Source organism: Streptomyces sp. NPDC107559 (assembly GCF_055657365.1).
Map to the genome: position 1 here is coordinate 113,143 of NZ_JBVKBD010000008.1, position 57,671 is coordinate 170,813.

The window sequence follows — 57,671 nt, forward strand, 5'->3', positions numbered from 1 at the left end:
AGACGAAGTGCAGCCCCACGACGAACCAGATGTTACGCCGCCACAGGAAGGAGGCTCCGAGCATGGCGCCCGCCTCCACGGCGATGGCCAGTGCGCTCCAGGCGGAGGCTCCCGGGGCGCTCAGGTGGGCGACGCCGAAGAACAGCCCGGTGATGACGACGGCGGCCCGGCTGCCCCACATCTGTTCCAGAGCCTGCAGGGCGAAGCCGCGGAACATCAGTTCCTCGGTGACCGCGGCGCCGAGCTGCGCCACGACCGCGGACCCCACCACCGACAGGAAGCCGTTGTTCGCCCAGGAGAACGAGTAGCCCCCGAACGCGCTGATCAGGAGCGTGGAGACGAGGATGAAGCCCAGGCCGATCGCACCGCCGAGCAGCGCCTGGCGGCCGGCTCCCCGCCGGGCGATCTCCGGCGTGGGGCGGCGTGCGACGTAGCGCATGACCGCCCAGTACACGGCCACCGCGGCGGCCGCGCCCAGTACCGGCACCGGACCGGGGCCCGTCGCGGTCAGGCCCGAGACCAGGCCGACGCCGACCATGCCCGTCAGCATCCAGCCGAGCGGAGAGCGGACGACCCGTTCGATACGGCCGCCTCGGCCTCCGCGGCCGCCCTTGCCCTGGCCGGGACCTGTGTCGTGCTGTGTGCCGGCAGTCGTGTCCATGGTGGCCTCCCCTGTGGTGGTGGTCGCACCGGTGGCGACCTGAGGACCACGCTAGGAATTCGCGGAGGTCCGCGAGTCACCCGCGCATGGACAACTCCGGTAGCTCTCACGGGGGATGCGCCGCTCCCGCCGGTCCGTTCAGCTCTCGGCTGCAAGTCCGCAAGTCCGCTACTTCGCTCCGGCGAAGCGGCGGCTCTCCTGCCTTTCACGGAGTCCAGTGCCCCGGGGCGCAGCGCGGCAGGCCCGCTGCTCCCTGGACGCCGGGCGCCGTGCAGCAGTCAGGGGCCGGAGCGTGTTCCGGTCAGTCGGTCAGTCGGTCTGTCGGCCCGTCAGACGGCGGACCATGACTCGCTCGAAGCTCGCCGCACGTGCCGACGTCTCGCCGCGGGGGCGGCGTTCCTGTCGTCGCTGCGATCGCCGCAGGTGGAGCTGCGTTCCGGCTGCGGCGTATCAGAGGTGACGATCAAGCTCTCTTCCCCTATGCTGCGGCTTGCACATACGGGGGGCGGCTGGCCGTGAGGACACTGGCACCGTGACATGTGCGCATCAGTCACGTCATCTCAACTTGTGCTTCAGCATGCCGCCAGGCGTCCGCGCCTGTGCATGACTGCTGCCAGAAGTTGCCCGCAAGGGGTTCGGATCGGCGCGTCCCCCCCCGGTCCCACGGTCATCGGAAGGCAGAGAAAGTCATGGCAGAACGGCAGTACCTCGGTCAGGGCACCAACACGTCCTGGGAGAAGTTCTGGTACGTCCTGGGTTGCATCTACTTCGGTGCCGCCTACTTCCAGAAGGTCCCGGTGAAGAAGGCGCTGAGCGAGTACGGGCTGGTCGAGATGACCGGGGCCGAGAAGTTCTGGTACGTCGTGCAGTGCATATTCTTCGGCGCCGGCTACTTCGCGAAGGTCACCATCAAGCGAGCGCTGTCCGAGGTGCGGAACGCCGGCGGAATCCCCACCGTCTGACACCGCCCGGACGAACATGTGCCCGTGGGCCCGGACCGCGAGAAGCGGACCGGGCCCACGGGCCGTCTCCCGTGACGTGTATGTCGCCAACGTCGCGGCGGACGCACCTCCGGCACGTCGCCGCCACCCCGTTCGTCGTGCACGGGCGAGGACATAGCGTTCCCAGTCGGGCAGCCCCGCCCCACGGAACTCGCTGAGAGTGAGACAGCGAGGTCGACCTCGGCGCTGCGGTGACCCGCGAACCGAGTCACGTCGGTTCCGGCGCCGTCAGCGAGGACCACGTACAGGTCGTGGTCGGAGTGCGGGGTGATCATGCCGTCGTGGGCCCGGGAGCCCTTGAGGACGAGACCGACGACGGCTGAGTCGGCGGCAGCGAGCTCGACGAACGCGTCGTAGTTGAGGGCCTGTTGAGCAGTCATGGTGCGGATCTCCATTGAGGTGGTGACGGGTGTGCCTGCCGGGGCGACCCCGTTACGAGGCGCCCTGCACCCTCCGCGGCTGCACACGGCCGCCGCCCGGGAGATCGACGCACGTCCGGACTCTGTCGCCCAGCCGGGCCATGGGCCGGGTTCTCACCCGCATCGGGCACGAAGGCCGCCGGACAGGGCACTTGGGCCGCCTCCCCAGGCCGACTTGCCGGCCCGGCCTTCTCCTCGATGCGAGAGGTCTGGTGGCGAACCGGACTTGGGCGGCTGATGCAGACAACTAAGTCAAGCCTTACTTTCCTGGAAATTGATCTGCATAGTGGAGGGCCGGGTCGAGAGGAGCACGGTTTTGCCGCAGTTCAATCAGGGTGCCGTGGGACAGGTCGAGGTGGAGCAGATCCACGTGTCCGCGATGTACGGGCTGCTCGACGAACGGGTGGCGGATGTCCGGGCCCAGCTGGACGACGTACTGAAGTCGTCGGCCGACAGCGCGGGAGAGGTGTACGCGCGTGATGTGGCCGCACAGCGTCTGGCGCAGCAGGTGCGCCGGCTCACGGGGGCGGAGGAGGGACTGGTCTTCGGCCGGATCGACGGCGCGGACGGCACGGTCCTGCACATCGGACGGCTCGGTCTGCACCTGGACGACCGGGACCTGCCGCTGCTCCTCGACTGGCGGGCGGAAGCGGCACGGCCCTTCTATGCGGCGACGGCCGTCCACCCGATGGGGCTGCGGCGACGTCGCCACCTGCGGGTGGAGGAGCGGGCCGTGTGCGCGGTCAGCGACGAGCTGCTGGACGGATCCGTGCCCGCGGCCGGCGACATCGTCGGCGACGGTCCCTTGACGGAGGCGCTGGAGGCGCGGCGTACGGGGCGGATGCGGGCGGCGGTGGCGACGCTGCAGGCGGAGCAGGACGAGATCGTCCGTTCCCCGCATCGGGGAGTGACGGTGGTGCAGGGCGGCCCGGGCACGGGCAAGACGGTGGTCGCGCTGCACCGGGCGGCGTACGTGCTGTATGCCTTCCCGCGCGCCGCCGAGCGCGGTGTCCTGGTGCTCGGGCCGAACGCGCGGTTCCTCGACTATGTCTCGCGCGTGCTTCCCTCGCTCGGCGAGAACGACGTGTCCCTGGCGACGTGCGGGGAGCTGGCCGAGGTGGTGACCGCCGCTGTCGAGCCGTCCGATGTCGCACGGCTCAAGGGCAGTTCCGCCATGGCCGAGGCGTTGGAGGGCCTGGTGCGTTCCCGGCAGGCGCCTGGGGATGCCCGGTTCGCGGTACGCGTGGGGCAGGAGTGGGTCTCTCTGACGAGCGCGGAGGTCGCGGTGGCCCGAGAGTCCGCGGTGGCGAGCGCCCTGGCGCACAACCGGGCGCGTCAGGTGTTCAAGGAGCACCTGATCGGCATGGTCACGAGCACCCTGGAGCGTGGCACCGCCGAGGCACTCGCGCACATCGACGCAGAGATCGCCGGCAGCACCGGCCTCGACCTCGATGCCGCGGCCGCGGCCGATCTGCGGGCGCTCGGCTTCGACGGTGCGGCAGCCGCCGATCCGGCCGAGATGTTCGATGCGCAGGCTCTGCGCGTGAACCTCATGGACGACGCCCACGCCGAGCGTGCGGTGGAGCTCCTCTGGCCACGGCTGATGCCCGAGACGGTCGTAACGGCCCTGCTGGGGGACGCCTGCACCCTGGCCACGCATCTGCCGTCACTCACCGATGACGAACGCGGCCGGCTGCTGCGCTCTGCCGGTACACCGTGGACCGACGCCGATGTGGCGCTGCTGGACGAGGCGGCAAGCCTGGTGGACGGGCCGCCGGAGCGAACGTTCGGGCACGTCGTCGTCGACGAGGCACAGGAGCTGACCGCCATGCAGTGGCGGATGGTGCTGCGTCGGTGCCCGGCCAGGTCGATGACGCTGGTGGGCGACTTCGCCCAGGCGGGTCCCGCGACGGCGGCGAGCGACTGGTCCCAGGCACTGGGCCCGCATCTCGGCACCCGGTTCACCCTGCACACCCTGACCGTCAGCTACCGCACCACCCAGGAGATCCTGGCCACCACCCGCGACCTGCTCGCGCGGATCGCCCCTGGCCAGACGCCGAGCCGCTCCATCCGCCACGGCGAGCCTCCCCGCCGTCTCACCGCGCGTCCGCACACACTCGCCGCCACCGTGGCAAGTGAGCTCCAGGCCCAGGCCGCAGCGCATCCGGGCGACCTGCTTGCCGTGATCTGCGCGGATGCCCGGCTCGATGACATGGCGTCGACCGACATCACACGATGGGCGCGACTCGTGCCCGCATCCGAGGCCCGCGGCCTGGAGTTCGACGGGTGCGTCGTCGTCGGCCCACAGGAGATCACCGAGGCTCGGCCCAGTGGCGAACGCGACCTGTATGTCGCTCTCACCCGTGCCACCAAGAGGCTGTGCCTGATCACCTTCCATTCCGCGTGACCACGGGTCTCCACGAACTCAAGTGCTGATAGTTTCGCGGCCGTGATCGTGTATCCGCTGTGGCATGTCGGCCACCAGAACGAAGCCGGCGACGACGGCTCGACCGTGCACGTCGATGAGAGCGGCGTGTTCTGCGACGAGTCGGACGGCGACGACGTAAAGCTGCTCGGTATCTACTCGACCCTTGAACGGGTGGAAGAACGCGTGCGTCAGGCTCGACTGCTGCCGGGCTTTCGTGATGAACCGGAGTGCTTCTACTACGACCCCTACGAGCTCGATGAGGACGAGTGGACCGAGGGCTTCGTCCGAGTTCCACCGGGCGAGTAGGCCCGTGGGCGGAATCCTGGTGGGATGCCGTTTGGTTGGCCACATGGGCCCCAGGGCTTCGGCCGGCCGCGGCGACCCGGACTGCAAGCGGCTTCAGCGCCGGACGACATGCGGCTTCAGTTCGTGAACAGCTCGGGGTTCTTGCGGACGAAATCGGCCACTCCTGCGGCGGGCCGCCCGGTCACCTCTGCCATGCCGTCCGCCTGGCGGTCGTAGCGGCCGGCCGCGTGCAGGCGAGCCATGGTGGAGATGTGCTGGAAGACATGGTCCGGCAGTCCCAGCGCCCCGAGATCGTCGTCGAGCCATTCCTGCAACGGGACGTCGGTGTAGCCGACCGTGCGGTGCAAAGCATCGGAGATCTCCGCGGCAAGAGCGGCGACGTCCTGTGATCGGGGACCGGTCAGCTCATAGATCCGGCCGATGTGCCGGGCCGGATCGGCCAGAATCTCCTCGACGACCGCGGCAACGTCACCGGCCGCGATCGGGGAGGTTTTCGCCTCGCCGAAGGGCCACCGGATGGCACCGTCCTTGGCGATCGAGGAAAACACGGTCCGGAAGAGTGGGTTCTCCATGAAGACGGTGGGCCTGACCTCGACCACGGGCAGGCCTGACCAGTCGAGAACCTGCTCGACCAGCCACTGCTGACGATGCTGATGCGACTCGGAGCCGCCGGTGGCGTCCATCTCGGAGATGGTCAGCTGCGACATGTTCACGAACGCCTCCAGTTCTCCGTAGGCGCGTGCGACCGTCGCTGTGGTCACGGCGGCCAGCAGATACTGTGCCGAGACGCCCATGCCGAAATACATTCGCCCGCAGCCGTCGAGGGCGTCGGCGACATCACGGGCCTGCGTCAGATCTCCGACCACGACCTCGGCGCCCGTCGCGCGCAGCGCCTGGGCACGGTCGTCGTCCCGGTGCACCAGAGCACGGACCTGGAGTCCCCGGCGCCGAAGGCCCTGGACCACGGTCCTGCCGACGGCCCCGACGCTGCCCGCGGCACCGGTCACGAGTATGGGCCGCACGCTTGTCTCCGGGCTGTCGTCCATGAGGGCAGCCTGCGGCCCGCGCCACCGGGGCGCAACCGCGGGTCCAGTCCCCTGACCAGGCCAGGGAACGCTGCTCCGGTGATGTCCCCTCCCCGCGCGGCCGCCGTCGCTCCGGTCCCTCCGCCGCCCGGCCCCGCTCGCCGCGCCGGTTCGTGACCGCCGTCCTACGCTCGGGGCATGCAACGCCGCCGCCCGATGCACATGTCTGCCGAGGCCCAGGACGCTCTGCGCACCGCGCTGGAGGAACTCCGCGCGGAGCTGAAGGTCCCCCTGAGCTTCCCCAAGCGCGTACTCAAAGCGGCCGACAAGGCCGCGGGTGAGGCGCGCTTGCCCGACAAGGACGCCACCCACCTGCCGTTCTTCACGATCGATCCGCCGACCTCGAAGGACCTCGACCAGGCCATGCACCTGGAACGGCGGCCCGGTGGCGGCTACCGCGTGTACTACGCCATCGCGGACGTGGCGACCTTCGTCAGGGCGGGCAGCCCTGTGGACATCGAGGCGCACGACAGGATCGAAACGCTGTACTTCCCCGACCTCAAGGTGCCCCTGCACCCGCCCGTCCTCTCCGAGGGCGCGGCCAGCCTGCTGCCGAACAAGGACCGCCCCGCCCTGTTGTGGCAGCACGACCTCGACGCCCACGGCAATCTGACCGACTCGTCCGTGAGCCGGGCCGTGATCCGAAGTCGGGCCCAGCTCGACTACGCCGGCGCCCAGCAGGCCATCGAGAACGGCACGGCGGAGGAGTCCCTCGCCCTGCTGCGCGAGATCGGCGAGCTGCGGGAGGCCGTCGAAATCGCGCGCGGCGGCATCTCGGTGAATCTGCCGGACCAGGAGGTCACCCTCGAGGACGGATCGTTCCGGCTGCGCTACGTGGCGACGCTGCCGGTCGAGGGCTGGAACGAGCAGATCTCCCTCATGACCGGGATGTCCGCGGCCCAGATCATGCTCGACACGGGTACCGGCATCCTGCGGACCCAGAAGGAGCAGGCCGATCAGAACGTGAACAGGCGCCTGCACGACATCGCGAAGGCCCTGGGCATCGTCTGGCGGCCCGGCATCTCGTACGCCACGCTGGTCCGCAAGCTCGATCCCCGGAACCAGCAGCACATGGCCTTCCTCACCGAGGCCACGAGCACGATGCTCAAGGCGGAGTACACCGTCTTCCGCGACAACCAGAAGCCGGCGTACACGATGCACGCAGCGATCGCGGCCCCGTACGCCCATTGCACCGCTCCGCTGCGGCGCCTGGTCGACCGGTACACCGGTGAGCTGTGCGTGATGGCGTGCGCGGACAAGGCCCCGCCGAACTGGGTGCTCGACGCCCTGTCCTGCATCCCGTGCGACACGGCACGGGGGAAGGGCGGCCTGGCGGACCGGCAGACCGTGGACCTGGCCGAGGCCGCGGTGCTCAAGGACCGCGTGGGCGAGGTGTTCGACGCCGCGGTCATCGACACCGACGCGGAGCGGGGCAGGCCGCGCGAGGGCAAAGTGTTCCTGGCCGACCCCGCCGTACTGGCCAAGGTCGTCTCGACCAACGGCCTGGATCTCCAGCTCGGATCCAGCATCAGGGCCAGGCTCAAGCAGGCGGACCCCGCCGCGGACGAGGACAAGGTCCTCTTCACCGTTCCCTAAGGGGTGTTGCGCAGGCTGAGTGCGGGCAGGTCAGAGCCAGTGGCGGGCGCTTGTGCTCATGGCGTGAGGGCAAGATTGTGCATGTGGGCGACGGCCTGGACCGCGTGGTGCAGACCGTCGCTCCGCCGGCGGCAGTCGCGCAGGATCTTGTAGTTCTTCATCCGGCCGATGACATGTTCCCCCCGGGCACGCACCCTGCGGTGCTCGGCGTTGTCGTCCTCCTCGGCCTGCAACAGGGCCCGTCCCGGGCGTTTGCGGTGCGGTACCGCCATCCCGCAGTTGAGATAGGCGCCGTCGCCCAGCACGGTCACACCCTCGCAGCGCCGGCTCAGCCCGGACGCCCGGCAGGCATGGGCGTCCGCGGTGGTGCCCGGCACCGGTCGTGCAGCAGCGATCAGCAGCCGGGTGTCGGCGTCCAAGATGACCTGCACATTCGCCGAGAACCGGTAGTTGCGGCTGGAGGCCGCCACGCTTTGGTCCCGCAGCGGGACCAGCGTGCCGTCCACGATCCACAACCGGTCTGCGGCCTTCGCCGGGCGGTCAGTTCACCCTCGCTGACTCCGACCATTCCAACCGCACTGCAAATAGTGCGATCACGCATGGATACAGGTGCTTTGCGACTGGCAAGTCCCTGCCATGGCGAGGACTTGTCGTCGTCCCGGCTTCACGGCGTCGGCAAGTGGCCGATAGACCCGGGGCATGTTTCCTCCCTCCCAGTCTTCCGCCTTCCCGCGCAGACGCTGGCAGTTGGTCTCGGCTGCCACCGTGGTGCCGCTGCTGGTGTCGGGGCTTGCGGTGCTGCAAGAGCCCGCGCAAGCCGCTCCGGGCAAGCCCGCCCGTACCGCCGCACCCGCGGCGACCCACAAGGTCACCCTGGTCACCGGCGACGTCGTCACGGTCACCACGATGGCCGACGGCAAGCAGACCGCTGATGTCGACCGGCCGGACAGCGCCGTCGGCGGCGTGAAAGTGCAGACGGCCAACGGTCACCTGTTCGTCATCCCGGACGAGACGGTGCCCCTGTTGGGAACGGGCAAGCTGGACCGGCGCCTGTTCGACGTCACCGCCCTGATCGAGATGGGGTACGACGACGCGAAGACGTCCACGGTGCCGCTCATCGCGACCTACGGCACGTCCACGTCCCGCAGCGCCGCCGAGCCGACGGCCCCACCCGGAAGCAAGGTGACCTGCGAGCTCAAGAGCATTCGCGGCGCCGTGCTCAGCGCCCGGAAGCGGCAGGCCCGCACCTTCTGGAACACCATCGCCCCGCACAACAGCAAGGTGATGGGTGCGGGTGTGGCGAAGCTGTGGCTCGACGGCCGCGTCAAGGTCAACCTGAAGGAGAGCGTGCCGCTGATCGGCGCGCCCGAGGCCTGGGCCGCCGGCTACACCGGCAAGGGCGTCAAGGTCGCGGTCCTCGACACCGGCATCGACGTCAACCACCCCGACTTCGCCGGACTGATCGACGGCACGGCCAGCTTCGTACCAGGCGAAGCCATCACCGACCTCAACGGTCATGGCACTCATGTGGCCAGCACCATCGTCGGCTCCGGCGCCGCCTCAGGCGGCGACTACAAGGGCGTCGCCCCAGGAGCGGACCTGTACGTCGGCAAGGTGCTCGGCGGCGCGGAGGGCTACGGCCAGGACTCCTGGGTCATGGCCGGCATGCAGTGGGCCGCCGAGTCCGGCGCGGATGTCGTCAACATGAGCCTCGGCGACTCCTACCCCAGCGACGGCAGCGATCCGATGTCGCAGGCGGTCGACGCGCTGTCGGCGAAGTACGGCACGCTGTTCGTCATCGCCGCCGGCAACGCGGGCCCGGAGAGCATCTCCGCCCCGGGCGCGGCCGCCTCGGCGCTGACCGTGGCCGCGACGGACAAGCAGGACCAGCTCGCGTCGTTCTCCAGCACCGGTCCGCTGGTCTCCTCCGGTGCGTTGAAGCCGGACATCGCCGCGCCCGGCGTGGACATCACCGCGGCTCGCTCGCAGGAGATGACGGACGGTGGCGAGGGCCTGTACCGCACGCTCAGCGGTACCTCCATGGCCACTCCGCACGTGGTCGGCGCGGCGGCGATCCTGGCTCAGCGGCACCCGGACTGGACCGGCGCGCAGCTCAAGGAACACCTGATGAGCACGGCGAAGGGCCTGGACGAGGGGTATTCACCGTACGAAGTCGGCACCGGGCGCGTAGACGTGGCCGCCGCGGTACGCACCACGGTCCGCGGTACCGGATCGCTGTTCTTCGGGAACCACACCTGGCCGCACGAGTCGAGCGACACGGCCGTCACGAAGGACCTGACCTTCACCAACACCGGAAACTCCGACGTCACGCTGAACCTCGAACTGACCGGCGCGGACGGCCCGTTCACCCTGGGCGCGACCACGGTGAACGTTCCGGCGGGCGGCACCGCCGCCGTCCCGGTGACCGGTGACCCGCAATCCGCCTCGGCGGGCCGGCACGTCGGCTACGTCATAGCGACCGACGCGGCCAGTGGGAAGCCGGTGACCCGCACGTCCGTGGCGCTGCTGAAGGAGGAGGAGCGCTACGACCTGAACATCAAGCTGGTCGGCCGGGACGGCAAGCCCGCCTCCGGCTGGGTCGGCATCAACCTGGCCGGCGACGTCTTCCCGTGGTCGGTCTACGTCGACGGCAGGACGACCATGCGCATGGCACCAGGGCTGTACACCGTCGCGGGGTACCTCGACGTGGCCGGTGAGAAGGCGGACCGTTCGGGTCTGGCCGTGCTGGTGGACCCGGAGACGGTGCTCCAGGACGGTCCCGCGGATGTGGTGCTGGATGCGAGCAAGGCTCGTCTGCTGGACACCCGGGCGCCGCAGCGCACCGAGGACCGCCAGCGCAAGGTCGACTTCAACGTCCACTACCAGGGCCAGGACCCGTACACGGACTACCGCAGCGCGTACGTGCTGCCGCTGACGTACGACGACGTCTACGTCGCGCCGACGGAGCCGATGAAGCACGGCGAGTTCGTGCTGACCACCCGCTGGCGCAAGGGCGAGCCAGCACTGGCGCTGAGCGCGTTGGGCGATCGCCTCGTCTTCGACGCGCTGGTGCAGGCCGGCAGCACAGTGGGTACCGCCACCGACAGCCGGGACGTGGTCTACGCGGCCAACGGCGCGCCGGCCGCGTACGAGAAGGTCAAGGCCAAGGGCAAGGTCGTCGTCGTCGAGCGCAGTGACGAGGTCTCGCCGCAGGAGCGCGCCGAGGCCGCGGTCGCCGCCGGGGCGAAGGCGCTGATCGTGGTCAACGACGATGCCGGCGCCCTCATGGAGTACGTGGGCGAGTCGGCCATCCCCGTCGCCTCCGTGCACCGCGACGCCGGCAAGACCCTCATCGCGATGGCCAAGTCCGGCAGATCGAGACTGACGGTGAAGCAGACCCGGTACACGCCGTTCGTCTACGACCTGACCCGCGACTACCCCGGTCGGGTACCGGACCGGGCCCTGGTCTACAAGCCGGCCAAGGGCGATCTGGCCCGGATCGACGCCCGCTACTACTCGGCCACGGGCGGCACGTCTGCGGAGGGCTACCGCTCCGACTTCACCCTGAGTCCGTCGTTCAACCTTCCCGAGAGCGAGTGGCATCCGGGCACCCGCACCGAGTGGGTGACTCCGGGGCAGGTCTGGAGAGAGTTCCACACACAGGGCGTCGACGGGACCCTGCCCTGGTCGATGGTGTCGGACGACAACACGTACGCCAAGGGCAGCACCACGCGTCTGGACTGGTTCGCTCCGGTGACCCGGCCCGGTCAGAGCGAAGCCTTCGGTGTGTACAACTCCCGTTGGCAGAACTACATGACGTGGAACGTCCAGCCATGGGCCTCCGCCAGCGACACCATGCGGCTGGGCGGCTATCTGCCGTGGGGAGAGACGCCGACCCGCCTCCAGGTCTTTCAGGGCGCCACACGGATCTACGACAACCCCAACAGCGGAGACATGCAGTGGAAGGAGGTACCGGCGGGCAAGCTGCCCTACCGCGCCGTCCTCGACGCGGAGCGGCCCGGCGACGTCTTCCGGCTGTCGACCCGCACCCACACGGAGTGGACGTTCACGTCCGACACCGTCGACTCGGACTCCTTCGAACGGTTCTCGGTACTGAACCTGGACTTCAAGCTGGAGACGGACCTGCACGGTGACATCAGAGCCGGCTCGGCTCAGGAGCTGGCTCTCAAACCGGTGTCGCTGGACGGCGGCACCGTGCCCGGGAAGGTCACCACGGTGAAGCTCGATGTCTCGTACGACGACGGTGCCACCTGGCAGAAGGTGACCCTGGCCAAGGGCGCAGGCGGCTACTGGACGGGATCGTTCAGGACGGCCGGGAAGCCCGGCGGCTTCCTCTCGGTGCGCGCGAGCGCCGGGACGAGCAGCGGTTTCGGTGTCAGGAACGAGATCGTCCGGGCGTACGGCCTGCGATGAACCGCACTGCCTCGCCCCGGGGAGGCGACTCCCCGGGGCTCCACCCGTCACACCGGCTCCCACCAGGGACTACTCAAGGTCCGCTGCCCTGGCGGATACTTTCCCCGCTGCGACAAGCGGAGGAGAGTCGGTCGCCGATGCTGGAAGCACTGGGTCTCGAACCCGATGACGAGCGCGTCTACCGGGCACTCCTCGGACGGCCGGACTCCACCGCGACGCTGCTGTCGGACCTCCTCGCCCTGGAACAGGCCGACGCCGAAAGGTTTTTGTCCCGTCTGGTCGCATGGGGACTGGTCATCAGATCGTCGAGCGATCGGTTCACCGCCGCGCCGCCCGCCATGGCGCTCGGCGCCCTCATCAGCCAGCGCCGGGACGGGCTGCGCGCGGCCGAATACGCCCTGGTGGCCTTGGCGGAGGAGCACCGGGCGGCCACGACCGCCGGCAGCATCGTCGATCTGATCGAGGTCGTCACCGGCGTCGACGCCATCCGCCATCGTTACCTCCAGGTGCAGCATGCGGCCCGCACGCAGATCCGCGCCTTCATCACCGCGCCCTTCGTCGCGCTGCCGCCCGAGGAGAACACGGCCGAACCCATGGCCCTCGGTCGCGGCGTTCACTTCCGGGCAGTGCTGGACCGAGCCGTGCTGGCGGAGCCCGGCATGATCCACGAGGCGATCGATTCCCTGCGCAACGGGGTGCAGTTGCGTGTCGCCGACCAACTGCCCATGAAACTCGTGCTGGCCGACGCCGAACTCGGCCTCGTCCCGCTTGCGGCCACGCCGACCGGAGAACCCGGGGCAGTGCTGCTGCACCGCAGCGGCCTGCTGGACGCGATGGACACACTGTTCGAGACCGTGTGGCGCACCTCCCACCCGCTGGCGCTGTCCGCCGACGAGGAATCCGAACCTACCGTCGAACTGGAGACGGAAGGACCGACAGCCCTCGACCGGAAGATCCTCGCGCTGTTGCTGGCCGGCGTGACCGACCCGACAGCCGCGACACAGCTGGGCCTGTCACCGCGCACGCTCCACCGGCGCCTGCGCCGTCTCATGGACCTGGCCGGAGTCCGCACCCGGATGCAACTCGGTGGCCACGCCGTCCGGCACGGCTGGGCGGAGCCACCGATGCCGAGGCGGACGTGACGGCCTTGTTGCGGCGCCGGGGGCTCCTCTCACGACCGGACCGGGCATCAGATCGTCGACCATCCGGCCTGCGGCCCCGTGATCGGCAAAGCCTCCTGTCGTGTGAGCGCACCACGCGTCCGTCGAGGATGGCCGAGTCCCACGAGATGCAGCAGGAGTCTGCGCCGACACCGGGTCCAGCGGAGCGGCGATGGTGGTGACCGGCAGGTCCGGGCCGGCGCCGGAAACCGCTTGATGACGGCATGCGGACGAGTGCTAGCCTCGCCTGCATGCCTGAACTGATCGCACCCACGAAGCGGTTGCAATCCTCATGGCTCGCGGTCCGGGACGAGTGGTCTCCGGGCGCCCACCAGGATGGCTCGGGCCTGCGTCTCGCGCCGGATGCCGACCTCGTCGATCCCGAGGTCTTCTCGGAGTGGACCGCATGTCTGCGACGACAGTCGGACCGGGCTGTCGCCGTGGGAGAAGGGCGCGTCCATGCCACGCATTGGTGGATCGTCGAGGGCGACAGCTATCTGGGCGCGATCGATCTGCGGCACTATCTGAACGCCGTTCTGCTCGACATCGGCGGGCACATCGGCTACAGCGTGCGCCCCTCCTTCCGAAGGCGCGGCCTGGCCACCTGGGCTCTCGGGGCCGTACTGCCCGAGGCGCGCGCACTTGGCCTGGACCGAGTCCTTGTCACCTGCGACGACGCCAACACCGCGTCCGCACGCAGCATCGAACGCAACGGTGGTGTCCTGGAAGACCTTCGCACCACAGAGGCGGGCGTCAAGCGCCGCTATTGGATCAGCCTGTAGACAGCGGTACGGGCGACTGCGCCGGATACAGCCACTCGTGGACGGCAGCGCTACCAGGACTCATGCGCAGTGCTCCGGCCTTAAGGCCGGGGGTGAAACGAATCTTGTGGTGGCGACGCGCAGAGGGCGTGCTGGGCGCGTCGACCGGTCCCTTTGCGCTCCGAGGCGCTGACCACGCCGTCTCGGCCGCCGAGCGCCCGTGATCGTCGCACATGCCGGAATGCGTCTCCCCGCCGATACCGATACCGATACCGATATTGATACCGATACCGATACCGATACCGATACCGATACGGCCGGACGGGACGACGCGGTGGCTCCTTCCGCGTTCATGGGCGCTGCACGGAGCCCTGCTCATCGGGACGGTTGACGGCCGGATTCCGGCGTGCTCGGTCCGGCGGTGAGGGCGGTGCGCTCCGGAGAATGAGATGTGTGCAAGAAATCGACTAACACTTGCAGGATCTCTACTGACTGTTGGAAATATGCGCTCAAGGTCTTGTCCGCCGTCCCACCGCGTCCTAATGTCCCGGAACGCGGCGGCACGGCCTGTTCCTGCGTGCCGCCGCGCACCGAGTTGCCCTCGGTGTCCTCCGCTCCCAGAGAAACGAGACCCCGATGGCGCGATACACCCTGCACGCGGCTGCGGAGCCAGCTCGGGGCAGTGCGCGAAGACCGGCCCGGACGGTCGTGGCGGTGACCGCGGCGGCCGCCGGACTCGTGCTCGGCCTCGGCGTTTCGGCCCCGGCGGCCTCGGGGTACGGCGGCCGCGAGGGCGCCCCGGCGGTGACCCGGGCCGGGCTCGATCCCGCCCTCGTCGCGGGGCGCGGCGCCCGGGTGGATTTCGTGGAACAGGAGGCGGAGAGCGCGGCGACGAACGGCACCGTCATCGGCCCCGACCGCTCCGCCTACACGCTGCCCTCGGAGGCGTCCGGCCGCGCGGCGGTGCGGCTGAGTCCGGGCCAGTACGTCGAGTTCACCCTGCCGCACGCGGCCAACGCTCTCACCGTGCGTTACAGCATTCCCGACGCCCCACGGGGCGGCGGCATCACCGCACCCCTCGATGTCTCCGTGGGCGGCGGGCGACGCACCACGATGACCCTCACCTCGCAGTACTCCTGGCTGTACAACCAGTACCCGTTCAGCAACGACCCTCAGGGCGACCTGCTGCACCCCGACTGGTGGATCACCGAGTGCGGCTGCGTTCCCGCCGCCACCACCCCGGCGCCCGCCGTCGACAAGCCGTTCCGGCCGAGCCACTTCTACGACGAGCAGAGACTGCTGCTCGGCAAGCGGTACGCGGCGGGCGAGACGGTCCGTCTCACCGCGCCCAAGGGCAGCACCGCGGCCTGGACCGTGATCGACCTGCTCGACACGCAACTCGTCGGCGCGCCGCACGTCGAGAAGCATGCCGCGAACGTCCTTGCGTTCGGGGCCGATCCCACCGGCCGGCGTGACGCGGGCGATGCCTTCGACCGGGCCATCGCCTACGCCGAGAAGCGGCACCTCAAGGTGTATCTGCCGCCGGGCACGTACCAGGTGAACCGTCACATCGCCGTGGACGACGTCACGATCGTCGGGGCGGGGAGCTGGTACACGATCGTCAAGGGCCACCAGGTCACCCTCGGCACCCCCGCCCCGGACGGCTCGGTCCACATGGGCGTGGGCTTCTACGGCAAGGAGGCGGCGGAGGGGGGCAGCCACGACGTCCACCTGTCGGGCTTCGCCGTCGAGGGCGACGTACGCGAACGCATCGACACCGACCAGGTGAACGCCATCGGCGGGGCGCTCAGCGACTCGACGATCGACGGCCTCTACCTCCACCACACCAAGGTCGGCATGTGGTTCGACGGCCCGATGACCGGCCTGCGTGTCACCCGCACGGTCGTCGCCGACCAGATCGCCGACGGCCTCAACTTCCACACAGGCGTCACCGATTCGAGCGTCACGGACAGCTTCGTCCGCAACACCGGCGACGACGGTCTGGCCATGTGGTCGGAGAACACGGCCGACGCGCGCAACGTCTTCGCCCACAACACCGTGCAGAGCCCGGTCCTCGCCAACGGCATCGCCCTGTACGGCGGTGCCGACAACACGGTCACCGGCAACCTCATCGCCGACCCCGTCAGAGAGGGCAGCGCCATCCAGGTCGGCTCCCGGTTCGGCGCGCAGCCGTTCACCGGACACCTGCGGATCACGGACAACACCACAGTCCGTTCGGGGCCGTTCGAGCTCAACTGGAAGATCGGCCTCGGAGCCATCTGGTTCTACGCCCTGGAGCGGGACATCGACGCCGACATCGAGGTCACCGGCGACCACTTCCTCGACAACACCTACAACGCGATCATGCTTGTCTCCGACTTCCCGGTGAAGGACAAGTACGCGATCCGGGGCGTCCGTTTCAAGGACATCCGGGTGGACGGCACCGGCACTTCCGTGCTCAGCGCCCGGTCCGCCGGATTGGCGTCCTTCGAGAACGTGGACGCCCGTAACGTCGGCGCGGTCGGCATCAACAACTGCGGATCCTTCAACTTCCCCGCCTCCGGCTCCGAGTTCACGGTGAACGACCTCGGAGGCAACGACGGCAGCGGCACGACCGGACCCTGGCTGGCGTCCTGGGAACTGCCGAACACCATCACCTGCGACGACCGGCCCCCGGTGGTCGCACCACCGGCGCCGGCACCTTGGCCGGGCGTCTTCCGCTGACCGACATGTGTTGCCGCGACGGTGGCCGATCCCCATCGGCCACCGCCGCGCGTACGGTCGTACGAGGAGGGAGGCCGACGTCGGGGAAGTGCCATTGACATCGGTCGGTCAGCCCCGGCCGCCGTGCCATCGGACCGCGACGGCCCCGGCGAAATCGCCGGCGTGGGCGAAACCTCCGAGCACCACCAGGGCGCCGTCCTCCACCTGCCCTGAGCGGACGGCGCGGTCCAGTGTGACCGGGATCGCCGCGCCGAACAGATTCCCGCACTCCTCGAAGGTGTTGAGGTGCCGTTCGGCGGGGAGCTGCAGTGCCTCTCTCCAGTTGCGCAGGAAGGTGCGGTTGGGCTGATTGGTGATGAGGGTGTCGATGTCGGTCGTCGCGATGCCCAGGCGTCGGCAAAGATCCGTGATCACCTCGGGGACCAGGCGGTTTCCCCGGGCCAGGACCTTGGCCAGACTGGCCTCGGTGAAGCCGATCCGCAGCTGGGATCCGCCCGGTTCCCAGTACTTGCGCCCGTCGTCGAGCGCCACCGTCATGTCCCCGGCGTACTCACCGACGTGCCGCGTCTCCACGTCGAGGACCGGGCTGTCGGCCGACGTCGTCAGGTACCCCACGCCGCAGCCGTCGCCCGGGACGGCGGCCTGGGCGAGTCTGCGCACCTCGGACTGGGTGAAGCACTGGCCCGCCGCGCTCTGCGCGTTGCAGATGAGTGCGGTCCTCGCGTCGGTCGTGGAGAGGATCTGCCGGGCCAGCTTCATCATGTACACGAAGGACGCACAGCCCGCGTTGGCAACGTCGACGAGCCACTCCGGGTTCAGCCCCAGTCGGCGTGCCACTTCGGTACCGGCGCCCACGAACGGCAGATCCGGCAGCTGGCTGTGGACCAACAGCACGTCGACGCCCCGGATCTCGCTGCGGCCGTGCCGCTCGATGAGGGGCTGCACAGCGCGCTCGACCATGTCCGCGTTGGTCTCGTCCGGGGCCACGTGGTGCCGTGCCGGCGGCACCTTGAACATGGGGTGGCCGCGGAGTTTGTCCTCGGCTCCGGGGTAGTCGGTGTAGAACGTGGCGGGGACCGGTGCGCCGGGCAGGTAGCTCGCGACGTCGGTGAGGCTGACGGTGGTCACGCGGTCACCGTCCTCGCCGGTGCCGTGCTGATCGGCAGGCCGTTGCGGTGGCGGTGTTCCAGGATCGCCTTGAGGTTGTTCATCTCCACCGTGTGTCCCGCGTAGAAGAGGTCCCAGAAGTCGCCCACCCACGCCCTGTCCGGGCGCGGAGCCTTGTCGGGGTGGGGGTTGTCGTCGTAGTAGGGGTGTCGGCAGTTGGTCCAGGTGATCACCGACCCAGCCTCGCCGAGCACCAGCGGGGCGGGCACCACACGCATGAGGTAGATCATCCACAGTGTGTCGCCCTGGTCCCACGCGCAGTGGTAGTCCACCGTCAGGGCCTCTGCGTTGGCTACGACCTTGCAGTAGATCTCCGTGTCGTCCTCGAGCCGGTCATGGCCCACCCAGAGCCCGGGTGTGCCCGATGGGGTGAAGTCCCGCAGGCTGCACGTCCATTCCTCCAGGTGGTGCCCCTGGCTCAGATAGGCGTAGGCCTGCTCCGGAGGGCAGTCGACGTGGGCGTGGATCGTGCAGTACTGCCCGTAGACCTGATGGTGCGGGTAGACGGAGTGGGTGAGTTCCATGCAGTGCGCGACGAGTTCCTCCTTGCCGGGGTTCTCGATGCGCATCAGACCGGGGATGTCAGCCAATGCGGACGATGCCTTGCTCATGGGGACTCTCCTTGCTCTCGGTTTCCGGCCTGTCGGCGGCGTCGCCGGTGCGGGGCGCTGCGGCGGCTTCGGCGAAGGACCGGAAGGAACGGAACGGGGGGATTTCGCGGGGGTCGCACTCCAGCGCGACGAACGTGGGCCCCGCGCCCTCGTTGCCTTCCAGGAGCGCCTTGTGCAGCTGCGCCGCGTCAGCGGCATGGGAGACCGTCAGGGACGGGAAGGCAGCCGCCATCGCGGCGGCGATGTCGGTGCGGCCGAACAGGTCGTCGCCGCGGATTCCGCCCTGGAGGAATTGCTCGCGCAGCGCGCACATCGCGTGTGCGTTGTTGTTGAAGATCACGAAGGTCACGGGTGCGGCATGCTCCACGGCGGTGTGCACCTCCATCCCGTGCATGAAGAACGCTCCGTCGCCGGCGAGTACGTAGGTACGGCGTCCGGTGGCGAGCGCGGCACCGATGCCGGCGCCGAAGGTGTAGCCCATGCCGCCCATGCCGAGCGCCACCACGAAACGGCCGTGGCGCGGCGCGGGCAGGTGATGGATCGCGCCGGCTCCCGCGTTGCCGGCGTCCACGAAGACGTGTGCGTCCTGGGGGAGTGCCGCTGCCACCGCGGCCAGCGCCTGGGGGTAGGGAACGGTTCCCGCCGTGTTCCGGGGCGCGAGGTCCGGCGCGAGGGCGGGGAGGGGACCGGCGTGCCGGGGGCAGGACCGGGAGAGTGGCGGAAGCCGGCCGGCCACCGTGCGCAGCACCTCCCGCAGATCTCCGGCCAGCGCGGTGCACTCGACGAACGCCGGCTCGGGCCCCAGGCATACGACTTCGGTGTCCGCCAGGGCCTGTTCGAGGCCGTCACGCGTCACCAGAGGCAACCGGGTACCGGCCAGCACGCACACGTCGGCCCGTCGCAGGCAGTCCTCGACGTTGGAGTGACCCATCACCCCCGCCACGCCGGCGAACCGCGGATCACGGTTGTCGAAGACGTCCTTCGCGTCGGGGGTGACCGCCACCCATGCCCCCAGGCGCCGGGCCAGTTCGGCCAGTTCTGCACGCGCGTCGTCGGCGGCGACGCCCTCACCGGCGATGACGAGGACGCGGCCGGCCCCTCGAAGGGTCTGCGTCACGGAGGTCAGGGCCGCAGGGTCCAGCCGGGCGACCGACGCCGCCGGCGCCGGAGCCGCGCCCCCTGCCGGTGCCGGCCTGCGGCCGGGTATCGCGAGCTGCGTCTGCTGGACGTCCTTGGGGAGCAGCAGCACCGCCGGTCCGCGCGGATGGGTCCGGGCCGCGGTCAGGGCCCGACCCAGCAACTCGGGCAGCGCGTCGGCGTCCTCGACCCGGGCGCAGAACCGGGAGACCGGCCCGAAGACGTCCCGGGCGTCGAAGGAGCCCCCTTTGCCACTGGAGTCCTGGAACGCCCCCAGGCCCTCCTGCCCGGTCGGCGGCTGTCCCACCAGCGCCAGCACGGGTACCCGGGAGGCATGGGCCTCGGCCAGGCCCGGCAGGAGGTTCATCGCGCCACCGCCAGAGGTGGCGGCGACCACGCCCAGGCGCCTGGTGGTGCGGGCGTATCCGTCGGCCATGGTGACGGCGGCGAACTCGTGCTTGGCGACGACGGCGCGGACGGCACCGCCGCGGTGCACGGCGTCGTACAGGTCCTCGATGTTCGCGCCGCCGACGCCGAACACATGGGTGACGCCCGACCGGGCGAGTTCCCCGGCCAGGTAGTCGACCAGGCGTGTCGCCTCTGCCTCAGGTGGGCGTGAGGTCGTGGTCGTCATGCGGGGCTCCTGTCCGTCTCGTGGTGCCGGTCGGCGGGGCCGGACGGTGACATGAGCTGAAAGCGCTGCCGGTACTGCCTGGGAGTGAGTCCCAGCGCTCGTCCGAAGGAGCGGAAGAACGTCTCGGGGGCCGCGAATCCGCAGCGCCGCGCTATCTGGGCGATCGCCAGATCGGTGGTCTCCAGCAGCTCGCGGGCGCGGGCGATGCGCTTTCGCTCGACGTACTGCCCCGGGGTCGCGCCCACCTCGCGCCGGAAGACCCGGGAGAAGTTGCGCGGGCTCATGTTGGCCCGCAGGGCGATCTCGGCCACGGGAAGCCGGTGGTCCAGGTTGTGCATGATCCACTCCTGGGCGGCGCGGATCGGCGGATGGTCGGCCAGTTGCGCGTCGAGGACGGCGCTGACCTGCGGCTGTCCTCCGTGCCGCCGGAGGGGCAGCACCAGGAACCGTGCCACCTCCAGCGCGAGCGGGGCTCCGTGGTCGGCCTCCACCAGAGCAAGCGCCATGTCGATCCCGGTCGACACGCCTGCGGAGGTCACGAAGGGGCCGTCCCAGACGAAGATCGGCTCCGCGTCCACCGTCACTTCCGGATAGCGGCCGGCCATCGCCTCGGTGTAGGCCCAGTGGGTGGTGGCGTGTCTGCCGTCGAGGAGGCCGGCCTCGGCCAGCAGAAAGGATCCACCGCATACGGAGGCGACTCGACGGGAGCGCGTCGCCGCCCGGCGGATCCAGGAGACCAGCGCCCGGTCCCGCAAGGCGCTGTGGAGACCCCAACCGCCGGGCACGAGGAGCGTGTCGATCGGTCCCTCGGCCGCCGCCAGCGGCGAGGCCTCCACGATCACCCCCGAACTTGTGCGCACCCGCGGCCCGTCGGCGGAGACGAGGTCGAGCAGATAGGGCCTTCCCGGCGAGCCGAGGAGCCGGTTGGCGGTTTCGAACACTTCCATCGGTCCGGTGATGTCCAGGGCCAGTGCGCCTGTGTACAGCACCACAACAACACGTCGCTCTGACACGATCACACCCTGTATCGGGCGAGGCACTGGCTGCAATGCCGGTTTATTGACGTATCCGGCCAACGCTCGGTCGGTGATCACCCGAAAAGGGAACCTGACCAGGCAGTTCCGGAGCCGCCCGGAATGGGGGCGGGTGAGGCGGCTCACAGGGCGTTGGCTTGAACGGTGTCACCCCCCGCCTCAAAACGAGTCGTTCCCGGGCTGGACGACGGCCTTCCTCGGCCCCGCCGGCCGCCACGCCGTCACGCTCGACCTCGAAGGGCCGTTGGCCGAGGTGTCCTGGAGTGAACAGCGTCTCGGCCGGATCGCCCGAGCCTCACCCGATGGCACATTAGATCTTGCGTGCAACATTTTCATTGTTGCAATGTTCTGTCTAGTTCTTGCGTGACGTTGTCGATGACATTACGGTCCCCCTCGCGTCATCAGCACCCCCCTGCCTTCCGCCTGCCTCCCGTCTCCCCGTGCATCACGCCCCTCCCTCGCCGGCGGTACCAGCAGGGCATTTCCGGCATGTCCTGATGAAAGGAGTGGTAAGTGCTCCATTCCATCCGAGAACTGAGGCGAGCCCTCGTCTGGGCGGTGAGCACCGCGATGGTGGCCGCCGTCGGCATCGTCGCTCTGGCCGTCCAACCCGCCTGGGCGGCGGCCGCCGCCACCGGCGGCAGCGGCGCGAACCTGCCGTACGTCGAGGTCCAGGCGGAGAACTCCGCCACCAACGGCACCACCATCGGCCCGAGTTACACCCAGGGCCAGCTCGCCGACGAGGCGTCGTACCGAAAGGCGACGACCCTCCAGGGCACCGGCCAGTACGTCACGTTCACCACGCCGGTGGCGACCAACTCGATCAACTTCAGGTACAGCATCCCCGACGCCTCGGGCGGTTCGGTCTACACCGCTGCGCTGTCGCTGTACATCAACGGCGTCAAGCAGCCCGACTTCACCCTGACCAACGCCTACAGCTGGTACTACGGCAGCTACCCGTTCACCAACACGCCGGGCACCAACCCGCACCACTTCTACGACGAGGCGCACCGCCTGTTCTCCACCACCTATCCGGCGGGCACGACCTTCAAGCTGCAGGTCGACTCCGGCGACACGGCGTCCTCGTACACGATCGACTTCGCCGACTTCGAGCAGGTCGGCGCCGCCCTGACCGCGCCCTCCGGTTCGGTGTCGGTGACCAGCAAGGGCGCCGACTCGACCGGCGCGGCCGACGCGACCGGCGCGTTCAACGCCGCGATCAGCGCGGCAGGCCCCGGCGGCACCGTGTGGATCCCGCCGGGCACCTACAACATCCCCGGCCACATCAGCGTCAACAACGTCACGATCGCCGGCGCCGGCATGTGGTACTCGACCGTCACCGGCACGGCGCCCGGCTTCTACGGCAACTCCGCGCCCTCGGCCAGCACCGGCGTGCACCTGCAGAACTTCGCGATCTTCGGCAATGTGCAGGAGCGCAACGACAGCGCCCAGGTCAACGGCATCGGCGGCGCGATGAGTAACTCGACCGTCGCCAACCTGTGGATCGACCACATGAAGGTCGGCGCCTGGATGGACGGGCCGATGGACGCCCTGACGTTCAGCGGCATGCGCATCCGTGACGTCACGGCGGACGGCATCAACTTCCACGGAGCGGTCACCAACTCGAAGGTCACCAACAGCGACATCCGCAACACCGGCGACGACGGCATCGCCACCTGGGCGGACTCCGGCATCGGCGCCGACGCCAACGACACCATCTCCAACAACACCGTGTCCCTGCAGATCCTCGCCAACGGCATTGCGATCTACGGCGGCCACGACAACACCGTCAGCGGCAACCGCGTGGTCGACTCCGGCATCAGCCAGGGCGGCGGCATCCACGTGGGGCAGCGGTTCTCCTCGACGCCCGTCGGCACCACCACGATCTCCGACAACACCATGGTCCGCGACGGCAGTCTCGACCCCAACTGGCAGTTCGGCGTGGGCGCGCTGTGGTTCGACGGCAGCCAGGGCGCGATCACCGGCCCGATCAACGTGACCAACGCGCTGATCCAGCAGAGCCCGTACGAGGCGATCCAGTGGGTCGAGGGCACCATCAGCGGGGTCAACCTCAACAACGTGACCATCGTCGGCACCGGAACCTTCGCCCTCCAGGAACAGACCGGCGGCGCGGCCAAGTTCACCAACGTCACGGCCACCGGCGTCGGTTACTCCTCCCCGGTCTACAGTTGTTCGGCCGGCAGTTTCACGGTGACCGACGGCGGCGGCAACTCCGGCATCGGCGGCACGCCGTACTGCGGAGGGTGGCCTGCCCCGGTCTACCCGCCCTACCCGTCCGAAGGCGTCACGGCGACCCCCGGCGCGCTCAACTTCGGTTCGCTACCCACCGGTTCGACCAGCGCCGCGCAGGCCGTGACGGTCTCCAACCCGACCAACGCCGCCGCGTCCGTCTCGTCGATCTCCACCAGCGGCGACTACTCCCAGACCAACACCTGCGGCTCGTCGATCGCGGCGAACGGCTCGTGCACCGTCAGCGTGAAGTTCGCGCCGACGGCGACCGGCAGCCGCAGTGGCACACTGACCGTCGACGCGGGCGGGGTCACCGACACCGTCACGCTCTCCGGCACCGGCACCGCGCCGGGCCCGGTGCTGAACACCGACCCGGGGAGCCTGTCCTTCGCCGCCACGGTGGTCGGCTCCTCGGCCGACACGCAGACCGTGAAGGTGACCAACTCGGGCACCACCTCGGCGACCGTATCGGGCGTCACGGCCACCGGTGACTTCAGCCAGACCAGCACCTGCTCCACCCTCGCGGTCGGCGCGTCCTGCACGGTGACCGTCGGCTTCAAGCCCACCACGGGCGGCTCGCGCACGGGCAACCTCACCATCAACAGCAACGCCAACAACAGCCCGACCGTCGTCGCCCTGACGGGCCGCGGCATCGACAGCACCACGAACATCGCCGCCGGGCGGCCGGCAATGGCGAGTTCGAGCAACAGCCCTTACGTCGCCTCGAACCTCACCGATCCGGACGCCTCGACGTACTGGGAGGGCGCGAACGGTTCGTTCCCGCAGTGGGCGCAGGTCGACCTCGGACAGAACTACAGCGTCGGCAAGGCCGTGCTCAAGCTCCCGCCGGCGACGGCGTGGTCGGCCCGCACCCAGACGCTGTCGGTACAGGGATCCACGGACGGCTCCAGCTTCTCCACGATCAAGGCATCGGCCGGCTACACCTTCGACCCGAACTCCAACAACAACACGGTGACCATCACGTTCAGCGCCGCCACGGCGCGCTACGTGCGGGTGAACATCACCACCAACACGGGCTGGAACGCGGCCCAGTTGTCGGACCTCGAGGTGTTCCCCAGCACCGGCGGCTCCTCGCCGGCGACCCTGTCGGCCAACCCGACGTCGCTGTCGTATCCCACCCAGGCACTCAACACCGCCAGCAGCGCGCGGACGGTCACCGTGACCAACACCGGAACCGCGGCCGCGACCGTCTCCGGCATCACCGTCACGGGCGACTTCTCGCAGACCAACACCTGCGGGACGTCGATCGCGGCAGGAGCTTCCTGCACGGTCGCCGTCACGTTCACGCCCATCGCGTCGGGCACCCGCACCGGCGACCTCAGCATCGCCAGCAACGCGTCGAACGGCACGACCACGGTCGCGCTGACCGGCACCGGAGCCGGGGCGGTGAGCAGGAACCTGGCGGCCGACGCGGCAACCACCGAGTCGAGCCACACCGACGTCTACCCGTCGACCAATGTGACGGACGGCAACCAGGGCACCTACTGGGAGAGCGCCAACAACGCCTTCCCGCAGTGGGTGCAGGCCGACCTCGGGTCCGCGCAGAGCGCGAGCCGCGTCGTCCTCCAGCTCCCCGCGACCTGGGGCGCCCGCAACCAGACGCTGTCCCTGTCGGGCAGCACCGACGGTTCGAGCTTCACCACCGTCAAGTCCTCGGCCACGTACACCTTCGACCCCACCACCAACAACACCGTCACCCTCACGTTCGCCGCGACCACCCAGCGGTACTTCCGGGTGAACGTCACCGCGAACAACGGCTGGCCGGCCGGTCAGATCTCCGAGTTCCAGGTCTGGAACACCTGACCCGCCCCTGTCGGTGCCGCCGGGCGCGCTCGCACCCGGTGGCACCGACCACCGAAGCTCAGGAGGTGGCCCGGTCCTCCCGCACCCGGATCACGATCTTCCCGCGAGGATGTTCCGCGAGCAGGGCCTCGTATGCGGCACGGGTGCCGGACAGCGGTACGACACGGTCGACTACGGGAGAAAGGCGGCCGTTCTCGATCAGCTCGGTGAGGGCTTCCAGACCGGCACGGTCCGGCTCGACGACGAAGAACAGCCCGCGTGCTCCATGAGCCGCGGCGTCATCCGGATTCGGGGGCTGCACGATGCTGACCAGAGTGCCGCCCGGGCGCAGCGTCGCCCACGAGCGGGTCAGGGTGTCGCCGCCGACCGCGTCGAGCACGACGTCGACGTCGCCCACGTGATCCTCGAAACGCTCGTTGTTGTAGTCGACGACCAGGTCCGCGCCGAGCCGGGTGACGAATTCCCGGTCGCGTGCGGAGGCCGTGGCCGTCACGCGCGCGCCGAGCGCCGCGGCGATCTGCACGGCGAAGGAGCCGACGCCTCCGGCCGCGCCGTGGACCAGCACGTGCTGTCCCTTTGCCAGTGACCCGTGTCCGGCGAGCGCCTGCCATGCCGTGAGGCCCGCCAGCGGGACGGCCGCGGCACTGGCGTGGTCCAGCCGGGAGGGTTTGGCGGCCAGGGCGTCCGCGGGGACGGTGACGTACTCGGCGGCCGCTCCGTCACGGGTGAACGGGATGAGCCCGTACACCTCGTCCCCGACGGCGAGGCCGGTCACTCCCGGACCGAGTCCGGCCACGACGCCGCTGACCTCGTGCGAGGGAACGACCGGCGTCCTGTCGCTGCCCGTCCCGTCGAAACTGTCGGTCCATGTGGCGTCCCAGTCGAGCTCGCCGCTGGTGATGGAGACCGCGTGCACAGTCATCAGCACTTCGCCCGCGTCCGGTTCGGGCCGCGGCGCACTCTCGTACACCAGTTGCTCCGGTCCGCCCCTCTTGTGTGCTCGAACAACACGCATGGTGGTCATCGGTCCATCACTCCTTGAGATGACGGCGGTGTTCCGGCCGCCGTTGCCTCGTGTGCGTCCGGACTCCGTGGGCGTGTGGCCTCCACCGAGGATACGGGCGATCAGGGCGGACGGCTTCTGGCAGACGAACCTGGCAGCGCCGGTCACCCACATGGGTGCCGATGAACACGGTGACCCTCCCCACGAGCGTCCCGGCGGAAGCAGACCGCCACGGGCCGGTCCCGGGGGACGTCGGGTTCAGCAGGGACGTCCCGTGATGAGCTCGGCAGCCTTTTCAGCGATCATGATCGTGGGTGCGTTGGTGTTTCCACTGGTGACGGTCGGCATGACGGAGGCGTCGACGACGCGGAGCCGCTCGACTCCGTAGACCTCCAGATCCGGATTGACGACGGCGTCGTGTCCGCTTCCCATGGCACAGGTGCCGACCGGGTGGTACGCCGTGGCACTCCATCTGCGGACGTGCTCTTCGAGAGCCGCGTCGCTCATGCCGTCCAGACGGTCCAGGCCGCCACCGGCCGGCAGGTACGACCGCGCCAGGTATCGGGCGAACGGTGCGCAGCGGGCGATGCCCATGACCGCTCTGAGTCCGGCGACCATGACTGACGTATCCGCGGGCACGTCGAAGTACCGGGGATCGATCAGCGGTGGGGCCTGCGGATCGGGCGAGGCGAGACGGACGGTGCCGCGAGTCCGCGGGTGCAGGGGGACGCAGTTCATCGTGAACACCGGCCGGTCGGGATCTTCCTCACCGCTGAGAACGAGTGCCGTGGCGCCTCCCACCAACTGCACGTCGGGACGGCTTTGGTCGTCTGTGACGTCGAGGAACGCGCCGACCTCGCCGTAGTTGGAGGCGAAGGGCCCGTCGCCGTGGGCGCGCCACCGTTCGAGGTTGTCCGGGGTGAGCAGGTCCCGGACGATGTCGGTGGAGTCCCGGGTCTCCCACACGACGGGAGTCATCAAGTGGTCCTGCAGGTTGCGCCCGACCCCGGGCAGCGGGACTCGGACGTCGATCCCCACGTCGTGCAGCTCGCCGGGATCGCCCATGCCCGAGAGGAGGAGCAGTTGGGGCGAGTTGATGGATCCGCCGCAGAGCAGGACCTCCCTGTCGGCGTGGGCCGTCCGTTCCTGTCCGTCCCGCAGATAGGTGACGCCGGTCGCGCGTGATCCGTCGAGTGTGATCCCTGTCGCCAGGGCGTTGGTGCGTACCGTGAGATTGGGTCGGCCGAGGGCCGGGTGCAGGTAGGCGTCGGCCGTGGACCACCGTCGCCCGTGATGGCAGGTCACCTGGTAGAGGCCGGCACCGGCAGGGGACGCACCCGCGAAGTCGTCGTTGCGGTCAAGTCCCCATGCCACGGCGGCGTCCAGCCAGGATTGTGAGAGTTCGTGGGTGTAGACGCGGTCCTCGACGTGCAGGGGTCCGTGCGAACCGTGGTAGGGCTCGCCGAGCCGGCTGTTCGACTCGGACTTCATGAAATAGGGCAGAACGTCGTCGTAGCCCCAGCCCTTCGCTCCGTGCTCGTCGCGCCAGCTGTCGTAGTCGTGCCGGTTGCCCCGGATGTAGATCATGACGTTGGTGGATGACGAGCCGCCCAGTGTCTTGCCCCGTGGCCAGGAGAAGGTGCGGGCCGGCCGGGGCTGCTCGACCGTCCGGTAGCTCCAGTCGGCAGGTGTTCCGAAGAGCATGCCGAGCGCTGCTGGGACGTGGATCAGTTCGTCGGTGTCGGGGCCGCCCGCTTCGAGGAGCAGCACGCGGACGCGCTCGTCGCGGCTCAGGCGGTCCGCGAGTACGCAACCGGCGCTGCCGGCGCCCACGATGACGTAGTCGAATCCTTCGGTTCCGGTGGAATTCATGGTGACTTCCTGGCCCGGCGGACGGCCGTGGCGTCAAGGGTGGTAGATCGACTGGAACTGCTGGTAGGCATGGAGCCCCTCGGGCCCCAGTTCGCTGCCGAGCCCGCTGGCCTTCCGCCCTCCGTAAGGGGAGGTGAGGTCGGGAAGATAGCCGTTGAGCCCGACGGTGCCGGTACGGATACGGCGGGCCACCTGGGCGCCATGGTCCAGGTCCGTGGTCCAGACGGTGCCGGCGAGGCCGTAGGCCGACTCGTTCGCCAGGCGTACTGCCTCGTCCTCGCCGTCGTAGGGCGTGATCGTGAGGACCGGGCCGAAGATCTCTTCCTGCGCGATGGCCGACGAGTTGTCGACGTCGGCGAACACGGTGGGTTCGACGAACCAGCCTCGGTCGAAGCGGGCCGGCCGGTCTCCTCCGGTGGTGAGCCGAGCCCCTTCGCTGACTCCGGTCTTGATGTACCCCAGGACCCGTTCGCGCTGACGGCGGCTGACGAGGGGGCCGATCTGCGTGGCGGGGTCGAGCGCGTCACCGACGACGGCGTCATGGGCCATCGCGGTGCAGAACTCGACCACTTCCTGATTCCTGCCACGGGGGGCCAGGATCCTGGTACTCGCGTAGCAGGTCTGTCCGTTGTTCAGCAGAGTGGCCATGAAGAACTGCTCCGCGTTCGCGGCGAGGTCGGCGTCGTCGAGCACGACGGCGGCGGACTTGCCTCCCAGCTCCAAGGTCACCGGCCGCAGCAACTCGGCGCATGCAGCGGCCACTTGGCGCCCCGCTGCGGTGGATCCGGTGAACGACACCTTGTCGATGTCGGGATGGGAGACCAGATACGCCCCGGTGTCGCGGTCGCCCGGAACGATGTTGATCACGCCGTCGGGGATGCCCGCTTCCTCGACCGCCTCCGCGAGCAGCACCGAGTCGAGGACCGTCTCGGGAGCCGGCTTGAGGACGAGCGTGCAACCGGCCGCCAGAGCTGGGGCCACCTTGAAGAAGGCGATGGTCTGGGGGAAGTTCCAGGTCATGATGGCGGCTACGACGCCTACGGGTTCCCGGCGGACCAGGGTGGTGCCGCGGGGCAGTCCGGTGCGCAGTTCCTCGGCCGTCGTGCTGTCGGCCAGACCCGCGTAGTAGCGCAGCAGGGCGGACGGCACCACGCCTTCGAAGGACCGGGCGACGGTGATCGGCATGCCGTTCTGCGCGCTGACGGCGGCGGATGTCGCCTCGTTCCTGGCATCGAGCGCATCCGCGAGACGGATCATGGCGGCCGCGCGGCGTTCAGGGCCCCAGGAGGCCCATCCGGTCGGCGCGTCGAAGGCGGCACGAGCGGCTGCGGCCGCCCGGTCGATGTCGTCCCGGGAGCCGTCCGGGACGGCACCGAGATGATCGCCGGTACTCGCGGATACGACGTTGATGACCTGGCCGCCGGACGTGTCCACCCAGCGTCCGCCGATGAACAGATGGTGGGGATCCATGGTGAACTCTCCCCACGGCATGGCCCTGGGGCCACGAACTCCGTGGTGTTCGGTATGTGGATGACCAGCGGGCACGGGGGTGCTCAGCGCGGTACGCAGGCCGCTGCCGGTCATGGCTTTCCTGCGCGGTGGCCCGGCGCGTCGAACCCGCCGATGGGCCCCATCTGCGATGCCCCCTGAGCCTGGTACCGGCCCTGGGGAGCGTTTTCATGATTCACGACTGAATAAAATCGACATTACACCCATCTGGGGTAATCTGCCACCAGATGGGAAAAATACTGGTGCGCATTCCATGCCCGCCGTCGGAGAGGTGGCACCTCATGAGGACATATGGCGGAGCCACGGCGGAAGAGCGCGTTGCGCTGCGCCGTCGGCGTCTCATGGAGAGCGGCCTCGAACTCTTCGCCGGCCGGGGATACGCCCACACCTCCATCCGGGCGGTACTGCGTCACGCCGGGCTGAAGGACAGGTACTTCGCGGAGAGCTTCACGTCCCTCGACGACCTCATGGCAGCGCTCATGCGAGACATCTACGAGGAACAGGTCGCCCGCTGCGCCGACGCGATCGCCACGGACCAGCCGCTGCGCGTCCGGGCCCGGAACGTGATCGACGCCGTCGTCGGGCTCTCTCTGGAGGACCCGAGAAAAGGGCGCGTCAAACTCACGGAATCCCTGGGGGCCGGTCCTCTCACGGCACACGAACGGCGTCTGGGCCTGCGGCGCATGAGCGGTCTCGTGGAGTCCCTCCTGAGGGAAGGCCGTCATGATCCCCGGATCGACCCTGCCACGCTGTCCGTGGCCGTCGTGGGCGCGGTCAGCGAGATGCTGCTGAGCTGGTTCAACGGAGAGCTGGGCGTCTCACGGGAGGAACTGGTGGATCAGGGTCTCCTCCTGTTCGAGGCGATCACCGAGCACGCCTCGGCGACATCACGGGAATGACAGAGCGGCGCCACTGCCAGCAGTTCCCGGAACCGGCCGGAACCATGCCTGCACGAGCGGGGGACCTCGTCAGCGCAGCAGCGATCGAGGCCGTGCGGCCAGGATGGCCTCGGCCTCGTCGGCGATCGTCCGGACCACCTCTGCGGCGGGACGGACGGCATCGACGAAGACCGCCGACTGGCCATAGAGAATCGCGCTCGTGTCAGGGTCGGGCAGACCCTCGAACGGGCTGACGTCCTTCGGCGGCGCGAATTCCTCCTTGCGGTCCCGCAGTGTCGCCTCGCGCTCCGACCACTCGTCGGTGAACCGATTGCGGCGCACCCGTTCACCGATGTTCGCCGGCCACGGCAGCCCCGACACGATGTCGTAGGCCCGCGTCCATACGGTGTCGCCGCCGTCACTCTCGACGATCAGACGCTTGTGGACGTCGTGTACCTCGATCGCTTCGGGCGTGGCGAGAAACGCCGTGCCCAGCCAGGCGCCGTCCGCCCCGGCGGTGAGGGCGGCCGCGAGTGTCCGGCCGTCGCCGATGCCTCCTGCCGCCAGCACCGGGACATCGGGGTAACGCCTCACGATCCCGGCCAGGAACGGCAGCAGACCCATCGTCCCGGTATGGCCACCGGCCTCGGCGCCCTGTGCCACGAGGACGTCGGCACCCGCGGCGACGGCCGCCTGGGCGTCTTCGTAGTTCTGCACCTGGCACATCACCCGGGCTCCGGCGGCCCGGGCGCGGGCAAGCCACGGCTGTGGGTCGGCGAACGACAGCGCGACGACATCTGGTCGTTCTTCCAGAGCGGCCTCGAAATGCGGCTCGGTGAAGGGGAGGAGCGGCGTGATGAAGCCGACCCCGAACGGTCGGTCGGTCGTGGCGCGGACGGTCGCGATCTCCGCTCGGATCCAGTCAGGTCCTTTCCAGGGATGGGTACCCCCGAAGGAGCCGAGCCCGCCGGCCGCGGAGACCGCGGCGGCGAGTGTTCCGCCGCTGTGCAGGGCCATCGGCGCCGCCATCACCGGATAGGTGATACCGAACATTTCGGTAAATCTCGTATGCAACATGCCTAGACGTTAGCGAATGCGGCTGGGGCGCGTTTTGAAAGCCGACTCCGCCGCCGGCCGTTGCGGCACTGGATGTGCCCGGCCACCTGGTGGGGATCGAAGCCACCGCCGTCATCGGCTGAAGACGTCGAGAAGACCGCGGAACGAGTCAGATCCGCCGGTGACCGGCGTCGCCGGCTGCCGGGCCGCCCTCCAGCACCGGGCGCCGGCGCAGCCGTACGGCGTCGAGTATGTGCTCGCCCATGGGATCGGAGTCCAGGTGGGGGTGGGCGTCGATTCGCAGGCGGCGTCCGCCGAGGGAGATCACGTGGTAGGCGAGCACCTGGCCGCCGAAGAGCTTGGCTCCGTGGATCTGCCGTGAGAGCACGAGACGGTCGACGTCGTCCCAGGTCACGACGAGAGGGCGGCCGTAGGAGGTGTACACGAGACCGTTGGCGTACAGGTGCGTGCGGACGAACCCCTTGGGCATTCTCCACAGCATGACCGGAAGCGCGATGATCACCAGGAGAAGCGCCGCGAGCAGGTAGAGCACCAAGGTGGTCACCAGCTTCTCGAGGCCCGGGATGTCGGTCCCGGTCTGGCTCAGGACCCAGTTCACACCCCACAGCGCTCCTACGATCAAAGCGCCGATGGCCGCCATGGCGACCACGATCTCCAGCGGGCTGGTGTTCTTGCGGGTGAAGACGTGATCGCCCAGGGAGCGCTCGGCCGCAAGGCGGGTGACGCGGGCGGACGGGGCATACCCCTTCATCTGTGCGGCATCGGGGAACCGCTTGATGACGGCAACACCCAAGGCCGTGACGGCCAGACCCGCGAGGATGACGGTGGCGGCGGTCAAGGCCGAGGTGTCGCCGAAGATCAGCACTCCCAGGCCGTACAGCATCGTCCCCAGCCCGCCGAACACCAGCAGCAGCATCAGGCAGCCCAGGTTCAACAGAGGCCCCTCGGAGTGCTGTCGAGCGTCGTCCGTCATGGCGTCCCCCCAGGGAAATCGTGGATGTGGATGCCGAATGTAGCCGTTCTCCGGAGTCCGGCCGGGCCTCCGGTGGCGGATGGTGCCAGAAAAACGTTTCTCTCAGACTTGCGGTAATAATTCGATGCCCTATTTCGATGCATTATCGAATTACTGCCGAAATGGGCTCGATGAGTGTCTTTTCTGAGTGTGTCCGGCGTGCTGCGGCAGCGCTCCGAACCGGCCCTGTATCCCTTGAGCGCCACGCCAGGAGACGAAAGGCCGGAGACGATGGTCGAGCGAAGGAAATTCCTCAAGGCCGGTGCCCTGGGAGGCGCGGCCCTGCTTCCCCAGGGCGGCGGTCCGGGAGCGCAGGCATACGCGGCACCGGCCGACCGGGCGGCGTGCCCGAGCGGCCCGGTCCCGCACACCCCTCACCTGGAACGGTATGTCGATCCGCTGCCCATGCCGCCGACGGCGGTCCCGGATCCGTCCGCCTATCCGGGCGCCGACTACTACGAGATCACGATGCGGCAGGGCTCGTGGCAATTCCACCGCGATCTCGCACCGGCCACGGTGTGGGGTTACTGGGCCCACAACCCGCACACCCCCCACAAGCCGACCGGCATGGGCTACCTCGGACCCACCGTCGCCGTCACCACGGACCGCCCGACGGTCGTCAAGTACCGCAACGAACTGCCGACCACCCACCTGTTCCAGACGGTGATCGACGCCATTCGCGGCGGGTGCGACGAACTCACCCCCACCCCGCCACCCCCCTACAAAGCGACCCTGCCCTTCCCCTCGAACGTCAACGTGTGGAACACCGTCCACCAGCACGGCGGCTTCACGGCGCCGCAGTCCGACGGCATGCCCATGCAGTCGTTCAGTTCCGACGGTATCCACGCCGCGGCCTACAGCACCCTGGAACCGGGCCGGGTCAAGCGCAACGAGGCCATCTACGCCTACACCAACCACGACCGTTCGTGCATGCTCTGGTATCACGACCACGGCATGGGGATGACCAGCCTCAACGTCTACGCGGGGCTGGCCGGTCTCTGGCTCGTCCGCGAGCCGGCCGACGACTGGCTCGGGCTGCCGCGGGGCGAGTTCGAGGTCCCGCTCATCCTGCAGGACCGGACCTTCGGCCCGGACGGCTCCCTCAAGTACTCCATGGCCCTGAGGGAGGGCGAGGACACCCCGGTCGTCAACGGGAAGGCATTCCCCTATCTGGACGTCGAACGGCGACGCTACCGGCTGCGCCTTCTCAACGCCTCGAACGAGCGGTTCTGGCGGCTGCGGTTCGAGGCCTGGCCCAGGACCGCGCTGCCGCAGGTCAACCTGCCGTTCTGGCTGATCGGCACCGACAGCGGCTTCCGTGAGCCGCTGCAGATGCTGAACTTCCTGATCTCGCCGGCCGAGCGGTACGACCTAGTCATCGACTTCAGTCAGGTGCCCGTGGGCACGAAGGTCAGGCTGACGAACTATCATGCGCCGGTCCACTACCCCGGCATGCCGGGCGAGGGGCCGGAGATCCGGGAGATCATGGAGTTCCGGGTCACCGGGCAAGCGTCCGGAGGCGGGGACAGGAGCCGGCCGCCCAAGGAACTCAGGCTGCCGAGGGTCGTGCCTGTCAAGCCGAAGCCGCACACCCGTCGCCGGCAATGGGTCGTGTACCAGCACAAGCTCTTCAGGACCATGACGTTCAACGCGGTGCCGTTCGAGGCACCGTCCCAGGACTTCATCAAGGTCGGCGCGAGTGAGATCTGGGAGTACATCAATCCCAACCACGACGCCCACCCGATGCATGTCCACCTCATCAACTTCCAGGTGCTGAACAGGCAGCCGATCGACGCCGCGAGCTACAACGCGGATTATGAGAAATGGATTTCACGGGGCCGTAGACCGAAGGATCTGCCGAAGGTGGAGAACTATTTCACCGGTCCACCGGTTCCGCCCGATCCGGACGAAGCACTGTCCAACAAGGACACGTTCAAATCATATCCGGAGACGGTGACCAGAATCATCATCCCGGAATTCACCCCGCCGAAGGCCACGATCGCGTCGATCCCAGGCAGCGGCACCGAGCTTCCGGCGACGTACATTCACCACTGCCATCTTCTCGAACACGAAGACGACGATCTGATGCGCCCGTGGACGATCGTCGGCCATGGCGACCAGAACGCCGAGCACGGCCAGGGCGACGCTCATGGCCACGGCGGCTCTCACGGCCACTGACGGGACCGCACGAGCCGGAGCCGCCGGGCCGCGCCGCCTGGCGCGGACCGGCCCGGCGTCTCCGGCAGGATCATGGACTCCCGTTCATGGGGCGGCGTGGAATGTCGTGCGTATGTTGCGGCGGAGGGACTCGGCGACCTCCCGGTCGAAGGGCTCGGTGCCCGGGGTGAGCACCGATGCGGCCGCCACGGCCACCCCCAGCGTGCAGGCGGTGACCGGATCGTCCTCGGCACTCAGTCGTGTGGTGAGCGCGGCCACCATGCTGTCTCCGGCTCCGGCGTCGCTGACCAGCTGCCCGGGCGGCGGTGGTGCGCGCAGCTCGGTGTGGCCGTGACGGGTCGAGCACAGCGCACCGAGGTCGTCGATCGTCGTGACGGCGACCTCGACGGCACCCGTGGTGAGCAGGTGCTCGTTGACGGCTCGGGCGTCGTCGAAGCCGGTGACGTCGCGGCCGATGAGGTCGGCGGCCTCGGTCCGGTTGCACCTGAGCAGGTAGACGCCCTCTGCGAGCCCGTGCCGCAGCGCCGGGCCTGATGTGTCCAGCACCAGCCGGGCTCCGGCCGCCCTGACCTGGCGGGCGACGGCTGCGTAGAAGTCGTCCGGCAGGCCGCTGGGCAGGCTGCCGCTGGCCACGACATAGCGGCAGGCGCCGATGGCCTTCCCCAGCACGTCGAGGCAGCGCCGTCCCTCCTGGTCGTCGAGGTGTGGACCGGGCGGGACGATGTGATGGCTGCGGCCCGACTCGGTCTCCAGCAGTACGAGTGCTTCGCGGGTCTCGCCGGCGATCTCGACGGCGATGTGATCGAGACCCTCCTCGTCCAGCAGTCTGCTCAGGCGTCGGCCGACCTCGCGGCCGGCGGTGTGGACGGCGACGGCCCGCCCTCCGAGACGTGTCACGCCACGGGCGACGTTGATGCCTCCGCCTCCGCCGGTCACCGACCTGACCCGAGCGCGGTTCTTGCCGATGTCGGCGAGGTGGCCGACGTCCCAGCACATGTCGACGGCAGGGTTCAACGTCAGAGTGAGCACCGTCCCGGCCGCGGTGGGAGCTGTCCCGGCCGCGGGGGAATCCGGCGCTGGTGCCGTGTTCATCGCGAAGGCGCGGCATCGAAGGCGTCGTCGGTGCCCGTCCACCGGCCGAGCCAGTAGTGGGCAGGCAGGGAGGCCATGGTCTGCTCCCCACGTTCCTGGCCGAGCTGCCGACGAAGCGGGTACCCGGCACCCGAGGATCCTGCGCACGGCCCGTCGAGGTCGGCTCCCGCTCCGCCTGCCACCGGACTGGCGGTGGGGTCTCTCATCGCCGACCCGTACCCAGCCTCGACGCTAACCCGTCCGGCGGCCCGGCGCACCTCCTCGCGTCACCGGAACGGCCCGGACGGCGTCGGCCGGTCCCGGCCGGGCGGGGGCATCGGCAGCCCGTACCGACGATGAGGGCGCAGTCGTACTCGCTGCCGGATGCGGGACGTCGGCGGTCTACGGGCCGAGGTAGACGGTTGACGGGAGCCAGGTCGGGCGGGGCAGGCCGAAGTGTTCCTCCAGCATCAGCTCCGCCTGGGTGAGCGCGCCGTAGACCCAGCCCTGTCCGGTCGACCATGCCGATCCGCACACGTACAGGTTGGCGTCGGGGCGCGGGCGGCGCATGCGCGGCATGATCTCCCAGCTCTTGGCCCCCACCTGCCAGAAGTGATAGGCGGCTCCGTACGGGTCCTGCACCCAGTCCTGGAAGTAGGCAGACGTCGGCTCGGGAATGCGGGCGCGGGGACCGTGCAGCTCGCGCAGTTGGCGCTGTGCCTCCTCGACCAGCGTTCCCGGTGCTGCCGCGTCCATCGGACGTGGTGGCCGGGTCACCGCCACCGGGGCGAGCCGGTTCGGCCGTGGCAGCAGCTCGTTCCAGAACTCCACGTCGCTGAGATCGTTGTACGAGGCCAGCAGCAGGGCGTTGTGGTTGGCCGGGTCGGCGCCGGGCTGTTTCCCCTCGACACCCCAGTAGTAGGTCTGACGCAGCGGCAGGTCCGTCACCGAGCGGCCGGACTTCAGGCCGAGGCTCTCCCACCACGGCCGGTCGTAACCGAGGAAGAGCTTGGAGGCCGGTCTCGGGAGGATGGAGCCCAGGTCGGACAGGAACTGGTCGCCGGCGAAGAGGAAGGTGTCCGGGTCCAGCAGTTCGATCGAGCGCTGGGGCATGGCCAGCACGACGTGGCGTGCCCGGACTTTGAGCGGTCGGCCCCCGGGCCAGACGGCGAGGGTGAGAGCGAGCAGGTCCTCGCCGTGGAGGGAGTCGCGGTCGATCCGTCGTACTTGGTGATGGAGGTGGATTGTCCCGCCCTCCGCCTTGAAGCGCCGGGCCAGTTCCTGGGGCAGGGTCTGGTAGCCGTCGGTCAGGTACCGGTACTGCGGTGGGGGTGAGCCGATGAAGTCCGCGACCGATGCCTCCATGGCCTCGATGCTGTTGACGTTGTCGACGACCGAGCCGTATCCGAAGCCGTCGTGGAGGAACGACCAGCCCTCCTGTCCGACCGCGTCGAGCAGCAGGTTCCAGAATCCGATGTCGTAGAGGTGGCGTCCGTCGGCCTTGGCGGTCGGCTTGATCCTGTCCCACGCCTTGTGGTCCATGGAAGCGGCGCCGGGGACGTAGCGCTTGATGACGGACAGCAGCGCGTCGTCCGGTGTCATGCCCCGGATCGAGGACGGCAGGTCGTAGGGCACGGTCTTCGGGTCGCCCCACTGGGACTGGGTGAAGCGGCGCCGGCGCAGGTAGACGAGGTTCTGCGGTTCGTCGACCGGGAAGGGGGCGGTCGGCAGTTCGAGGTGGTCCACGAGTTGGGCGACGACGGGCTGGTTGCTCAGGTAGCGCATCCCGCCGAGTTCGGCGTGCAGGTGTGGCATGCCGGGTGGAGTCACGGAGAAGAGGCGGCCGCCGATCCGCTCGCTGCCCTCGAAGAGGCGTACCTTGAGGGGCCCGCGGCGGCGCCGACGCAGCTTGTCGAGTACGCGGCTGCCCTTGGCCTCCGGGCCGAGCAGCCGCCAGGCGGCGTACGCCCCGGACACCCCGGCGCCGATCACCGCCACGTCGACGATGTCGCCCTCGCCGCTTCCGGGACTCGCCCATGCCGGCGCTCCCAGTGCTCCGTGGAAGGCGGCGGCGGCGCCGAGCGCGCCGGTCCCTCTGAGCACGTCGCGGCGCGTGGGTCGGCCCATGTCCTGAGGTCTCCTTCGACCTTGTCGCCGAGGGCCGCCTGCTGCGTCCCCGAGCTGCCATAACGTAGCAACAAGGTCATTTGGTGCGCCGTGACGGACAGTGCCGGGCGCGTCGCGGCAGCGTTACCCCGAGCGGGCGGGGCCGGGCTCATTCACTGTCGGGCGGCGGGACGTGGCCGGGGGCGCCTGCCTGCAACCCGGCCATGACGAGGTCGAGAAGCCGGGCGGCGCGCGGGCGCCAATCCTCGGCCGGGGTCAGCTGCCACAGGCCGGCGATGGCGAGGATGAAGTCGTCGGGGGTGACCCCGGGGCGTGTGGTGCCCGCTTCCTCGTTGGCGTGCAGCAGGAGCCCGGCCGCCGTGGCGAGGGGGGTGGGGGAGGGCTTCGCGGGGCCTCCCGGCGCACTGGTGGCCAGGCGCATCGCCTCGGCCAGCCCCGCTTTGGCCATGGCGAACTCGGCCAGTCGGTCCATCCAGGTACGCAGGGCTTGCGGCGGCGGCAGTTCCTGGAGCAGATCGCTCGCGCTGTCGGCGACCTGCCGCATCTCGTGGCGGTAGATCTCCAGAACGAGGGTCTCGCGGTTGGGGAAGTTGCGGTAGAACGTGCCCTGCCCGACTCCCGCCTTCTTGGCGATGGTGCTGAGCGGTGCGGCCGGACACCGCGTCAGCTCGCTCAGGGCGGTGCGCAGAATGCGTTCACGGTTGTGCTGTGCGTCCGCGCGGAGAGTGGCCTTCCCTTTTTCCTGCAACGGTCACTCCCTCGAGGCACGTGGCTGGAGCGCGCCCTTGCTAAGCGGACAACTGTCCGTTACGTTTCCAGGTAGCGGACAGCTGTCCGGTTGAGGTCCAGTCTAGCGAGGGACGGGGCCCGCACGGCAGTCCGCCGCTGACATCAGCGCTCCATTCACAGCCGTGCCGCCCATACCTGCCGATCCGAGCGCCCTCACCGACATCCCCGCGCGGGCCGGATCACCTGCGATGCCGTCCACGCCATCACCACGGCGACGCGCACCGCACGTGGCCGTCCCGCGCCGCGCCGAGGTCGGCGTACGTCAAGCAGCTTGTGTGAGAAGGAAGTTGTTCATGGACTTAACGACGTCCAGTGTCATCACCCCGCACATCAACGGCGAGCAGCACACGCTGCCCGTCGATCACCGCACCACCCTGCTCGACGCCCTGCGCGAGCGGCTCGACCTGACCGGCACCAAGAAGGGCTGCGATCAAGGCCAGTGCGGTGCCTGCACCGTTCTGGTCGACGGCCGCAGGACGGTGGCCTGTCTGCAACTCGCGGTCGCGGCCGAAGGGCGTGAGATCACCACGATCGAAGGTGTCGCGGAGGGCGACCGGCTGCATCCCGTCCAGCAGGCGTTCCTCGAACTGGACGGCTACCAGTGCGGCTACTGCACACCCGGACAGATATGTTCGGCGATCGGCATGCTCGCGGAGCACTCCGCCGGATGGCCGAGTGCCGTTTCGGGCGATGTACGTCCGGCAGCCGGGCCGGCACCCCTGACTCCCGCGGAGATCCGCGAGCGGATGAGCGGCAACCTGTGCCGGTGCAGCGCCTATACGTCGATCGTCCAGGCAGTCGCACGAGCCGCCGAGGCAGACGCCGCACCGGATGCGGATGTCCGGACACAGGCCGCGGAGGCTGCCGCATGAAGGAGTTCGACTACCGCAGGGCCTCCGACGTGCCGGGTGCCGTCGCCCTCCTCGACGCCGATCCGCACGCGCGCTACCTCGCCGGCGGCACCAACCTGGTCGACCTGATGAAGTGCGGCGTGGAACGGCCCGATCGCCTCGTCGACGTACGGCAGCTGCCGCTGGACCGGATCGAGCCGGCCCCGGACGGCGGACTGCGCGTCGGCGCCACGGTCACCAACAGCGACCTCGCCGCCCACCCCGACGTCCGCAGCCACTATCCGATGCTGGCCCAGGCAGTACTCGCCGGTGCCTCCGGCCAGCTGCGCAACATGGCCACGGTCGGCGGCAACCTCCTCCAGCGCACCCGCTGCGCCTACTTCACCGACACGACCAAGCCGTGCAACAAGCGCACCCCCGGCAGCGGCTGTCCGGCCCTCAGCGGCGAGCACCACAACCATGCGATCCTCGGCGCATCCGAGGCCTGTGTGGCCGTACACCCCTCGGACATGGCCGTCGCCCTGACCGCCCTCGACGCCGTCGTGCATTACGAAACCGCGCACGGATCCGGCGAGTTGCCGCTGGAGCGGATGTATCTGCCGGTCGCCGGCACGCCGCACCGCGAGACGGCCCTGCCGGCGGGTGCGCTGATCACCGGTGTCTCCCTGCCGCCGGTGCCGGTCGCGGCCCGCTCCCGGTACCGCAAGGTACGCGAGCGCGCCTCCTACGCCTTCGCGCTCGCATCCGTTGCCGCCGCGATCGACATTCGCGACGGCATCGTGCGCGACGCGCGCCTCGCGTTCGGCGCGGTCGCCTCCAGGCCCTGGCGCGCCCGTGCCGCCGAGCGGGCCCTGATCGGGGCGCCCGCCACCGCCGAGACGTACGCGGCCGCCGCCGAAGCCGAACTGCGGGCGGCCCGGCCGCTGCCGCACAACGGATACAAGGTGACCCTGATGCGCAACCTGACCGTGGCCGTGCTGAGCGAGCTCCACGAGGAGGCCACGCGATGACGACCACGGCACAGAAGACCGCCGTACGCGCGGTCGGTACGGCTCGTACGAGGGTGGAGGGCCGGGACAAGGTGACCGGCGCGGCACGCTACGCCGGCGACATCCCCTTCACCGGACTCTGCTACGGCTGGCTGGCGCTGTCCACCGTGGCACGGGGGCGCGTTCGTGACATCGCGAGCGCTCCCGTCCTCGACATGCCCGGCGTCCTCGCCGTCCTGGACCACCGCAGCGCCCCACGCCTGAACACCGACTACGTCGGACTGATGGGCATCAAGCCCGATCCCACCTACGCCGTCTTCCAGAACGACACCGTGCCCCACCTGGGCTGGCCGGTGGCCCTCGTCGTCGCGGAGACGCCCGAGCAGGCGCGCGAGGCGGCCGAGTCCCTGGTCGTCGAGTACGAACTGCTGCCGCACGAAACCGAGTTCGACGGAGACCATCCCGGTTCCTACCCCGTGGACGGGCACATGCCCGGGGTGACGGACAAGGGCGACCTGCAAGCCGCACTGGCCGCGTCGGCCGCCGTCGTGGACGAGGAGTACACCACCCCGGAGGAACACCACCACCCCATGGAGCCGCATACGGCGACCGCCCGCTGGGAGGACGGCCGTCTGGAGGTCGTCGACTCCAACCAGGGCGCCACCTGGGTGCTGGGCGAGCTGGCGAACCTGTTCTCGCTCGATCCCGCATCGGTACGGGTGCGTTCGGAGCACGTGGGCGGCGGCTTCGGCAGCAAGGGCGTTCGCGCTCACCAAGTGGCGGCCGCGATGGCCGCGATGATTCTCCGGCGGCCGGTGCGCGTGGCGCTGACCCGGCCCCAGATGTTCACGCTGGCCGGGCATCGCAGCCCGACGGTGCAGCGGGTCAGGCTCGGGGCCGACGCCGACGGGCGGCTGCGCGCCCTGGACCACCGCTCGGTGAGCCGCACGGCCACGGTGTACGAGTTCGTCGAGCCGAGCGCCGGCGTGGCGCGGGTGATGTACGACGCCGACGCCCACCACACGGAGAACCGCGTCGTCCGGCTCGACGTACCCAGCCCCACCTTCATGCGCGCACCCGGTGAGGCGCCAGGATCCTTCGCCCTCGAAGCCGCACTCGACGAACTCGCCGAGAAATGCGGCATCGACCCGATCGCACTCCGGCTGCGCAACGAACCCGAAAGAGGCCCGGTCTCCGGCCTGCCCTTCGCCCGCCGCAACCTGCGCGCCTGCTTCGAAGAAGGAGCGCGCCGCTTCGGCTGGGCCGAGCGTGATCCCCGCCCGGGCGTGCGGCGTGACGGCCGCTGGCTGCTGGGCACCGGGACCGCCGCCGCGTCCTTCCCCGCGGGGGCCGCCCCCTCCACCGCCACCGTCACCGCCGAAACCGACGGCCGCTTCACCGTACGGATATCGGCCGCCGACATCGGCACCGGCGCACGGACCGCGCTCACCCTCGTCGCGGCGGACGCCCTGGACGTCCCCCCGGAGCGGGTGACCGTGCTGATCGGGGACAGCGAGTTCGGCTTCGCGATGATCGCGGGCGGCTCGATGGGCACGCGCTCCTGGTCCATGGCCGTCATCGCGGCCGCCCGCGACCTGCGAGAGCGCCTCGTCCCCGGCATGGCGATGCCCGCGGAGGGAATCACCGTGCGATCGGACACCACCGCACAGATCGCCGCGCTGGCGAACCTGGAACGCCACTCCTACGGCGCCCAGTTCGCCGAGGTCGCCGTGGACCCGGCCACGGGCGAGGTCCGAGTACGGCGCATGCTCGGCATCTTCGCCGCCGGGCGCATCGTCAACCCGCTGACCGCGCGCGGCCAGTTCACCGGCGGCATGATCTGGGGCATCTCCATGGCCCTGCACGAGGAAGCCGTGCGCGATCCGGCGTTCGGCGGCACTGTCGGCGCCGACCTGGCCGGCTATCACGTGGCCACGCACGCCGACGTCCCGCACATCGAGGCGGACTGGGTGGACGACGCCGACCCCGACGACCCGTCCGGCATCAAGGGCATCGGCGAGGTGGGCATCGTCGGTGCCGCGGCCGCCATCGCCAACGCCGTCTGGCATGCCACAGGCGTACGGCATCGCAGCCTGCCGATCCGCCCGGACCGCGTTCTTCCGACGGCGGGCACCGATGCTTGACCTGCTCCCGGAACTGCGGGCCTGGCTGGACGACGGCCGTGACATCGCCGTGGCCACGGTGGTGTCCGTCAGCGGCAGCGCACCGCGCGGTCCCGGTGCCGCCCTGGCCGTCGACCGGGCCGGCACTGTCATCGGCTCGGTGTCGGGGGGCTGCGTCGAGGGCGCGGTCCACGACCTGTGCGCCCAGGCGCTGGAGACCGGGCGCGGCAGCGTGGAACGCTTCGGCTACAGCGACGAGGACGCCTTCGCCGTGGGCCTGACCTGCGGCGGCGTCCTCGACGTGATCGTCACGCCCGTGCTCGCTGACACACCGGTCAGGACACTGTTGAAATCCGCCCTGCACGCCCTGGACAAGCGCGAGCCGGTGGCCCTGGCCCGAGTCGTCGAGGGCTCGCCCGAGCACCTCGGTACTGCCCTCCTCGTACATGGCGACGGCTCCACGGAAGGCGGTCTCGGGATTCACGACGACCTCGACCGCACAGCCGCGGCACAGGCCCGGGCCGCGCTCGACGCGGGCCGCACCGGCACCGTCGAGCTGTCGCCGGACGGCTCGCACTGCCCGGACGGGCTCGTCCTGCTCGTGGAGGCCGGCACAGCGCCGCCGCGGATGATCGTGTTCGGCGCGGTCGACTTCGCCGCGGCACTGGTACGGGCCGGTAAGTTCCTGGGCTTTCACGTCACCGTGTGCGATGCCAGGCCGGTGTTCGCCACACCGGCCCGTTTCCCCGGAGCGGATGAGGTCGTCGTGGACTGGCCGCACCGCTATCTGCGGGGCACCAGGACCGACGAACGGACCGTGTTGTGCGTCCTGACGCACGACGCCAAGTTCGACATCCCCCTGCTGGAGGTCGCACTACGGCTGCCGGTCGCCTTCGTGGGCGCGATGGGTTCACGCCGTACCCATGCCGACCGGGACCGCCGACTGCGTGAAGCAGGCCTGAGCGAGGAGGAGTTGGCGCGGCTCAAGTCGCCCATCGGGCTCGACCTGAAAGGCCGTACACCCGAGGAGACCGCCCTGTCCATCGCGGCGGAGATCGTCGCCGCCCACCGAGGCGGAACGGGTCGTCCCCTGAGCGGCACGAGAACACCGATCCACTGACTCCTCCCGTGTCGACCACGCCTGAAGCAAGGTGAGCGGGACCCGCGCGGCCGGGCCGCCCGGGTCCTGCCCCCGCAGCCGGGGCCGGGCCCGACTTCAATGTGCTCGCTCGACCGCCTTCGCCGTACGCCCTGTTGTCGGGCGTGCTGCAACGGTCGTGCACCGTCCTTCCAGGGCCTCGGCGAGCTGTGCGAGCAGGTGCTGCAGTTCCCCGCTCGCCAGCAGATGGTCCAAGTCCAGCCAGTCAGAACGCACCTCACGCGCCATCGACTGCCAGCGCTGCATGCCCCGTGGGGTGAGACGGGCCAGGACGCGGCGCCGGTCGGCCGGGTCGGTACGACGGTAGACCAGGTTCTGGTCGACGAGTTGGTCCATCAGCTTGGTGAGGCTGGGAGCCGGCAGGAAGGCGTGGTCGGCGAGGGCGGTCATGTTGTGGCCCTGGCCGTCGGAGAGCAGGTCGAGCACTCGCCATGCCTCCACGGAGCACTCGAACTCGTCCAGGACGCACTGCACTCGCCGCTCGGCGAGACGTTCGGCCCGCGTGAGCAGGTAGAGCAGTTCCTGCGGCCGTCTCGCCATGCGTGCTCCTCCACTCGCGCTCGCCGGCCGGTGCGCCTGAGGCTACCGTCGATCACCGGGCTCTTGAAATGAGGGAATCAGAATAACTGTTCCTTTCTGTGGGAAGCATTGATCGCCGTTGTTGTGATGCCCTCGGCAGATGTATTCGGCAGCGGCTTCTTCGATTTCGGACGCCCGCGTTACTTTCACTGGAAACTGTTCTTCAATTGCTCCGAAACGCGGTCGAAACAGTTTCCCCGCAGGCTGTGTCGCACTTCAGCGACCAGCCCGGACACCACCCCGGAACGGCTGGGGAACCCGTGCGCCGACACCGCCACTTCTGAAGCGCCTACCCCTTCATTCCCTCCCCAGAGTCTTTCCGCTCTCTTCACATCGCCCTTCGGGGCAAGGAGGTTGTGCATGTCCGGGTTCAGCATCAGCCGACGCGGTCTCCTCGCCGGTATCTCGGCCGCAGGCGTATCCGCCGCCCTGAGTGCGTGCGGCGCCAAGACGGGTGACACCGCGTCCACCGGCTCCGGCGCCAAGGCCGACACGTCCGGCGACACAGTCAAGGTCGGCCTGCTGAACTCGCTCTCGGGCACCATGGCGATCAGTGAAGTCACCGTCCACAACGCGCTGTTGCTCGCGGTGAAGGAGATCAACGCCGCCGGTGGCGTGCTGGGCAAGAAGCTCGAGGCCGTCAGCCAGGACGGCGCCTCCGACTGGCCCACCTTCGCCGAGAAGGCAGAGGCCCTCATCAAGGACGACAAGGTCGTGGCCACCTTCGGCTGCTGGACCTCGGCCAGCCGAAAGGCCGTCAAGCCGGTTTTCGAACGGTACAAGTCGCTGCTGTTCTACCCCGTGCAGTACGAAGGCCTGGAGCAGTCGCCGTACATCTTCTACATCGGCGCCACCACGAACCAGCAGATCGTGCCCGCGCTGGACTACCTCAAGAAGCAGGGCCTGACCAAGCTCTACCTGGTCGGCAGCGACTACGTCTTCCCGCGTACCGCCAACAAAATCATCAAGGCGTACGCGAAGGCCAACGGCATGGAGGTCGTCGGCGAGGACTATGCCCCCCTCGGTTCCACGGAGTTCGGAACCATCGTCAACAAGGTCAAGGGCGCCGGTGCGGACGCCGTGTTCAACACCCTCAACGGTGACTCCAACGTGGCCTTCTTCAAGGAGTACAAGTCCGCGGGCCTGACCGCGAAGAGCCTGCCGGTGCTCTCGGTCTCCATCGCCGAGGAGGAGGTCAAGAGCATCGGCACCCAGTACCTGGACGGCCAGCTCACAGCCTGGAACTACTACGAGACCACGCCGGGCGCGGCCAACACGAAGTTCGTGGCCGCGTACCAGGCGGCGTACGGCAAGGACAAGCCGACCTCCGACCCGATGGAGGCCGCGTACATCTCCGTCCACCTGTGGAAGGCGATGGTCGAGAAGGCCGGGTCCTTCGACGTGGCGAAGGTGAGGGCCGCCTCCGACGGCATCGAACTCGAAGCCCCCGAGGGCAAGGTGACCGTGGACGGCGCCACCCAGCATGTCCACAAGACCGCCCGGATCGGCAAGGTCGGCTCCGACGGCCTGATCAGCGAGGTGTGGAACTCCGGCAAGCCGGTCAAGCCGGACCCGTACCTCAAGGGTTACTCCTGGGCCTCCGGACTCTCCTGAGCCACGCCCCGCCCGGCATCGGGCCCGGCCCTCCGCAGAGGTCCGGGCCCACGGCACACGCGTACACCCTTTGCCCCCGACCCGGAGCCGACCCCATGACGGTCATCCTCAACCAGTCCCTCACCGGCATCAGCATCGGTGCCGTCCTGCTGCTCATCGCCCTCGGCCTGACCCTGACCTTCGGCCAGATGGGTGTGATCAACATGGCGCACGGCGAGTTCATCATGGCCGGCGCCTACACCACGTACGTGCTGCAGAAGTCCATCACCAGCGCGGGCGTCTCGCTGCTCGTCGCTCTGCCGATCGCCTTCCTGGCCGCCGGAGCCCTGGGCGCCCTGCTGGAGTGGCTGCTCATCCGCCGCCTCTACACACGCCCGCTGGACACGCTGCTGGTGACCTGGGGCGTCTCGCTGATGCTCCAGCAGCTCGCCCGCGACATCTTCGGCGCCCCCAATGTACAGACCGCCGCGCCCGACATCCTCACCGGCAACATCGCGCTGGGCGGCGGCATCACCTTCGCCAACAACCGCCTGTTCATCCTGGGCCTGGCCCTGCTGAGCGTCCTCGCCCTCACGCTCATCCTGAAACTCACGCCACTGGGCCGCCGTATCCGGGCCGTCGTCCAGAACCGCGACCTGGCCGAGGTCTCCGGAATCGCCACCGGCCACGTCGACCGCATCACCTTCTTCATCGGCTCGGGCCTCGCGGGCGTGGCCGGCGTCGCCCTCACCCTGGTCGGCCCGATCGGCCCGACGATGGGAACCAACTACATCGTCGACGCCTTCCTGGTCGTCGTCGTGGGTGGCATCGGACAGCTCAAGGGCAGTGTCATCACCGCCTTCGCCCTGGGCATCCTGCAATCGGTCCTCGAATACTCGACGACGGTCAGCGTCGCCAAGGTCATCGTGCTCGTCGCGATCGTCGCCTTCCTGCAGTGGCGACCCCAGGGCCTGTACACACTGCGCACCCGGAGCCTGGCATGACGACGACCACTCCCACGTCCGCCGTGGCGGCGCCGTCGCCCACGTCCCCGCTTCAGCGGTTCCGCGTCCCTGCCGGGTTCGTTCTCGGCGCCGTTCTCCTCCTCGGCGTCGCACCCGTCGTCCTCTCCGACTTCCGCCTCAACCTCCTCGCCAAGTACCTGTGTTACGCGATGGTCGCGGTCGGCGTCAGCCTCGCCTGGGGCCGTGGCGGGCTGATGGTGCTCGGCCAGGGCGTCTTCTTCGGCCTCGGCGGCTACGCCATGGCCATGCACCTCAAGCTCACCGACGCGGCCGCCACCGGCGAGACCCTGCCCGACTTCATGCAGCTGTACGGCACCGGCGACACCCTGCCCTGGTGGTGGAAGCCGTTCGCCGATCCGGGCTTCGCGCTCGCCATGACGGTGCTGCTGCCGATGGCGGTCGCCGCGCTGCTCGGCTTCTTCGTCTTCCGCCGCCGGGTGAAGGGCGCCTACTTCGCGATCCTCAGCCAGGCGCTGGCCGCCGCCCTGTCCATCTGGCTGATCGGCCAGCAGGCCACTACCGGCGGCACCAACGGCCTCACCGACATCCAGGGCTTCTTCGGCTACTCCCTCGACGACCCCGTCAACCAGCGGATGGTGTACTTCGTCATCGCCGCCGTCCTGCTGCTCCTGATGATCGGCGCCCGCCAGTTGTTCGTCAGCCGGTTCGGTGAACTCCTCGTCGCCGCACGGGACTCCGAGGAGCGGGTGCGCTTCCTCGGCTACAACCCGGCCAACGTCAAGCTCGTCGCGTACGTCCTCGCGGCCGGCATGGCGGGCCTGGCCGGCGCCCTTTTCGTCCCGGCCGTCGGGATCATCTCCCCGGCGCTGATCGGGATCGTGCCCTCCATCGGCTTCGTCATCGGCGCGGCGGTCGGCGGCCGGGCCTCGCTGGTCGGCGCGGTGCTCGGCGCGATCGCGGTGGCCTGGGCGCAGAGCACGCTGTCCGACGCCTTCCCCGCCGCGTGGACGTATCTCCAGGGCCTGCTGTTCGTGGTCGCGGTCTGCTTCCTGCCCGGCGGTCTGGCCTCCCTGGGCGTCGTCCTGCGCCGACGCCGTACCGCCACCGGTACCGCTACTCGTACGACGGGAGAGACGGCATGAGCGGCGAGGGACTGACCGTCCGCGACCTGAGGGTGATCTTCGACGGCTTCACGGCCGTCGACGGCGTCGACCTCGACATCCACCCCGGAGACCTGCGCTTCCTCATCGGCCCCAACGGCGCCGGCAAGACCACCCTCGTCGACGCCGTCACCGGCCTGGTGAGGGCCACCGGCTCGGTGCGTTTCGGCGACCAGGACCTGCTGGGCAGGCCGGTCCACAAGATCGCCCGCCTGGGGATCGGACGTACGTTCCAGACGGCCACGGTCTTCGAGGAGCTGACCGTCCTGCAGAACCTCGATATCGCGGCGGGCGCCGGGCGGGGCCCGTGGACGATGCTCCGGCGCCGAACAGGCATCCCCGAGCCGGTGGCGAGGGCGCTGGAGACCACCGGGCTGACCCACCTGCGCGACCGCCCCGCCGGCGTCCTCGCCCACGGGCAGAAGCAGTGGCTGGAGATCGGCATGCTGCTCGTCCAGGACGTGCGGCTGCTGCTGCTCGACGAACCGGTCGCCGGCATGAGCCACGACGAGCGCGAGGCGACCGGCGCGCTGCTCCAGCGGATCAGCACGGACCGCACGGTCGTCGTCATCGAGCACGACATGGACTTCATGCGCTCCTTCGCCCGCAGCGTCAGCGTCCTGCACGCCGGCAAGGTCCTCAGCGAGGGCACCGTCGCCGAGGTCCAGGCCGACGCCGACGTCCAGGAGGTCTACCTCGGCCGGACCACGGAACCCGAGCCCGCTCCCGCCACAGCCGTGGCCGTCGCCGAGGAGGCGTGAGTCAGATGCTGGAGATCAGCTCCGTCCAGGCCGGCTACGACCGCACCACGGTCCTGCACGGCGTCACGGTCACCGTCCCGAAGGACGGAGTCGCCACCGTCCTGGGCCACAACGGCGCCGGCAAGAGCACGCTGCTGCGCGCCGCCATGGGCCTCATCAAGCCCAGGAGCGGCACCGTCCGGCTCGACGGCGAGGACATCACCCACCTCGCCCCGCACCAGCGGGTCGCCCGCAAGATGGCGTACGTCCCCCAGGGCCAGCAGTGCTTCCCCCACCTCACCACCGCCGAGAACCTCCGACTCGTGGCCGACGGCCGCCCCGACGGCAGAGCGGCGACCGCCGAGGCACTTGACCTCTTCCCGGTCCTGCGCGAGCTGTCCGGCCGCCGCGCCGGCCTGCTCTCCGGCGGCCAGCGCCAGCAACTCGCCATCGCCCGCGCGCTGATCACCCGCCCCAGGCTCCTGCTGCTCGACGAGCCGACGGAGGGCATCCAGCCGTCGGTCGTCGCCGAGATCGAGGAGACGATCCTCGCCCTCACCCGGCGCGGCGGCCTCTGCGTCCTCCTCGTCGAACAGCACGTCGGGTTCGCCATGCGCGCCGCCCAGCGGTACTACGTACTGGAGGCCGGGCGGGTGACGTCCTCGGGCGAGGGCGGAACAGCCGCGGAACAGGCCGTACGGGCGGTGCTCAGCGTGTGAGTTCCGGACGGGACCGAGGCGGTCCGGCCGAGCCGGACGGCGGCGCCGGTCCGGCCGGACCCGGTGCCCTGGCCGCGAGCAGCGTGTGCTGTGTACGACCGCCGGAATTCTCAGCGGTTCGGTGACCGTCGCAGTGTCAGCACCGCCACGTCGTCGTGCTGCTCGTCGTCCCCGGCGAACGCACGTGCGTCGTCGTAGAGCGCACGCGGCAGGTCGGTGGGGGAGGGCGGCGTGGGCTGGGCGAGGCGTTCGGTCAGGCGCTCGGTGAGGGGGAAGAAGGCGCCGTCGTCGGCGCGGGTCTCGGTGAGTCCGTCCGTGGTCAGCAGCACAGTCGCGCCGGGCGGGAAGACGAACCAGTCGACGGTCACGGGTTCGGTGGCAAGGTCCCCCAGCCCGAGGGGGACGCCGGACGTGAGGACCGGTGTCGTCACGCTGGCCTCCTGCAGCACCTGCGGCAGGATGTGGCCGCAGTTGATGGCCTGTGCCTCCGCGCCCGCATCGATGTTGAGGATGAGCGCGGTGACGAACCGTTCGTCGTCGCCGGTCGTCGCCGCGTAGGAGTTGTGCCGCACGACGGAGGCGTCCAGGGCGTCGACGAGAGCGGTCAGCGTGGGCTCGTGGTGAGCCGTGGCGCGAAAGGCACCGATGACGGCGAACGCGGCGCCGACCGCGGGGAGTCCTTTGCCTTGGACGTCACCGATGAGCACCCGGTCCCCCAGGGTGATTCGACGACGTCGTAGATGTCGCCGCCGACCAGCCGGTCCTCCTGTACGGGCTCGTACAGGCCGTTCACCAGGACGTCATCGGTGAGCATGGGCAATGGGCGCAGGATGTGGCGCTGCATCGCGGCCGCGGTGGAGCGCAGCCGCAGCATCTCCTGCTCGCGGTTGATGCGGCGGTGGCAGGCGTAGACGGAGGCGGCGCCCAGGACCAGGGTGAGCAGAATCATGAGGATCCTGTCGAGCAGTGGCCGCTCCTCACCGTGCCGGACCAGCAGGGTCACGATGACCACGAGTTCGGTCCAGGCGAACACGAACTTGGTCTGGCGGACGGTGCACAGCGCCGATGCGGACCCCGGAAGGAACACGAGAAGGCCCAGGAGCCACACCGGGGACTGCGACACGACGTCCAGGATCGCGACCACCAGTGTCACCGAGGCGACGACGATCACCGCTTCGGCCGTGCTCGGTGGTTCGATGGCCTCGACCGGACGCGCCTTCTTCTTCGCATGCTTGCGGAGCACGAGACCTCCGGGACAGACGGAATATTCTCCCCCATACCGTAGGCAAGCTCGGCAGGAGGGTGGCCGCGCCCCGCCGGACGACAAGCCCTGGTCACGGCAGGCGATCCGGGTCGAACGCGGTGCAGCGGGCAGTCGTCCGGCCTGATGCCTCCTGCCCTGCCGGTCTGGCTGCGCCCCCGAGCCTCCTGCACTCGGGGGCGCGGTCGTAAGGGTGTGACAGGACTCGGCCGTTGACGTTCCGGCAGTGGCATGGAACGGGCGGTGATGGCCGGTGTGGGCCCTGCGGGCGCGCTGCGCGGTCGGCGGTCCGGATGTCAGGCGGAGAGGGCGGCGAGGAGCCCTTACCGCGCCCTGCCTTCTCCACCCGCCTGGTCGGTCAGGCGAGCACGGGGTCCAGGAACGTCAGGACGCCCGCGTCCGCGTCGAGGCGGGCCCGGACGCCGACGGGAAACGTCTGCTGCGGGACGCCGTGGCCGATGTCCGCGCCGACCAGGACCGGGATACCGAGGTCGCCGAGCCGGTCGTGCAGCAGTTCCTCGACGCGCTCGCGGGTGCCGCAGTCCGTGAACGTGCCGCAGACGATGCCCGCGGCGCCGTCGAAGTAGCCGGCGCGGCGCAGCTGGGTGAGGAAGCGGTCCAGCCGGAAGGTCTCCTCGTCGACGTCCTCGAGCAGGACGATCCCGCCGCGGGCCGGCAGCGACGTGTCGGTGCCCAGCGAGCAGGCCAGCAGGGTGACCGTGCCGCCGAGGGTGACGCCCTCCGCGGTGCCGCCGACCAGGGGACGGGAGTCCGGGAAGCGCAGCTCCTTCACCGAGGTGGGGTCGGTGAGCACTGCGGCGAGCGCGTCGAAGTCGGCGCGCCCGGGGTGGAAGCCGCGGATGGCGGGCATCGGGCCGAACAGCCCCGTCCAGCCCAGCTTCACGGCCACCGCTTCCAGCAGGGCCGTCACGTCGGAGAAGCCGATGACGGTGCGCGGGGTGGGGGTGCCGACGGCGTCCCAGTCGACGAGTTCGAGGGTGCGCTGGGCGCCGTAGCCGCCGGCTGCGCAGAAGACGGCCGTGAACGCCGGATCGGTGAGCGCCGCGGTGAGGTCGCGGGCGCGCAGCGAGTCGTCTCCGGCGAGGTACTCGCCGCCTGCGCGCGCGGAGGTGAAGACCTCGGGCTGGAGACCGAGGCCGCGCAGCGATTCGAGGCCGATCTCCAGGTTCTCCTGGTTGGGCGGGCCGCTGGCGGCGATGACGGCGACCCGGTCACCGGGCCGGGGCGCGGCGGGGCGGACGAGCCCCTCCGGGGGCAGGGCGGGCGTGGGCATGGGACTCCTTGAGGGCGATGCGCAATGCGCAATGCGCGACGCGCGGCGGGCGGTGGGCGGACAGTGGCGCGGCGAGGGGGCCGCGGTGTGGGCTGATGGAACCGATGGCGTAGGCGGACGGACCGGGCCTGCGGTCAGTGGGACTCCAGGAACGCCGCGAGGAGTGCCGCCCGCTCCAACAGCGAGGAAAGCGAGGCGTGTTCGTCCTCGCCGTGGGCGCCCGCGCCCGCCGGTCCGAGTCCGTCGACGGTCGGGATGCCGAGCGCACCGGTGAGGTTGGTGTCGCCCGCGCCGCCGGACGAGCCGAGCGGCAGCTCCAGGCCCAACGTGCCTGCCAGCGCCACCAGTTCGGCGGCCAGCGGGTTGGCGGGGTCCATCGCCCAGGCCGGGCGGTGGGACAGCGCCCGCGCGGACAGGGCGGCCCGCTCCCGGACCGGCGTCGGTTCCAGTACGGCCTTCAGCAGGGCCTGTTCGGTCTCGGGGGTGGCGTAGCGCAGGCCGATCTCCGCCTCGGCGTGGTCGGCGACCACGTTGGCCCGGGTGCCGCCGGTGATGGTGCCGACGTTCAGCGCGGCGTCCGGCAAGGAGGCGGCCGTGGCCCGCAACGACGCGAGCTGGTCGACGAGTTCGTCGATCGCGGAGACGCCGAGGGCGGCGTCGAGACCGGCGTGGGCGCTGACCCCCCGCACGCTCAGCCGGACCCGGGCCACGCCCCGTCGGCCGATCTTCAACGCGCCGCCGGGCAGGGGCGGTTCGAGGCCGAGCACCGCGTGGGCGCCCTCGGCGTGGCGCGCCACCAGACGGGCGCCGTCGGGGCTGCCGATCTCCTCGTCGTTGACCACCACCAGCCGGACCGGACGCCTCGGCGCGGCGCCGGTGCGCGACAGCAGGTCCATGGCCAGTTCGACCGCTACCAGGGAGCCCTTCATGTCGAAGACGCCGGGGCCGGTGACGGTGTCGCCGTCCTCGGCGAGCGTGAAGGGCCGCCGGGCGGTCGTGCCGGCCTCGAAGACGGTGTCGCTGTGCGCCACCAGCAGCGTGTGCCCGGTGCGCACACCGTCCCCGTCCGGGGACGGTGTCCCGCGGCCGTTCCAGTACGCCACCAGGTGGTCGCCGCCCGGTCCCGACGGGTGCTCGATCCGGTCGGCCGTGGCGGCGAGGCCCGCGGCGAGTTCCGTGCCGAACACGGCCGCGAGGCCGGCGTCCGCGGAGGGCGTCTCCAACGAGACCAGGCGCTCCCAGCGTTCGAGGACACGGTCGCCGGACGTGCGGGCGAGAGCGAGGAGTTTGGTCGGCTCAGCCATAGCAGTTCTCCACGGCGGAGGTGACGACCCGGGTCAGCGCACGGAAGCAGCGGATCGCCTCGTACATCGTCGGCAGTGTGAACCGTACGGTCAGCGGGTCGGTCTGGACGATTCCGGGGATGTAACAGGCAGCGGGTGCCAGGTGGGCGGCGTCGAAGGACACCTCGTAGGTGTAGCCCTCGGCGGGCGGGGCGAGCGGACCGGTGGGGGCGGGCAGGGCGCCGAGGCCTTCGCGGGCGGCCTCGGTGATCCGGGCGGCGCTCAGCTCCGGCGGCAGGCAGATCGCGGAGTAGCGGTCCACGCAGGTCTTGACCACGGCGTGCGCGGCGTGCGGCGCCCAGCCGCGGGCGTCCTCGCACGTCAGGTCGTCGCCGGTGACCAGGATGACCGGGACGCCGTACTCGTCGGCGAGGAGCGCGTTCATACGGCCCTCGGAGGCGGGCTCGCCGTTGATGCGGACCGCGGTGATGGTGTTGGGCAGATAGGTGTGGGCGAGGACGCCGGGCTGGCCGGCGCCGGTGTGGTAGCCGACGAACGCGACCGCGTCCGGGGACCGGTCGATGCCCTCCATCATGCCCAGCGGCTTGTGCGTGCCGATGAGCAGCCTGGCCCGCCGGTCGAGCCGGTCGAGCAGGAGGTTGCGCTGGTCGGCGTGGGCCTCGTTGACGAGGATCTCCGTGGCGCCGGCGGCGGCGAATCCGGCGATGGCGGCGTTGACGTCCTCGGTGAGGAAGCGTCGGTGGTACTCCCATCGGGGGTGGCCCGGCTCGCAGTCGTCGGGGAAGGTGACGCCGGTGACGCCCTCCATGTCGGCCGAGATCAGGACCTTCATGCTGCCTGCTCCTTCGGGGTGTCGTGATGGGTGCCGGGACGGATCGTCCAGGTCCGTACGGTGTGCCGGGCCAGTTCCTCGACGTCGACGTCCAGGCCGAGGCCGGGACGCGAGCGGGGCACGGCGACCATGCCGTCCACGGCGCGGATCGGCGGCGTGACGATGTCGCGCCGGTAGTACTTGTCCGAGCCGGAGACGTCCGAGGGCAGCGTGAACCCGGGCAGGCCCGCGAGGGCCAGGTTGGCGGCCCGGCCGATGCCGAACTCGTGCATCCCGCCGCACCACACCGGCACACCGGCCTCCAGGCACAGGTCGTGCACGGTCTTCGACGGGCCGAGCCCGCCGAGCCGGGACACCTTGATGTTGACGATGTCGGCGGCGCCCAGGTGCAGCGCGGTGCGCAGCACGTCCGCGGTGGTGACCGACTCGTCGAGGCAGACCGGGGTGTCGAGCCGGGCCGCGAGCCGGGCGTGCGAGAGCAGGTCGGTGGCGGCGTACGGCTGCTCGATCATCAGCAGGCCGCGGCCGTCCAGCTCGGCGAAGACTGCTTCCTGCTCGGGCCGGTACGCGGTGTTGGCATCGACCTGGAGGGCTACGCCGGGGAAGGCGTCCTGGACGGCGCGGACCGGTTCGAGGTCCCAGCCGGGACGGATCTTCAGCTTGATCCGGCGGTAGCCGTCGGCGACGTGCCGCGAGACCTGCGCGAGCAGCGCGTCGATCGTGGGCTCGATGCCGAGGCTCACCCCGGCGGCCACCGTGTCGGCGTCGGCGCCGAGCACGTCCGCGAGCGGCTCGCCCCGCTGCTGCCCGTACAGGTCCCAGCAGGCCATGTCGAGGCCGGCGCGGGCGAAGTGGTTGCCGCTCACCTTGGCGGTGATCCCTGCCGCCTCGCCGGGGTGCTCCCATGGGCGGCCGAGCAGCATCGGGGCCAGGTAGTCGCCGAGCACCTGCCAGCAGCTCGACGTGGACTCGCCGCAGTAGTACGGGTCGCTGGGCGAGGCGCACTCGCCCCAGCCGACGCTGCCGTCCTCGGCGGTCGTGCGGACGACGATGTGCTCCAGGTGGGACTTGCGGTGCGAGCTGGTCTCGAAGGAGTGGACGAGGTCGAGCCGGACCAGCGCCAGCTCGATCTCGGCAAGAGTGACGGTCATCTGTGGGGTGTCCTACCGTGCGGGGCCCGGTCAGGGGCGGGGAAGCGTGGGGTGAGCGGCGGCCCGGGGGGTGAAGCGGTACGCGGCGAGGCCGTCCGGCAGACGTACGCAGGAGACGGCCGCGTAACGGTCGGCGAGCAGCCGGGCGAAGGTGCCGCTGAGCCGGCCGCGCAGCCGGGCGGCGTGCTCCGGACCGGTCTCGGCCCGCAGCCGGTGCCAGTCGTCGGGCAGGACCACGATCCGGTCGTCGCCGTCGTGGTACATCTCGCCGGCGTGGTGGCCGCCGGGCGGCGCGGCGGGCGCGGTCCCGGCCGGTCGCGCCGGGTCGTCCAGGTGCCAGGAGACGATGAAACGGTCGGTGGACTCGCCGGTGGCGGCGCCGAAACCGGAGGTGCCGTACATCGCGGACTTGAACGAGTCCACGACCGCGCCGAGCACGTCCAGGTTGAAGTGGGCGTTGCGGGTCTGCATCGGGTCGTACGCCCAGCGGATCAGCGTGGTGCCCTCCGCGAGGCAGCGTTCGCGCTGGCCGAGCTTGAGCAGCCGTCCGATGCCGAGGCCCTGGCGCTCGTGCGCCACCACGGCGAGTTGCGAGTACTGGTACAGGCGCGAGCCGTTTCCGTCCGTGGCTTTCTCGCGGGCGAGGAAGCTGTAGGTGAATCCCACCAGGTCGTCGCCGAGATAGGCGCCGAGGACCAGCCCGCTGTTGTGCTGCAGGGCGGTGAGCAGACGGGGGTTGAGGCTGCCGTCGCCGGGACGCAGTCCCATGACCCGCTCGTACAGCGCGACGCAGTCGGCCATCTCGAGCGGGCCGTCCACGTCCCGTACGACCAGCGGCGGGCCCTGCGGGGTCCGGGGTGCGCTCCTGGGTGTCGCCGTCGGGTTCACGACACGCTCGCGAGGTGACACGCGGCCCGACCGCCGGTGGGCGCCTGGGCCGGCAGCACCGGCAGCGTCCGCCGGTCGCAGCCCGCCTGGGCGCGGCCCGCCGCGTCGAGGCCGGCCCACAGCGGGCAGCGCGGGTGGAACCGGCAGCCGTCGGGTACGGCCGTCGGGTCCGGCGGCTCGCCCTGGAGCAGTTGCGGCCGTCCGCCGCGGGTGCCCTCGGCGGACACCACGGAAAGGAGTGCCTTGGTGTACGGGTGCTTGGGCGCGAGCAGGACCTCCTCGACGGTGCCGACCTCGACGATCCGGCCCAGGTACATCACCGCCACCCGGTCCGCGATGTTCCAGGCCAGACCCAGGTCGTGACTGACCACCAGGGAGGACAGGCCCAGATCGCGGCGCAGGTCGAGGACCAGCTTCAGGATCTCGCCGCGCACCGAGGCGTCCAGCGAGGCCACCGGCTCGTCGGCGACGATCACGGAGGGTTCCAGGGCGAGCGCGCCCGCGATCACGACGCGCTGCTGCTGGCCGCCGGACATCTCGTGCGGGAATCGCGACAGGAAGTGTTCCGGAGGGCGCAGTCCGGCCTTGGAGAGCGCGGTGTGCACCCGCTCTTCGAGGCCGTCCCGCATCCGGTGCAGGCGGGGCCCCTCGGCGACGGCGTCGAAGACGTTCTGCCGCGGGTTCAGCGCGCCGCCGGGGTCCTGGAGGACAAACTGGACCTTGCGGCGGTGCGCCTTGAGCGCGGCGCTCGTGTAGCGCAGCGGCTCGCCGTCGCACAGCACCTGGCCGGACGTGGGCTTGACCAGGCCGGTCAGCGCGCGGGCCAGGGTGGACTTGCCACAGCCGGACTCGCCGATCAGCGCGAGGATCTCGCCGCGGCCCAGTTCGAGGTCGACGCCGTCCACCGCCCGGGCGGGGCCGCGGCCGGCCCGGGGCGGATAGGTGATGCGCAGGTCGCGAACCTCCAGCGCGGGCGCCGTGGCAGCGGTGGGTCCGTCGACCGTGCCGGTGGTGGTGGCGGTCATGAGACGGCTCCTTCCGCGGAGGGCTCGGGCGCGTCCGGGGAGAGTTCCGGTACGTCTGAGGGCGGAACAGGCGCGTCCGCGCTGGATTCGGGCAGGTCCGGGGAGACGTCGGGGAAGTCCGGCAGCACCCGCAGGCACGCCGACAGCCGGCCGGGACCGGCCGCCACCAGCCGTGCGGGCGTCTCCGTACAGACCTCGTGCACGTCGGGACAGCGCGCCGCGAACGGGCAGCCGATGCCGAGGGCGGCCGGGTCGGGCGGGTCGCCGGG

Annotated in this window: 43 protein-coding genes and 3 pseudogenes (2 of these 46 only partly in view); 21 read left to right on the top strand and 25 right to left on the bottom strand. The window is 70.0% G+C overall.

Going from position 1 to position 57,671, the window contains the following annotated elements; translation table 11 throughout:
- A protein-coding gene (locus ACZ7OY_RS23945) for a lysostaphin resistance A-like protein (RefSeq protein ID WP_471913236.1) crosses the window boundary here: on the bottom strand, positions 1-661 show its 5' portion. 221 nt of this gene lie to the left of the window's left edge; the window shows 661 of its 882 coding nt (coding positions 1-661); it begins with the start codon at positions 659-661; the stop codon falls past the left edge of the window.
- Positions 662-1,350: 689 nt separating this feature from the next.
- On the opposite strand from ACZ7OY_RS23945, the gene ACZ7OY_RS23950 reads away from it, so the two are divergent.
- A complete protein-coding gene (locus tag ACZ7OY_RS23950) occupies positions 1,351-1,623 on the top strand; it encodes a hypothetical protein (RefSeq protein ID WP_351610140.1) in 273 nt (90 codons plus the stop codon).
- Between the two features lie 135 nt (positions 1,624-1,758).
- On the opposite strand, the pseudogene ACZ7OY_RS23955 reads toward ACZ7OY_RS23950, so the two are convergent.
- Positions 1,759-2,042 (bottom strand): annotated as a pseudogene (locus tag ACZ7OY_RS23955) (hypothetical protein); the annotation flags it as partial.
- A 418-nt stretch (positions 2,043-2,460) separates the two neighbouring features.
- On the opposite strand from ACZ7OY_RS23955, the gene ACZ7OY_RS23960 reads away from it, so the two are divergent.
- Together ACZ7OY_RS23960 and ACZ7OY_RS23965 are read left to right on the top strand one after the other, a co-directional pair.
- Complete coding sequence (locus ACZ7OY_RS23960) at positions 2,461-4,488, top strand: HelD family protein (RefSeq protein ID WP_471913468.1); 2,028 nt, start codon at positions 2,461-2,463, stop codon at positions 4,486-4,488.
- Positions 4,489-4,530: 42 nt separating this feature from the next.
- Positions 4,531-4,815 carry a DUF7336 domain-containing protein gene (locus ACZ7OY_RS23965; protein WP_471913237.1) on the top strand — a complete coding sequence of 95 codons (285 nt, stop codon included), beginning with the start codon at positions 4,531-4,533 and terminating at the stop codon, positions 4,813-4,815.
- 116 nt (positions 4,816-4,931) lie between these two features.
- On the opposite strand, the gene ACZ7OY_RS23970 is transcribed toward ACZ7OY_RS23965, so the two are convergent.
- Positions 4,932-5,861 (bottom strand): NmrA family NAD(P)-binding protein, encoded by a 930-nt coding sequence (locus ACZ7OY_RS23970; RefSeq protein ID WP_471913238.1) that lies wholly within the window; start codon positions 5,859-5,861, stop codon positions 4,932-4,934.
- A 177-nt stretch (positions 5,862-6,038) separates the two neighbouring features.
- Between ACZ7OY_RS23970 and ACZ7OY_RS23975 the strand changes: the two genes are divergently transcribed.
- A complete protein-coding gene (locus ACZ7OY_RS23975) occupies positions 6,039-7,496 on the top strand; it encodes an RNB domain-containing ribonuclease (protein ID WP_471913239.1) in 1,458 nt (485 codons plus the stop codon).
- 56 nt (positions 7,497-7,552) lie between these two features.
- On the opposite strand, the pseudogene ACZ7OY_RS23980 reads toward ACZ7OY_RS23975, so the two are convergent.
- Positions 7,553-8,035: pseudogene (locus ACZ7OY_RS23980) on the bottom strand (transposase family protein); the annotation flags it as partial.
- Positions 8,036-8,195: 160 nt separating this feature from the next.
- On the opposite strand from ACZ7OY_RS23980, the gene ACZ7OY_RS23985 reads away from it, so the two are divergent.
- The 5 genes from ACZ7OY_RS23985 (at position 8,196) to ACZ7OY_RS24005 (ending at position 16,575) form a co-directional block, all read left to right on the top strand.
- Entirely contained in the window at positions 8,196-11,930 is a 3,735-nt protein-coding gene (locus tag ACZ7OY_RS23985; protein WP_471913240.1) for a S8 family serine peptidase, read from the top strand.
- A gap of 137 nt (positions 11,931-12,067) precedes the next feature.
- The gene (locus tag ACZ7OY_RS23990; protein ID WP_471913241.1) at positions 12,068-13,072 is read left to right on the top strand and encodes a TrmB family transcriptional regulator; all 1,005 of its coding nucleotides are present in this window, start codon (positions 12,068-12,070) and stop codon (positions 13,070-13,072) included.
- 269 nt (positions 13,073-13,341) lie between these two features.
- Positions 13,342-13,872, top strand: a complete 531-nt coding sequence (locus ACZ7OY_RS23995) for a GNAT family N-acetyltransferase (protein ID WP_471913242.1) — start codon at positions 13,342-13,344, stop codon at positions 13,870-13,872.
- Between the two features lie 199 nt (positions 13,873-14,071).
- Complete coding sequence (locus ACZ7OY_RS24000; RefSeq protein ID WP_471913243.1) at positions 14,072-14,242, top strand: hypothetical protein; 171 nt, start codon at positions 14,072-14,074, stop codon at positions 14,240-14,242.
- A gap of 245 nt (positions 14,243-14,487) precedes the next feature.
- Positions 14,488-16,575, top strand: a complete 2,088-nt coding sequence (locus ACZ7OY_RS24005) for a glycosyl hydrolase family 28-related protein (RefSeq protein ID WP_471913244.1) — start codon at positions 14,488-14,490, stop codon at positions 16,573-16,575.
- Positions 16,576-16,683: 108 nt separating this feature from the next.
- On the opposite strand, the gene ACZ7OY_RS24010 is transcribed toward ACZ7OY_RS24005, so the two are convergent.
- Genes ACZ7OY_RS24010 through ACZ7OY_RS24025 form a run of 4 tightly spaced genes read right to left on the bottom strand, consistent with a single transcriptional unit; the run spans position 16,684 to position 21,137 of the window.
- Positions 16,684-17,703: a 3-oxoacyl-ACP synthase III family protein gene (locus ACZ7OY_RS24010; protein ID WP_471913245.1), complete on the bottom strand. Its 1,020-nt coding sequence runs from the start codon at positions 17,701-17,703 to the stop codon at positions 16,684-16,686.
- Positions 17,700-18,353, bottom strand: coding sequence for an SRPBCC family protein (locus ACZ7OY_RS24015; protein WP_471913246.1), 654 nt, complete (start codon positions 18,351-18,353; stop codon positions 17,700-17,702). Before ACZ7OY_RS24015 ends, ACZ7OY_RS24010 begins: the two co-directional genes overlap by 4 nt.
- On the bottom strand, positions 18,325-20,124 hold the full coding sequence (locus tag ACZ7OY_RS24020) for a thiamine pyrophosphate-binding protein (RefSeq protein WP_471913247.1): 1,800 nt from the start codon (positions 20,122-20,124) through the stop codon (positions 18,325-18,327). The genes ACZ7OY_RS24015 and ACZ7OY_RS24020 overlap by 29 nt, the downstream gene beginning before the upstream one ends.
- Positions 20,121-21,137 (bottom strand): GlxA family transcriptional regulator, encoded by a 1,017-nt coding sequence (locus ACZ7OY_RS24025; protein ID WP_471913248.1) that lies wholly within the window; start codon positions 21,135-21,137, stop codon positions 20,121-20,123. Before ACZ7OY_RS24025 ends, ACZ7OY_RS24020 begins: the two co-directional genes overlap by 4 nt.
- 534 nt (positions 21,138-21,671) lie before the next feature.
- Here ACZ7OY_RS24025 and ACZ7OY_RS24030 point away from each other — a divergent pair.
- Entirely contained in the window at positions 21,672-25,232 is a 3,561-nt protein-coding gene (locus ACZ7OY_RS24030; RefSeq protein WP_471913249.1) for a choice-of-anchor D domain-containing protein, read from the top strand.
- A 58-nt stretch (positions 25,233-25,290) separates the two neighbouring features.
- Here the strand turns inward: ACZ7OY_RS24030 and ACZ7OY_RS24035 are convergent, their stop codons facing one another.
- The 3 genes from ACZ7OY_RS24035 to ACZ7OY_RS24045 all read right to left on the bottom strand — a co-directional run bounded on the left by ACZ7OY_RS24035 (position 25,291) and on the right by ACZ7OY_RS24045 (position 29,577).
- Positions 25,291-26,256, bottom strand: coding sequence for an NADP-dependent oxidoreductase (locus tag ACZ7OY_RS24035; protein WP_471913250.1), 966 nt, complete (start codon positions 26,254-26,256; stop codon positions 25,291-25,293).
- Positions 26,257-26,493: 237 nt separating this feature from the next.
- A complete protein-coding gene (locus ACZ7OY_RS24040) occupies positions 26,494-28,107 on the bottom strand; it encodes a GMC family oxidoreductase (protein WP_471913251.1) in 1,614 nt (537 codons plus the stop codon).
- 33 nt (positions 28,108-28,140) lie between these two features.
- Positions 28,141-29,577 (bottom strand): aldehyde dehydrogenase, encoded by a 1,437-nt coding sequence (locus ACZ7OY_RS24045; RefSeq protein ID WP_471913252.1) that lies wholly within the window; start codon positions 29,575-29,577, stop codon positions 28,141-28,143.
- Positions 29,578-29,897: 320 nt separating this feature from the next.
- On the opposite strand from ACZ7OY_RS24045, the gene ACZ7OY_RS24050 reads away from it, so the two are divergent.
- On the top strand, positions 29,898-30,515 hold the full coding sequence (locus tag ACZ7OY_RS24050) for a TetR/AcrR family transcriptional regulator (protein ID WP_471913253.1): 618 nt from the start codon (positions 29,898-29,900) through the stop codon (positions 30,513-30,515).
- Between the two features lie 69 nt (positions 30,516-30,584).
- Here the strand turns inward: ACZ7OY_RS24050 and ACZ7OY_RS24055 are convergent, their stop codons facing one another.
- Together ACZ7OY_RS24055 and ACZ7OY_RS24060 are read right to left on the bottom strand one after the other, a co-directional pair.
- Positions 30,585-31,571, bottom strand: a complete 987-nt coding sequence (locus ACZ7OY_RS24055) for an NAD(P)H-dependent flavin oxidoreductase (RefSeq protein WP_471913254.1) — start codon at positions 31,569-31,571, stop codon at positions 30,585-30,587.
- Positions 31,572-31,719: 148 nt separating this feature from the next.
- Entirely contained in the window at positions 31,720-32,544 is an 825-nt protein-coding gene (locus tag ACZ7OY_RS24060) for a hypothetical protein (protein WP_471913255.1), read from the bottom strand.
- Between the two features lie 270 nt (positions 32,545-32,814).
- Here ACZ7OY_RS24060 and ACZ7OY_RS24065 point away from each other — a divergent pair, with 270 nt between their 5' ends.
- Entirely contained in the window at positions 32,815-34,761 is a 1,947-nt protein-coding gene (locus ACZ7OY_RS24065) for a multicopper oxidase family protein (protein WP_471913256.1), read from the top strand.
- An 84-nt stretch (positions 34,762-34,845) separates the two neighbouring features.
- On the opposite strand, the gene ACZ7OY_RS24070 is transcribed toward ACZ7OY_RS24065, so the two are convergent.
- From ACZ7OY_RS24070 to ACZ7OY_RS24080, 3 genes are all read right to left on the bottom strand, one after another.
- Positions 34,846-35,853 carry a 1-phosphofructokinase family hexose kinase gene (locus ACZ7OY_RS24070; protein ID WP_471913257.1) on the bottom strand — a complete coding sequence of 336 codons (1,008 nt, stop codon included), beginning with the start codon at positions 35,851-35,853 and terminating at the stop codon, positions 34,846-34,848.
- Between the two features lie 381 nt (positions 35,854-36,234).
- The gene (locus ACZ7OY_RS24075; RefSeq protein ID WP_471913258.1) at positions 36,235-37,959 is read right to left on the bottom strand and encodes a flavin monoamine oxidase family protein; all 1,725 of its coding nucleotides are present in this window, start codon (positions 37,957-37,959) and stop codon (positions 36,235-36,237) included.
- A 148-nt stretch (positions 37,960-38,107) separates the two neighbouring features.
- A complete protein-coding gene (locus ACZ7OY_RS24080) occupies positions 38,108-38,707 on the bottom strand; it encodes a TetR/AcrR family transcriptional regulator (protein ID WP_471913259.1) in 600 nt (199 codons plus the stop codon).
- Between the two features lie 334 nt (positions 38,708-39,041).
- On the opposite strand from ACZ7OY_RS24080, the gene ACZ7OY_RS24085 reads away from it, so the two are divergent.
- From ACZ7OY_RS24085 to ACZ7OY_RS24100, 4 genes are read left to right on the top strand one after another with little or no spacing between them, the layout of a single operon-like run.
- The gene (locus ACZ7OY_RS24085) at positions 39,042-39,620 is read left to right on the top strand and encodes a (2Fe-2S)-binding protein (protein WP_471913260.1); all 579 of its coding nucleotides are present in this window, start codon (positions 39,042-39,044) and stop codon (positions 39,618-39,620) included.
- Entirely contained in the window at positions 39,617-40,609 is a 993-nt protein-coding gene (locus ACZ7OY_RS24090) for an FAD binding domain-containing protein (protein WP_471913261.1), read from the top strand. Before ACZ7OY_RS24085 ends, ACZ7OY_RS24090 begins: the two co-directional genes overlap by 4 nt.
- Positions 40,606-42,732, top strand: a complete 2,127-nt coding sequence (locus tag ACZ7OY_RS24095; RefSeq protein ID WP_471913262.1) for a xanthine dehydrogenase family protein molybdopterin-binding subunit — start codon at positions 40,606-40,608, stop codon at positions 42,730-42,732. Before ACZ7OY_RS24090 ends, ACZ7OY_RS24095 begins: the two co-directional genes overlap by 4 nt.
- Entirely contained in the window at positions 42,725-43,831 is a 1,107-nt protein-coding gene (locus ACZ7OY_RS24100) for an XdhC family protein (protein WP_471913263.1), read from the top strand. Before ACZ7OY_RS24095 ends, ACZ7OY_RS24100 begins: the two co-directional genes overlap by 8 nt.
- Positions 43,832-43,927: 96 nt before the next feature.
- Here ACZ7OY_RS24100 and ACZ7OY_RS24105 read toward each other — a convergent pair whose 3' ends face one another.
- The gene (locus ACZ7OY_RS24105) at positions 43,928-44,410 is read right to left on the bottom strand and encodes a MarR family winged helix-turn-helix transcriptional regulator (RefSeq protein ID WP_471913264.1); all 483 of its coding nucleotides are present in this window, start codon (positions 44,408-44,410) and stop codon (positions 43,928-43,930) included.
- A gap of 399 nt (positions 44,411-44,809) precedes the next feature.
- Here ACZ7OY_RS24105 and urtA point away from each other — a divergent pair, with 399 nt between their 5' ends.
- The 5 genes from urtA (at position 44,810) to urtE (ending at position 49,647) form a co-directional block, all read left to right on the top strand.
- Positions 44,810-46,063, top strand: a complete 1,254-nt coding sequence (gene urtA, locus ACZ7OY_RS24110; RefSeq protein ID WP_471913265.1) for an urea ABC transporter substrate-binding protein — start codon at positions 44,810-44,812, stop codon at positions 46,061-46,063.
- Between the two features lie 95 nt (positions 46,064-46,158).
- Positions 46,159-47,046: an urea ABC transporter permease subunit UrtB gene (urtB, locus tag ACZ7OY_RS24115; RefSeq protein WP_471913266.1), complete on the top strand. Its 888-nt coding sequence runs from the start codon at positions 46,159-46,161 to the stop codon at positions 47,044-47,046.
- Positions 47,043-48,170 carry an urea ABC transporter permease subunit UrtC gene (urtC, locus tag ACZ7OY_RS24120; RefSeq protein ID WP_471913267.1) on the top strand — a complete coding sequence of 376 codons (1,128 nt, stop codon included), beginning with the start codon at positions 47,043-47,045 and terminating at the stop codon, positions 48,168-48,170. Before urtB ends, urtC begins: the two co-directional genes overlap by 4 nt.
- Entirely contained in the window at positions 48,167-48,949 is a 783-nt protein-coding gene (gene urtD / locus ACZ7OY_RS24125; protein ID WP_471913268.1) for an urea ABC transporter ATP-binding protein UrtD, read from the top strand. The genes urtC and urtD overlap by 4 nt, the downstream gene beginning before the upstream one ends.
- Positions 48,950-48,954: 5 nt before the next feature.
- Complete coding sequence (gene urtE, locus ACZ7OY_RS24130; RefSeq protein ID WP_471913469.1) at positions 48,955-49,647, top strand: urea ABC transporter ATP-binding subunit UrtE; 693 nt, start codon at positions 48,955-48,957, stop codon at positions 49,645-49,647.
- Between the two features lie 110 nt (positions 49,648-49,757).
- On the opposite strand, the pseudogene ACZ7OY_RS24135 reads toward urtE, so the two are convergent.
- From ACZ7OY_RS24135 to ACZ7OY_RS24170, 8 genes and pseudogenes are all read right to left on the bottom strand, one after another.
- Positions 49,758-50,890, bottom strand: a pseudogene (locus ACZ7OY_RS24135) (PP2C family protein-serine/threonine phosphatase).
- 376 nt (positions 50,891-51,266) lie between these two features.
- Positions 51,267-52,202 carry a S66 peptidase family protein gene (locus tag ACZ7OY_RS24140; RefSeq protein WP_471913269.1) on the bottom strand — a complete coding sequence of 312 codons (936 nt, stop codon included), beginning with the start codon at positions 52,200-52,202 and terminating at the stop codon, positions 51,267-51,269.
- A 134-nt stretch (positions 52,203-52,336) separates the two neighbouring features.
- Positions 52,337-53,506: a M20/M25/M40 family metallo-hydrolase gene (locus tag ACZ7OY_RS24145; RefSeq protein ID WP_471913270.1), complete on the bottom strand. Its 1,170-nt coding sequence runs from the start codon at positions 53,504-53,506 to the stop codon at positions 52,337-52,339.
- A complete protein-coding gene (locus ACZ7OY_RS24150; RefSeq protein ID WP_471913271.1) occupies positions 53,499-54,338 on the bottom strand; it encodes a M55 family metallopeptidase in 840 nt (279 codons plus the stop codon). Before ACZ7OY_RS24150 ends, ACZ7OY_RS24145 begins: the two co-directional genes overlap by 8 nt.
- Entirely contained in the window at positions 54,335-55,489 is a 1,155-nt protein-coding gene (gene menC, locus ACZ7OY_RS24155) for an o-succinylbenzoate synthase (protein WP_471913272.1), read from the bottom strand. The genes ACZ7OY_RS24150 and menC overlap by 4 nt, the downstream gene beginning before the upstream one ends.
- 30 nt (positions 55,490-55,519) lie before the next feature.
- Complete coding sequence (locus ACZ7OY_RS24160) at positions 55,520-56,377, bottom strand: hypothetical protein (protein WP_471913273.1); 858 nt, start codon at positions 56,375-56,377, stop codon at positions 55,520-55,522.
- Complete coding sequence (locus ACZ7OY_RS24165; RefSeq protein WP_471913274.1) at positions 56,374-57,402, bottom strand: ABC transporter ATP-binding protein; 1,029 nt, start codon at positions 57,400-57,402, stop codon at positions 56,374-56,376. The genes ACZ7OY_RS24160 and ACZ7OY_RS24165 overlap by 4 nt, the downstream gene beginning before the upstream one ends.
- On the bottom strand, positions 57,399-57,671 hold the end of the coding sequence (locus ACZ7OY_RS24170; RefSeq protein ID WP_471913275.1) for an ABC transporter ATP-binding protein. Its footprint extends 825 nt past the window's final position; the window shows 273 of its 1,098 coding nt (coding positions 826-1,098); its start codon lies off the right edge, out of view; the stop codon is at positions 57,399-57,401. Before ACZ7OY_RS24170 ends, ACZ7OY_RS24165 begins: the two co-directional genes overlap by 4 nt.

What these genes read in the sequence shown, in the direction of transcription:
- ACZ7OY_RS23950 (WP_351610140.1), top strand. Translation starts at nt 1,351, where the DNA reads ATGGCAGAACGGCAGTACCTCGGTCAGGGCACCAACACGTCCTGGGAG.
- ACZ7OY_RS23960 (WP_471913468.1), top strand. Translation starts at nt 2,461, where the DNA reads ATGTACGGGCTGCTCGACGAACGGGTGGCGGATGTCCGGGCCCAGCTG.
- ACZ7OY_RS23970 (WP_471913238.1), bottom strand. Translation starts at nt 5,861, where the DNA reads ATGGACGACAGCCCGGAGACAAGCGTGCGGCCCATACTCGTGACCGGT.
- ACZ7OY_RS23975 (WP_471913239.1), top strand. Translation starts at nt 6,039, where the DNA reads ATGCAACGCCGCCGCCCGATGCACATGTCTGCCGAGGCCCAGGACGCT.
- ACZ7OY_RS23985 (WP_471913240.1), top strand. Translation starts at nt 8,196, where the DNA reads ATGTTTCCTCCCTCCCAGTCTTCCGCCTTCCCGCGCAGACGCTGGCAG.
- ACZ7OY_RS23990 (WP_471913241.1), top strand. Translation starts at nt 12,068, where the DNA reads ATGCTGGAAGCACTGGGTCTCGAACCCGATGACGAGCGCGTCTACCGG.
- ACZ7OY_RS23995 (WP_471913242.1), top strand. Translation starts at nt 13,342, where the DNA reads ATGCCTGAACTGATCGCACCCACGAAGCGGTTGCAATCCTCATGGCTC.
- ACZ7OY_RS24005 (WP_471913244.1), top strand. Translation starts at nt 14,488, where the DNA reads ATGGCGCGATACACCCTGCACGCGGCTGCGGAGCCAGCTCGGGGCAGT.
- ACZ7OY_RS24015 (WP_471913246.1), bottom strand. Translation starts at nt 18,353, where the DNA reads ATGAGCAAGGCATCGTCCGCATTGGCTGACATCCCCGGTCTGATGCGC.
- ACZ7OY_RS24020 (WP_471913247.1), bottom strand. Translation starts at nt 20,124, where the DNA reads ATGACGACCACGACCTCACGCCCACCTGAGGCAGAGGCGACACGCCTG.
- ACZ7OY_RS24035 (WP_471913250.1), bottom strand. Translation starts at nt 26,256, where the DNA reads ATGACCACCATGCGTGTTGTTCGAGCACACAAGAGGGGCGGACCGGAG.
- ACZ7OY_RS24040 (WP_471913251.1), bottom strand. Translation starts at nt 28,107, where the DNA reads ATGAATTCCACCGGAACCGAAGGATTCGACTACGTCATCGTGGGCGCC.
- ACZ7OY_RS24045 (WP_471913252.1), bottom strand. Translation starts at nt 29,577, where the DNA reads ATGGATCCCCACCATCTGTTCATCGGCGGACGCTGGGTGGACACGTCC.
- ACZ7OY_RS24050 (WP_471913253.1), top strand. Translation starts at nt 29,898, where the DNA reads ATGAGGACATATGGCGGAGCCACGGCGGAAGAGCGCGTTGCGCTGCGC.
- ACZ7OY_RS24055 (WP_471913254.1), bottom strand. Translation starts at nt 31,571, where the DNA reads ATGTTGCATACGAGATTTACCGAAATGTTCGGTATCACCTATCCGGTG.
- ACZ7OY_RS24060 (WP_471913255.1), bottom strand. Translation starts at nt 32,544, where the DNA reads ATGACGGACGACGCTCGACAGCACTCCGAGGGGCCTCTGTTGAACCTG.
- ACZ7OY_RS24065 (WP_471913256.1), top strand. Translation starts at nt 32,815, where the DNA reads ATGGTCGAGCGAAGGAAATTCCTCAAGGCCGGTGCCCTGGGAGGCGCG.
- ACZ7OY_RS24070 (WP_471913257.1), bottom strand. Translation starts at nt 35,853, where the DNA reads ATGAACACGGCACCAGCGCCGGATTCCCCCGCGGCCGGGACAGCTCCC.
- ACZ7OY_RS24075 (WP_471913258.1), bottom strand. Translation starts at nt 37,959, where the DNA reads ATGGGCCGACCCACGCGCCGCGACGTGCTCAGAGGGACCGGCGCGCTC.
- ACZ7OY_RS24085 (WP_471913260.1), top strand. Translation starts at nt 39,042, where the DNA reads ATGGACTTAACGACGTCCAGTGTCATCACCCCGCACATCAACGGCGAG.
- ACZ7OY_RS24090 (WP_471913261.1), top strand. Translation starts at nt 39,617, where the DNA reads ATGAAGGAGTTCGACTACCGCAGGGCCTCCGACGTGCCGGGTGCCGTC.
- ACZ7OY_RS24095 (WP_471913262.1), top strand. Translation starts at nt 40,606, where the DNA reads ATGACGACCACGGCACAGAAGACCGCCGTACGCGCGGTCGGTACGGCT.
- ACZ7OY_RS24100 (WP_471913263.1), top strand. Translation starts at nt 42,725, where the DNA reads ATGCTTGACCTGCTCCCGGAACTGCGGGCCTGGCTGGACGACGGCCGT.
- ACZ7OY_RS24105 (WP_471913264.1), bottom strand. Translation starts at nt 44,410, where the DNA reads ATGGCGAGACGGCCGCAGGAACTGCTCTACCTGCTCACGCGGGCCGAA.
- urtA (WP_471913265.1), top strand. Translation starts at nt 44,810, where the DNA reads ATGTCCGGGTTCAGCATCAGCCGACGCGGTCTCCTCGCCGGTATCTCG.
- urtB (WP_471913266.1), top strand. Translation starts at nt 46,159, where the DNA reads ATGACGGTCATCCTCAACCAGTCCCTCACCGGCATCAGCATCGGTGCC.
- urtC (WP_471913267.1), top strand. Translation starts at nt 47,043, where the DNA reads ATGACGACGACCACTCCCACGTCCGCCGTGGCGGCGCCGTCGCCCACG.
- urtD (WP_471913268.1), top strand. Translation starts at nt 48,167, where the DNA reads ATGAGCGGCGAGGGACTGACCGTCCGCGACCTGAGGGTGATCTTCGAC.
- urtE (WP_471913469.1), top strand. Translation starts at nt 48,955, where the DNA reads ATGCTGGAGATCAGCTCCGTCCAGGCCGGCTACGACCGCACCACGGTC.
- ACZ7OY_RS24140 (WP_471913269.1), bottom strand. Translation starts at nt 52,202, where the DNA reads ATGCCCACGCCCGCCCTGCCCCCGGAGGGGCTCGTCCGCCCCGCCGCG.
- ACZ7OY_RS24145 (WP_471913270.1), bottom strand. Translation starts at nt 53,506, where the DNA reads ATGGCTGAGCCGACCAAACTCCTCGCTCTCGCCCGCACGTCCGGCGAC.
- ACZ7OY_RS24150 (WP_471913271.1), bottom strand. Translation starts at nt 54,338, where the DNA reads ATGAAGGTCCTGATCTCGGCCGACATGGAGGGCGTCACCGGCGTCACC.
- menC (WP_471913272.1), bottom strand. Translation starts at nt 55,489, where the DNA reads ATGACCGTCACTCTTGCCGAGATCGAGCTGGCGCTGGTCCGGCTCGAC.
- ACZ7OY_RS24165 (WP_471913274.1), bottom strand. Translation starts at nt 57,402, where the DNA reads ATGACCGCCACCACCACCGGCACGGTCGACGGACCCACCGCTGCCACG.